At 73.8% G+C, this 55263-nt stretch carries 52 protein-coding genes, 1 tRNA gene and 1 pseudogene (1 of these 54 only partly in view); 27 read left to right on the forward strand and 27 right to left on the reverse strand.

Features of this window, described 5'->3' with window-relative positions:
- Window positions 1-120: 120 nt before the first annotated feature.
- Window positions 121-1125, reverse strand: a complete 1005-nt coding sequence (locus ACFWNV_RS01655) for a ketopantoate reductase family protein (RefSeq protein ID WP_383938835.1) — start codon at window positions 1123-1125, stop codon at window positions 121-123.
- Between the two features lie 44 nt (window positions 1126-1169).
- On the opposite strand from ACFWNV_RS01655, the gene ACFWNV_RS01660 reads away from it, so the two are divergent.
- Window positions 1170-2027 (forward strand): aldo/keto reductase, encoded by an 858-nt coding sequence (locus tag ACFWNV_RS01660; protein ID WP_383938838.1) that lies wholly within the window; start codon window positions 1170-1172, stop codon window positions 2025-2027.
- A gap of 78 nt (window positions 2028-2105) precedes the next feature.
- Here the strand turns inward: ACFWNV_RS01660 and ACFWNV_RS01665 are convergent, their stop codons facing one another.
- From ACFWNV_RS01665 to mgt, 5 genes and pseudogenes are all read right to left on the reverse strand, one after another.
- On the reverse strand, window positions 2106-2696 hold the full coding sequence (locus tag ACFWNV_RS01665; protein ID WP_383938841.1) for a DUF1697 domain-containing protein: 591 nt from the start codon (window positions 2694-2696) through the stop codon (window positions 2106-2108).
- A 50-nt stretch (window positions 2697-2746) separates the two neighbouring features.
- Window positions 2747-3307 (reverse strand): GNAT family N-acetyltransferase, encoded by a 561-nt coding sequence (locus ACFWNV_RS01670; protein ID WP_383938844.1) that lies wholly within the window; start codon window positions 3305-3307, stop codon window positions 2747-2749.
- Complete coding sequence (locus tag ACFWNV_RS01675; RefSeq protein ID WP_383938847.1) at window positions 3304-4269, reverse strand: MerR family transcriptional regulator; 966 nt, start codon at window positions 4267-4269, stop codon at window positions 3304-3306. Before ACFWNV_RS01675 ends, ACFWNV_RS01670 begins: the two co-directional genes overlap by 4 nt.
- 33 nt (window positions 4270-4302) lie before the next feature.
- Entirely contained in the window at window positions 4303-4401 is a 99-nt protein-coding gene (locus ACFWNV_RS01680) for a pentapeptide repeat-containing protein (RefSeq protein WP_383939146.1), read from the reverse strand.
- Window positions 4375-5618 (reverse strand): annotated as a pseudogene (mgt, locus tag ACFWNV_RS01685) (macrolide-inactivating glycosyltransferase); the annotation flags it as partial. The pseudogene mgt and the gene ACFWNV_RS01680, both read right to left, overlap by 27 nt.
- A gap of 145 nt (window positions 5619-5763) precedes the next feature.
- Here mgt and ACFWNV_RS01690 point away from each other — a divergent pair.
- Both ACFWNV_RS01690 and ACFWNV_RS01695 read left to right on the forward strand, forming a co-directional pair.
- A complete protein-coding gene (locus ACFWNV_RS01690; protein WP_383938850.1) occupies window positions 5764-6630 on the forward strand; it encodes a phosphotransferase enzyme family protein in 867 nt (288 codons plus the stop codon).
- Between the two features lie 23 nt (window positions 6631-6653).
- Window positions 6654-7295 (forward strand): hypothetical protein, encoded by a 642-nt coding sequence (locus tag ACFWNV_RS01695; RefSeq protein WP_383938853.1) that lies wholly within the window; start codon window positions 6654-6656, stop codon window positions 7293-7295.
- 5 nt (window positions 7296-7300) lie between these two features.
- Here ACFWNV_RS01695 and ACFWNV_RS01700 read toward each other — a convergent pair whose 3' ends face one another.
- Window positions 7301-7903 carry a DUF2867 domain-containing protein gene (locus tag ACFWNV_RS01700; protein ID WP_383938856.1) on the reverse strand — a complete coding sequence of 201 codons (603 nt, stop codon included), beginning with the start codon at window positions 7901-7903 and terminating at the stop codon, window positions 7301-7303.
- Window positions 7904-7997: 94 nt separating this feature from the next.
- Between ACFWNV_RS01700 and ACFWNV_RS01705 the strand changes: the two genes are divergently transcribed.
- Window positions 7998-8555: a TetR/AcrR family transcriptional regulator gene (locus ACFWNV_RS01705; RefSeq protein WP_383938859.1), complete on the forward strand. Its 558-nt coding sequence runs from the start codon at window positions 7998-8000 to the stop codon at window positions 8553-8555.
- 6 nt (window positions 8556-8561) lie between these two features.
- Here ACFWNV_RS01705 and ACFWNV_RS01710 read toward each other — a convergent pair whose 3' ends face one another.
- Entirely contained in the window at window positions 8562-9305 is a 744-nt protein-coding gene (locus ACFWNV_RS01710) for an exonuclease domain-containing protein (RefSeq protein WP_383938862.1), read from the reverse strand.
- A gap of 101 nt (window positions 9306-9406) precedes the next feature.
- Window positions 9407-10687, reverse strand: coding sequence for an SAV2148 family HEPN domain-containing protein (locus tag ACFWNV_RS01715; RefSeq protein ID WP_383938866.1), 1281 nt, complete (start codon window positions 10685-10687; stop codon window positions 9407-9409).
- A 321-nt stretch (window positions 10688-11008) separates the two neighbouring features.
- Between ACFWNV_RS01715 and glgX the strand changes: the two genes are divergently transcribed.
- The gene (gene glgX, locus ACFWNV_RS01720; RefSeq protein ID WP_383938869.1) at window positions 11009-13123 is read left to right on the forward strand and encodes a glycogen debranching protein GlgX; all 2115 of its coding nucleotides are present in this window, start codon (window positions 11009-11011) and stop codon (window positions 13121-13123) included.
- Window positions 13124-13131: 8 nt separating this feature from the next.
- Here the strand turns inward: glgX and ACFWNV_RS01725 are convergent, their stop codons facing one another.
- Window positions 13132-14415 carry an MFS transporter gene (locus ACFWNV_RS01725; RefSeq protein WP_383938872.1) on the reverse strand — a complete coding sequence of 428 codons (1284 nt, stop codon included), beginning with the start codon at window positions 14413-14415 and terminating at the stop codon, window positions 13132-13134.
- An 82-nt stretch (window positions 14416-14497) separates the two neighbouring features.
- Between ACFWNV_RS01725 and treY the strand changes: the two genes are divergently transcribed.
- The 3 genes from treY (at window position 14498) to ACFWNV_RS01740 (ending at window position 20121) form a co-directional block, all read left to right on the forward strand.
- Window positions 14498-16888 carry a malto-oligosyltrehalose synthase gene (gene treY, locus ACFWNV_RS01730; RefSeq protein ID WP_383938875.1) on the forward strand — a complete coding sequence of 797 codons (2391 nt, stop codon included), beginning with the start codon at window positions 14498-14500 and terminating at the stop codon, window positions 16886-16888.
- A 95-nt stretch (window positions 16889-16983) separates the two neighbouring features.
- Complete coding sequence (locus ACFWNV_RS01735; protein WP_383938878.1) at window positions 16984-18735, forward strand: hypothetical protein; 1752 nt, start codon at window positions 16984-16986, stop codon at window positions 18733-18735.
- A gap of 69 nt (window positions 18736-18804) precedes the next feature.
- The gene (locus tag ACFWNV_RS01740; RefSeq protein WP_383938881.1) at window positions 18805-20121 is read left to right on the forward strand and encodes a M14 family zinc carboxypeptidase; all 1317 of its coding nucleotides are present in this window, start codon (window positions 18805-18807) and stop codon (window positions 20119-20121) included.
- A gap of 48 nt (window positions 20122-20169) precedes the next feature.
- On the opposite strand, the gene ACFWNV_RS01745 is transcribed toward ACFWNV_RS01740, so the two are convergent.
- Together ACFWNV_RS01745 and ACFWNV_RS01750 are read right to left on the reverse strand one after the other, a co-directional pair.
- Window positions 20170-20640 carry a GNAT family N-acetyltransferase gene (locus tag ACFWNV_RS01745; RefSeq protein WP_383938883.1) on the reverse strand — a complete coding sequence of 157 codons (471 nt, stop codon included), beginning with the start codon at window positions 20638-20640 and terminating at the stop codon, window positions 20170-20172.
- Between the two features lie 110 nt (window positions 20641-20750).
- A complete protein-coding gene (locus tag ACFWNV_RS01750; RefSeq protein ID WP_383938887.1) occupies window positions 20751-21314 on the reverse strand; it encodes a DUF1707 and FHA domain-containing protein in 564 nt (187 codons plus the stop codon).
- Between the two features lie 112 nt (window positions 21315-21426).
- Here ACFWNV_RS01750 and treZ point away from each other — a divergent pair, with 112 nt between their 5' ends.
- Both treZ and ACFWNV_RS01760 read left to right on the forward strand, forming a co-directional pair.
- Window positions 21427-23439 carry a malto-oligosyltrehalose trehalohydrolase gene (gene treZ, locus ACFWNV_RS01755; RefSeq protein ID WP_383938890.1) on the forward strand — a complete coding sequence of 671 codons (2013 nt, stop codon included), beginning with the start codon at window positions 21427-21429 and terminating at the stop codon, window positions 23437-23439.
- 68 nt (window positions 23440-23507) lie between these two features.
- Window positions 23508-24302 (forward strand): class I SAM-dependent methyltransferase, encoded by a 795-nt coding sequence (locus tag ACFWNV_RS01760; protein ID WP_383938892.1) that lies wholly within the window; start codon window positions 23508-23510, stop codon window positions 24300-24302.
- A gap of 36 nt (window positions 24303-24338) precedes the next feature.
- Here ACFWNV_RS01760 and ACFWNV_RS01765 read toward each other — a convergent pair whose 3' ends face one another.
- Together ACFWNV_RS01765 and ACFWNV_RS01770 are read right to left on the reverse strand one after the other, a co-directional pair.
- Window positions 24339-25460, reverse strand: a complete 1122-nt coding sequence (locus ACFWNV_RS01765; RefSeq protein WP_383938895.1) for a M24 family metallopeptidase — start codon at window positions 25458-25460, stop codon at window positions 24339-24341.
- Window positions 25461-25657: 197 nt separating this feature from the next.
- Window positions 25658-26815 carry a heparan-alpha-glucosaminide N-acetyltransferase domain-containing protein gene (locus ACFWNV_RS01770; RefSeq protein ID WP_383938898.1) on the reverse strand — a complete coding sequence of 386 codons (1158 nt, stop codon included), beginning with the start codon at window positions 26813-26815 and terminating at the stop codon, window positions 25658-25660.
- Window positions 26816-26967: 152 nt separating this feature from the next.
- Between ACFWNV_RS01770 and ACFWNV_RS01775 the strand changes: the two genes are divergently transcribed.
- The 3 genes from ACFWNV_RS01775 (at window position 26968) to ACFWNV_RS01785 (ending at window position 29166) form a co-directional block, all read left to right on the forward strand.
- Window positions 26968-27040, forward strand: a tRNA-His gene (locus ACFWNV_RS01775).
- A gap of 144 nt (window positions 27041-27184) precedes the next feature.
- Complete coding sequence (locus tag ACFWNV_RS01780; RefSeq protein ID WP_383938901.1) at window positions 27185-28309, forward strand: alpha/beta hydrolase; 1125 nt, start codon at window positions 27185-27187, stop codon at window positions 28307-28309.
- 56 nt (window positions 28310-28365) lie between these two features.
- Complete coding sequence (locus tag ACFWNV_RS01785; RefSeq protein ID WP_383938904.1) at window positions 28366-29166, forward strand: rhamnogalacturonan acetylesterase; 801 nt, start codon at window positions 28366-28368, stop codon at window positions 29164-29166.
- Here the strand turns inward: ACFWNV_RS01785 and ACFWNV_RS01790 are convergent.
- From ACFWNV_RS01790 to ACFWNV_RS01800, 3 genes are all read right to left on the reverse strand, one after another.
- Window positions 29135-29890: an alpha/beta fold hydrolase gene (locus tag ACFWNV_RS01790; protein ID WP_383938907.1), complete on the reverse strand. Its 756-nt coding sequence runs from the start codon at window positions 29888-29890 to the stop codon at window positions 29135-29137. The genes ACFWNV_RS01785 and ACFWNV_RS01790 overlap by 32 nt on opposite strands.
- Before the next feature lie 96 nt (window positions 29891-29986).
- Window positions 29987-30325 carry an XRE family transcriptional regulator gene (locus tag ACFWNV_RS01795; protein ID WP_383938910.1) on the reverse strand — a complete coding sequence of 113 codons (339 nt, stop codon included), beginning with the start codon at window positions 30323-30325 and terminating at the stop codon, window positions 29987-29989.
- A 135-nt stretch (window positions 30326-30460) separates the two neighbouring features.
- Window positions 30461-32524 carry a phosphocholine-specific phospholipase C gene (locus ACFWNV_RS01800; RefSeq protein ID WP_383938913.1) on the reverse strand — a complete coding sequence of 688 codons (2064 nt, stop codon included), beginning with the start codon at window positions 32522-32524 and terminating at the stop codon, window positions 30461-30463.
- Window positions 32525-32804: 280 nt separating this feature from the next.
- Here ACFWNV_RS01800 and ACFWNV_RS01805 point away from each other — a divergent pair, with 280 nt between their 5' ends.
- From ACFWNV_RS01805 to ACFWNV_RS01835, 7 genes are all read left to right on the forward strand, one after another.
- The gene (locus ACFWNV_RS01805) at window positions 32805-33845 is read left to right on the forward strand and encodes a 3-oxoacyl-ACP synthase III family protein (protein WP_383938916.1); all 1041 of its coding nucleotides are present in this window, start codon (window positions 32805-32807) and stop codon (window positions 33843-33845) included.
- Complete coding sequence (locus ACFWNV_RS01810; RefSeq protein ID WP_383938919.1) at window positions 33842-34594, forward strand: glycosyltransferase family 2 protein; 753 nt, start codon at window positions 33842-33844, stop codon at window positions 34592-34594. The genes ACFWNV_RS01805 and ACFWNV_RS01810 overlap by 4 nt, the downstream gene beginning before the upstream one ends.
- Complete coding sequence (locus tag ACFWNV_RS01815) at window positions 34594-36258, forward strand: AMP-binding protein (RefSeq protein WP_383938922.1); 1665 nt, start codon at window positions 34594-34596, stop codon at window positions 36256-36258. Before ACFWNV_RS01810 ends, ACFWNV_RS01815 begins: the two co-directional genes overlap by 1 nt.
- A gap of 752 nt (window positions 36259-37010) precedes the next feature.
- Window positions 37011-37286 (forward strand): hypothetical protein, encoded by a 276-nt coding sequence (locus tag ACFWNV_RS01820; protein WP_383938925.1) that lies wholly within the window; start codon window positions 37011-37013, stop codon window positions 37284-37286.
- Window positions 37283-38041, forward strand: coding sequence for a glycosyltransferase (locus ACFWNV_RS01825; protein ID WP_383938927.1), 759 nt, complete (start codon window positions 37283-37285; stop codon window positions 38039-38041). Before ACFWNV_RS01820 ends, ACFWNV_RS01825 begins: the two co-directional genes overlap by 4 nt.
- Entirely contained in the window at window positions 38038-39177 is a 1140-nt protein-coding gene (locus ACFWNV_RS01830) for a cytochrome P450 (RefSeq protein WP_383938930.1), read from the forward strand. Before ACFWNV_RS01825 ends, ACFWNV_RS01830 begins: the two co-directional genes overlap by 4 nt.
- Entirely contained in the window at window positions 39174-40283 is a 1110-nt protein-coding gene (locus ACFWNV_RS01835; protein WP_383938933.1) for an NAD-dependent epimerase/dehydratase family protein, read from the forward strand. Before ACFWNV_RS01830 ends, ACFWNV_RS01835 begins: the two co-directional genes overlap by 4 nt.
- Here ACFWNV_RS01835 and ACFWNV_RS01840 read toward each other — a convergent pair.
- The 8 genes from ACFWNV_RS01840 to ACFWNV_RS01875 all read right to left on the reverse strand — a co-directional run bounded on the left by ACFWNV_RS01840 (window position 40231) and on the right by ACFWNV_RS01875 (window position 47605).
- Entirely contained in the window at window positions 40231-40872 is a 642-nt protein-coding gene (locus ACFWNV_RS01840) for an ATP/GTP-binding protein (RefSeq protein WP_383938936.1), read from the reverse strand. The genes ACFWNV_RS01835 and ACFWNV_RS01840 overlap by 53 nt on opposite strands.
- 1 nt (window position 40873) lies before the next feature.
- Window positions 40874-41242 carry a DUF742 domain-containing protein gene (locus ACFWNV_RS01845; RefSeq protein WP_383938939.1) on the reverse strand — a complete coding sequence of 123 codons (369 nt, stop codon included), beginning with the start codon at window positions 41240-41242 and terminating at the stop codon, window positions 40874-40876.
- Window positions 41242-41625 carry a roadblock/LC7 domain-containing protein gene (locus ACFWNV_RS01850; protein WP_383938942.1) on the reverse strand — a complete coding sequence of 128 codons (384 nt, stop codon included), beginning with the start codon at window positions 41623-41625 and terminating at the stop codon, window positions 41242-41244. Before ACFWNV_RS01850 ends, ACFWNV_RS01845 begins: the two co-directional genes overlap by 1 nt.
- Window positions 41626-41660: 35 nt before the next feature.
- Complete coding sequence (locus tag ACFWNV_RS01855) at window positions 41661-44027, reverse strand: nitrate- and nitrite sensing domain-containing protein (protein ID WP_383938945.1); 2367 nt, start codon at window positions 44025-44027, stop codon at window positions 41661-41663.
- Window positions 44028-44296: 269 nt separating this feature from the next.
- Window positions 44297-44704 carry a peptide-methionine (R)-S-oxide reductase MsrB gene (msrB, locus tag ACFWNV_RS01860; RefSeq protein WP_383938948.1) on the reverse strand — a complete coding sequence of 136 codons (408 nt, stop codon included), beginning with the start codon at window positions 44702-44704 and terminating at the stop codon, window positions 44297-44299.
- Window positions 44705-44740: 36 nt separating this feature from the next.
- Window positions 44741-46135 carry a UDP-N-acetylmuramate--L-alanine ligase gene (gene murC, locus ACFWNV_RS01865; protein ID WP_383938951.1) on the reverse strand — a complete coding sequence of 465 codons (1395 nt, stop codon included), beginning with the start codon at window positions 46133-46135 and terminating at the stop codon, window positions 44741-44743.
- Between the two features lie 81 nt (window positions 46136-46216).
- Window positions 46217-46684, reverse strand: coding sequence for an indole-3-glycerol phosphate synthase (locus tag ACFWNV_RS01870; protein WP_383938954.1), 468 nt, complete (start codon window positions 46682-46684; stop codon window positions 46217-46219).
- 147 nt (window positions 46685-46831) lie between these two features.
- On the reverse strand, window positions 46832-47605 hold the full coding sequence (locus tag ACFWNV_RS01875) for a pyrimidine reductase family protein (protein ID WP_383938957.1): 774 nt from the start codon (window positions 47603-47605) through the stop codon (window positions 46832-46834).
- A gap of 36 nt (window positions 47606-47641) precedes the next feature.
- Between ACFWNV_RS01875 and zapE the strand changes: the two genes are divergently transcribed.
- From zapE to ACFWNV_RS01900, 5 genes are all read left to right on the forward strand, one after another.
- Window positions 47642-48745 (forward strand): cell division protein ZapE, encoded by a 1104-nt coding sequence (gene zapE, locus ACFWNV_RS01880; protein ID WP_383938960.1) that lies wholly within the window; start codon window positions 47642-47644, stop codon window positions 48743-48745.
- A gap of 63 nt (window positions 48746-48808) precedes the next feature.
- Window positions 48809-49234 (forward strand): OsmC family peroxiredoxin, encoded by a 426-nt coding sequence (locus ACFWNV_RS01885; RefSeq protein WP_383938963.1) that lies wholly within the window; start codon window positions 48809-48811, stop codon window positions 49232-49234.
- 139 nt (window positions 49235-49373) lie between these two features.
- A complete protein-coding gene (locus ACFWNV_RS01890; protein ID WP_383938966.1) occupies window positions 49374-50804 on the forward strand; it encodes an alkaline phosphatase PhoX in 1431 nt (476 codons plus the stop codon).
- Between the two features lie 390 nt (window positions 50805-51194).
- Window positions 51195-52121 carry a polyphosphate kinase 2 family protein gene (locus tag ACFWNV_RS01895; RefSeq protein WP_383939149.1) on the forward strand — a complete coding sequence of 309 codons (927 nt, stop codon included), beginning with the start codon at window positions 51195-51197 and terminating at the stop codon, window positions 52119-52121.
- Between the two features lie 17 nt (window positions 52122-52138).
- A complete protein-coding gene (locus tag ACFWNV_RS01900; protein WP_383938969.1) occupies window positions 52139-53077 on the forward strand; it encodes a polysaccharide deacetylase family protein in 939 nt (312 codons plus the stop codon).
- Between the two features lie 90 nt (window positions 53078-53167).
- On the opposite strand, the gene ACFWNV_RS01905 is transcribed toward ACFWNV_RS01900, so the two are convergent.
- Together ACFWNV_RS01905 and ACFWNV_RS01910 are read right to left on the reverse strand one after the other, a co-directional pair.
- Window positions 53168-53368, reverse strand: a complete 201-nt coding sequence (locus tag ACFWNV_RS01905; protein ID WP_383938971.1) for a hypothetical protein — start codon at window positions 53366-53368, stop codon at window positions 53168-53170.
- Window positions 53369-53411: 43 nt separating this feature from the next.
- On the reverse strand, window positions 53412-54086 hold the full coding sequence (locus tag ACFWNV_RS01910; protein WP_383938974.1) for an AIM24 family protein: 675 nt from the start codon (window positions 54084-54086) through the stop codon (window positions 53412-53414).
- A 71-nt stretch (window positions 54087-54157) separates the two neighbouring features.
- Here ACFWNV_RS01910 and ACFWNV_RS01915 point away from each other — a divergent pair, with 71 nt between their 5' ends.
- Both ACFWNV_RS01915 and ACFWNV_RS01920 read left to right on the forward strand, forming a co-directional pair.
- Window positions 54158-54907, forward strand: a complete 750-nt coding sequence (locus tag ACFWNV_RS01915) for an aminoacyl-tRNA hydrolase (RefSeq protein WP_383938977.1) — start codon at window positions 54158-54160, stop codon at window positions 54905-54907.
- A 218-nt stretch (window positions 54908-55125) separates the two neighbouring features.
- Window positions 55126-55263, forward strand: partial view of a DUF692 domain-containing protein gene (locus ACFWNV_RS01920; protein WP_383938979.1) — the 5' end (the start) only. Its footprint extends 1266 nt past the window's final position; only the first 138 of its 1404 coding nucleotides appear in the window; it begins with the start codon at window positions 55126-55128; the stop codon falls past the right edge of the window.

A 55263-nucleotide genomic window follows, 5' to 3' on the forward strand; every position in this document is an offset into this window, starting at 1 on the left:
CGTTTGAGGAGCGGGGTCTGGGGCGGAGCCCCAGGGGGTCCGGGCACAGCCCGGGGAACGGGCGAAGGGCGGGTAGGGGAACTCCGCCCCCGCAGGGCCCGACCACCCGCACCCGGTGCCTCAGATCCGCGCAGCGGCCTCGTCGGCCAGGGCCGTGAGGTCCGAGACGGACATCGCCCCGGGCGGCAGGCCCTCCCGGGCGAAGATGTTCGCCGCCACGCGCAGCGTGTCGTTGACCGGCGTGGCCACCCCGTGCAGCCGCCCCAGCAGCACGATCTCCCCGTTGAGATAGTCGGCCTCCACCGACCCCGTCCCCCGCGCCAGGCTCTGCCAGGACGACCCGCCCCGCACCGCCCCGGCCGGCACGTCGACCTTCCCCTCCCGCGCGGCCGACTGCTCGGCCTCGGAGGCCCAGTCGATCCCCGCCGCGGCGAAGGCCGCCTTCGCCTCGCGCACGGCCCGCAGCAGCAGCGCCGTCTTCGCGGGCTCCGGCTCGGGCCCGGTGACCGCCTGGATCGCGTTGCCCAGGTTGCCCAGGAGCTTCGCGTGCTTCCACCGCATCACGTCCTCGGCGACCGGCGCCTCGAAGCCGGCCTTCTCCAGGTCGGCGGCGATCCGCCGGATCCGCGCGTCCGCGCCCCCGGCCGCCTTCCCGAGGTGCAGGATCCCGGTCCGCGGCGCGCACAGGGCGGAGACGGCGCCCGGCTCCAGGAAGGTCGCCGGCAGCCACACGCAGACCCCGTACACGCGCGCGAAGCGCCGTAGGGCCAGGCGTTCGCTCTCGACGCCGTTCTGCGCGCACAGCACCGGCAGCCGCTGGGCCGCCGTGCCGCCGCCGGCGACCTCCGCGTCGCCCCACGCGTCGAGCGCGGCCGCCGCGTCCTGGGTCTTGACCGCCAGCAACAGCACGTCGTCGGGGCGCAGTTCACCGAGCTCGGCCGGCCCCGTGACGACGGGCAGCCGGTGCACCCGCTCCCCGTCCGCCGTGGTGAGCCGCAGCCCGTTCGCCCGCAGGGCCTCCGCGTGGGCGCCGCGGGCGACGAGGACGACCTCGCCGCCCGATTCCGCGAGCCGTCCGCCGATGGTCGCGCCGATCGCTCCGGCGCCGATGATGATGTAACGCATGCCCCGAGCCTGGCACATCCGCGGCCCGGGGTTACCGTCGGACCATGTCTGTTGACGTGCATGAGACATTCGCCCTCGGCGGGGACCTGCCCGTACGCCGCCTCGGACTCGGCACCGGCGGCCTGGTCGGCGCCGGCTACTGGGGCCCGCGCGCCGCCCGCACCGCATCGGCCGACCTGCTGCGCACGGCCGTCGCACGCGGGGTCACCCTGATCGACACCGCCGACAACTACGGCCCCCACCTGGCCGAGGAGCTGGTCGCCGAAGCCCTCCACCCGTACGGGGAGGACCTCGTCGTCTCCACCAAGGGCGGGGTGGTGCGCACCGGCCCCGACCAGTGGCACGCGGCGGGCCGCCCGGAGGACCTGCGTGCCATGTGCGAGGCGAGCCTGCGCAGGCTCCGCCTGGACCGCATCGACCTGTACCAGCTGCACCGCTTCGACCCGGCCGTCCCGGCGGCGGACCAGCTGGGCACGCTGGCCGAGCTCCGGGCGGAGGGCAAGATCCGCCACATCGGCCTGAACACGGTGACGGCGGACCAGCTCCGGGAGGCCCTGACCCTGGTCCCGGTGGCCTCGGTCCAGAACCCGTACAACCTCCTGGACCGCTCCTCGGCGGAGCTCCTCGCCCTGTGCGAGGAACGCTCCATCGCCTTCCTCCCCTACTACCCCCTGGGCAGCGGCGCCCTGACCAGGGAGAGCGCCGCCGCACTGACGGCGGTCGCCGGCGAACACGGCGCGTCCACCGGCCAGATCGCCCTGGCCTGGCTCCTGCGGCACTCCCCGGTCCTCTGCCCCACCCCGGGCACGGGCTCCCCCGCCCACCTGGCGGAAAACCTGGACGCGACCACGGTCCACCTGACCCCGCACGAGATGACCCTGCTGGACGGGCTGGCGGGTTGAGCGGAGCTCACCAGTGGGCAGCGGGGTGTGGAAGCGCAGCCGGTCTCCCCAGTCGGAGCGGGCGGCGAAGTCCATGCGTCAGTCTCGCGTGAGGTCGACCAGCTTCACTACCGTGTTCCAGTTGCGGGTGGTCACGTCCAGGCCCTTGACCACGGCCGGCTTCGCGAGGGCCTCGGCGAGTTTGGAGCGGCCCAGACCGTTCGGGGCGTAGAGGTAGATGACGCGGTCGCCCACGCGGTACTCCTCCGGGAGGTGCGCGGGGGCGTCGATCGAGGCGAAGCGGGAGTCGGCGGGCTGCTCGGAGCAGAAGGTGGCGTGGAGCTGTTTGCCTTCGAGCTCGGCGGCCGGGAAGGGGCAGGCTTCGGCCACGGCGCGCAGGTGGGCGCCGTCGACCACGAGGCAGGGGACGCGGAAGCCGAAGTGGGCTTCCATGGCGGCCTCCAGTTCGCGGGCGAGGGCCTCCGGGGTCTCCTCGCGCGCGGTGGCGAAGACGGCGTTGCCGCTCTGGAGGTAGGTCTGCACGTCCTCGTGGCCCAGGCCGTCCAGGACCTGGCGCAGCTCGGCCATGGGGACCTTCTTGTTCCCGCCGACGTTGATGCCCCGGAGCAGTGCCGCGTACGTGGTCTTCGTCGTCGCGGCCGTCTCGGTCGTCTTGGTCGTCTTGGTCATGTCTGCACGATAGGGCGCACCCCTGACAGCGCATGCGACATCGGCGGGGGTCAGGCGGCTGCGCGGCGTAGGTGGAGGTGCCCGTCGAGGGGAAAGGCGGGCGGAGCCGACGGCAGGATCCTGCCGAACGGGTAGCCGCTCTTCTCGGCGACCCGGCAGGATGCCGCGTTGTCCACCTGGTGGAGGAGTTCGAGGCGTTCCAGGCCATCGGCCCGGAAGGCCTCGAAGGCCCAGGCGGTGAGGGCTTCCAGGGCGCGCGGGGCCACGCCCCGCCCACGGGCCCGGGCCGCCGTCCAGTAGCCGACCTCGGCGGAGGCTTTGCCCGGGCCGGCTCCCTTCACCACCACGTTGCCCACCACCTGCGTCGCCTCGGGGCCCTCCTCCAGGACGGCGAAGGCGAGCCGGGTGCCCGCTGCCCAGTCCCGCTCCCGGTCCCGCACCCACCGCAGCCCCTCGTCCGCACTCTGCACGGAAGGGCTCGCCCAGCGCCGCAGATCCGGGTCCCGGTACGCCTCGACCAGCGCGGCGACGTCGTGCGCGCACCAGGGACGGAGGACGAGAGCGGGAGCGGTGGCCGTCGCGACCGCACGGAGGGTGACGGGAGCGTTCATGATCGAATCGTACGTGGCGGCGTCTCGGCCCGGATCCGAGCGCGCAGTGCGCGGACGGACCAGTCGAGGACCGGCTGGAGGCTCTCCGGCCGGGGCCAGCCGTTGATCACCGCGAGCAGGGCGAAGTACCGCTCCCTGCGCGGGTCGTTGACGCGTTCCAGCCGGGCCAGGAGCCGCCCCCGGGACTCGGCGGGGTCCCCGCGGTCGAGGAGATGTGCGGCGCGGGCCGTCAGGTCCGCAACGATCGGATCGGCCCCGGGTGAGGCCGGATCGATGCCGGCCGCCACGGCCGGGGCGACCACGTCGCGGACGATCGCGGCCACGTCGTCGTGTGGGCGCGGTGGAGCGTCCCGGAGGTGTCCGGCGGCCAGGTCCTCGACCAGGTGCCGTACATGAGCGCGGAACTCCGGGTCCTCGGCCAGCTCGGCCAGCTCCACCCACGCGTGGATCTGTTCCGCATCGGGGTCGTCCGGCAGGTGCGGGGTCATGGAGCACATGACCCCCGCGAACACGGAGTCGGTTCCCACGCCGCCGAAGGCGCTGTCGAGGAAGTCGCCGACCAGCCGTTGGCGTTCCGCTTCGGAGAGCTTCGCCAGTCTGTGCATCAGATTCGTCTCCTCGGGGTCGGCTCCACGGCGCGCCACGGCGGTCAGCACCGCGCGCCGCAGCCGCAGGACGCGTATCTGCACGTCCAGCGCCTCCGCCTGCGCCGCGGCGACTTCCGGCAGCCCGCGCTCCCGGTCCATGACCTGCCGGATGGCGGCGAGGTCCAGTCCCAGGTCGCGCAGGGTCCGTACGAGGTCCATGCGTGCGACGGCGCCGTCGTCGTAGAGGCGGTAGCCGGCCGGACTCCGGTGGGTGGGCGGTACGAGCCCGCAGTCGGAGTAGAACCGGACGGTCTTGACCGTGGTACCGGTTCGCCGGGCCAGCTCGCCGATCGAGTGGAGCGTGTGGCCGTTCATCTCCCCATCTTCGGGTCTCCCCCTGCCGGAGACTCAAGCCCCGGGTCGGCCGGGCAGTTCGGCGTCGATCAGTTCGGCCCCGGTCAGGTCGGCCCCGGTCAGGCCGGCTCCGATCAGTTCGGCCTCGATCAGGTCGGCCGCCTGTCGGGTGCCGCCCTCCGTCGCCATCTCGCGGCGGATCCGGTCGGCGCGGGCGGCCACGTCCGGGTCGGCGACCAGGGCGAGGACGGCCTTGCGCAGGGTCGTGGCGTCGGCCCCGGCCATCGGGACGTGCCGGGCGACGCCGAGGCCGGCCAGCATGTCGGCGTTGCCGAACTGGTCGACGGCCTGCGGGACCGCGACCATCGGGGTGCCGGTGGCCAGCCCTTCCTGGCAGCCGCCCGTGCCCGCGTGGGTGATGAAGGCATCGGCCTGGCGCAGGATGTCCAACTGGGGAACCCAGCGGTGGACTTCGACGTTGGCGGGGATCTCGCCGAGCTCGGCCTCGTCGGTGAACCTGCCGATCTGGAGCACGACGTGCCAGTCGGGCAGGTCCCCGAAGGCCTCCGTACAGGCCCGGTAGAAGGCCGGCTGCTTGGTGAAGGTGGATCCGAAGGAGACCAGAAGGACCTTCTTCCCCTCGGCGCCGGCGGGGCGCGTCCAGGTGCCCTGGGTGGCGCTGCGGTCGCCCTGGCAGGCGCCGACGAAGGTGTACACGGCCTCGTCGACCCGGTCGGCGTTCGGCTGCAGGGCGCGCGGCATGAGGACGACGCTGCGGCGGGGGCGGCCGACGAACCGGTCGCTGTCCTCGTCGATGCCGTTCTCGTCGAGCCAGGCCCGGAACCGGGCGTAGTACGCCTTCCCGCGCCCGGAGGCGCGCAGTTCGGCGAACATCGGCTCGGCGACCTCCTCCTCGTAGCCGGTCCAGGCGACCAGGGTCGGGGAGAGGGACACCGCGGGGACGCCCCAGCGCCGTGCGAGGACGATCGCCGGGTAGGCGGTGATGTCGTGGAGGACGAGGTCCGGCTCGTCGCCCTCGAAGGCGGCCGCGAGCTGCGGGAGGGCCTGGACCGCGTCGGCGAGGAAGGGCTCGATGTTGTCGATGAGTTGGGTGCCCCACGCGTCGGGGTCCTCATCGGTGGGGAGGGTGGAGTTCCAGATCACCGGGGTGGCGCCCGTCTCGGCGATCTTGTCCGCGTACGCGGCGGGGATGGCGTAGCTGACGCGGTGGCCGCGGGCGACCAGCTCGCGGATCACTTCGATGCTCGGGTTCACGTGGCCGGCGGCGGCGATGGAGAACATGGCGATGTGGGCGGGCTGCGCGGTCGTGGTCATGCATCGAAGATAACGAGACGAGACGTCTCGTGCAACCTGTATGCGTGGGTGGGGCGGGGAGAGATGCCGGGTCCCCGCGCTCCGGATGCGAAACTTGTCCGGTCATGAGCCCCCGGGTACGACCCCGGTGGCGCCCGGGGCACCCGGGGAAACGGACGTACTGCGGACTGCGGAGACGGCATGGACGAGGCACGGGCCCGGGAGGCCCTGACGGCGGCGGGCCTGACGCGGGCGGGGTCGCCCGCTCCCCGGCTGCTGGCCCTCGGCGAGAACGCCGTCTTCGCGCTCGACGACGGCCTGGTCGCCAAGGTCGGCCGGGAGGCGGCGCTGCTGCCGCGCGCCGAGCTGGAGCTGAAGGTGGCGGGCTGGCTCGCGGAGTCCGGGGTCCCCGCGGTCCGCGCGGCCGAACCGCGGCCGCGGCTGGTGGACGGGCACCCGGTGACGCTGTGGCACCGGCTCCCCGACGCGGTCCGCCCGGCCGGCCCGGCGGACCTCGCGGCGCTGCTGCGGCGGATCCACGCCCTGCCGGCGCCCCCCTTCGCCCTGCCGCCGCGCGACCTGCTCGGCGGGGTGGAGCGCTGGCTGCGCCTGGCGGAAGGCGCGATCGACCCGGCGGACGCCGCCTACCTGCGGGCCCGCCGCGACGGATACGCCGCCCAGGTCGCCGCCCTCACCCCGCACCTGGAGCCGGGCCCGATCCACGGCGACGCGCTGCCCCGCAACGTCCACGTGGGCCCGGCCGGGCCGGTGCTCGTCGACCTGGAGACGGTCTCCGCCGACCTGCGCGAACACGACCTGGTGGTGATGGCCCTCTCCCGCGACCGGTACGGCCTGCCCTACTCCTCGTACGAGGAGTTCACGGCGGCGTACGGCTGGGACGTGCGCGACTGGAAGGGCTGCGCGATCCTGCGCGGCGCCCGCGAAACGGCCAGCTGCGCCTGGGTCTCCCAGCACGCCCCGGCCAACCCCAAGGCCCTGGCGGAGTTCCGCCGCCGCGTGGCCTCCCTCCGCGAGGACGACCCGGAAATCCGCTGGCACCCGTTCTAGGGGTGGCGTATCACTTCCCGCATATGAAACTGCCCCTCTCCATCCACCGCGCCCGGCTCGGCCCGGCGGAGTTCAAGGTGATCCGCCCGGCCCGGCCGCCGGCGCGTGCGGTGCTGTCGCCCGGCCGCTGGTACGTGGACGCCCAGGTCGACCAGCAGGCCGCACAGCTCGTCGCCGGGCTGTGGTCCCTCGCCGCCACCTCCCCGCGCTCGCTGGTGCACATACCGCTGCGGCGCACCGACCCCGACACCGGGGAACCGGGCCTCGACCTGGTCCTCCTGCACCACTCGCTGCAGTTCGCCCCCGCGCGCTGGAAGGAGCTCCGCGCCCGGCTGGGCCCGGGCCGGCCGCAGACCGCGGACCTGCCCGGACCGCCTTCGGCCGATCGCAACGTCGACCACCGGCCGGAGCGGCACCACCGGGAGAACCGAGACCGCTTCCACCAGCGCGTCCACGCCGGGACGCTGTTCATGACGGGCAGCGCCACCCTGTTCGCCGACACCTCGTGGCTCTTCGCCGACGTGGCCCACCAGGGGCCGGGTTACGCCCACGCCCACCCCGACCACCCGCACTACTGCGCCCGAATGGGACCGGGCGACGGCCTCGTCGCCGACGGCGGCAGCGGCCTCCACGTCGTGTACCGCGACCGCTGGCCGGGACCCTGACCCCGTCAGGCCGGCGCGTCGGAGTCCGTACCGGCCTGCCAGGTGCGGCCGATGCCGCGCAGCATCGCCGGGTAGACCCCGAGGTGGCGGAAGGGCTTGATGGCGACCATGTAGGCGGCGCCGAGGAGTCCGTTCGGCTTGACCAGGACGGCCATGCGGCCGTGGTGGCCGCCCGCTCCGTCCTCGTCCGGGACCCAGCCGATGTGCAGGATCCCGTGCACGGTCCGGTTGGCGGTCTCCAGCACCCACTCGTCGTGCGTCTGGTAGACGGTGCTGAAGGAGGAGGCGCCGGTTCCCGGCCCCCGGGAGCTGCCCCGGAGGTCCTCGGGGAGCCGGTCCCGCAGGCTCGGCACCCGGCCGCCGAGGCCGTCGGCGGGCTTGTCCCAGCCGAACAGCGCGCCCAGCTTCCAGCGGGCCGCGAAGAGCGCGCGCACCACCGGGGAGGCTCCCTGCTGCCCGAAGCCCTTCTCGAACTGCTCCACGAACCGTGCGAGGTCGTCGGGGCCGCCCGGCGTCGGGAGCTCCCACACGTCCTCGACCCGGAAGTCGCCGGCGATCTCGTGGATCCGCCAGGGGCGGTCGGTGTGCGCCGTTCTGGGCAGTCTCATGAGCGAGCCCCGATCTATACGATGCCGTATAGAAAAGACTAGCACCGATCTATACGGCACCGTATAGATCGGGTTCACCCGAGGGAGGCGACACGTGGGCGCGACCCGCACGCCACGCCGCAACTGGATCGAGGAAGGGCTGCGCGCGCTCGCCGCCGGAGGCCCGGAAGCCGTCCGGATCGAACCGCTCGCGCAGGCCCTCGGCGTGAGCAAGGGCGGCTTCTACGGGCACTTCGGCAACCGGGACACCCTCCTCACCGAGATGCTCGACACGTGGGAGCGCGAGGCCGCCGAGGCCGTCATCGAGCAGGTCGAGGGCGCGGGCGGAGACCCCAGGGCCAGGCTGAAGCGGCTGTTCGCGATCGCCGGCGCCGCCGACACCCCGGCCCGGGGCGTGGCGACCGACCTCGCGGTCCGCGAGTGGGCGAGGCGCGACGAGTCCGTCGCGGAGCGGCTGCGGCGCGTGGACAACCGCCGCATGGACTACCTGCGGTCGCTGTTCGGCGCGTTCTGCCCCGACGAGGACGACGTCGAGGTCCGCTGCATGATCGTCTACTCGCTGCGGATCGGCAATTACCTCATCGCCGCCGACCACGGCCCCCGCACCCGCCCCGAGGTCATGGAGCACACCCGGGACTGGCTGCTGCGCTAGCCACCCTCAGACGCGGTACGGCACGACGGGCCAGGCCCGCTCGACTATCGCCTCGGGGTCCGAGGTGCGCCGCAGGTAGCTCTGCAGCGAGGCCGCCTGCTCGGCCGCCGCGCGGATCTGCAGCTCGTGCAGGTCCGCCAGGGCGACCGTCCCTATGGCCGCGTGCACGGCTCCCATTCGCCGCGCGGCGCGGGCCGCCGCCAGCGCGTCCGCGCCCGCGTCGTGCGCCGCTTCCAGGCTCACCCCGTAGTGCTCGCACAGGGCCTGGAGGGTCCGCCGGCCCTTGCGGTAGCGGTCCGCGTGCTTGTCGAGCACCAGCGGGTCGATGACGGGCGGCACGGTCTGCCCGGACCAGCGCTCGCCCAGCGGCCGGATCCCGTGCCGGCGGCACTCGCGGTCCAGCAGGGTCAGGTCGTACCGCGCGTTCATCACCACCAGCGGGGTTCCCGAGCTCAGCGCCTCCACGAGCGTCCGGGTTATTTCCTCGATCGCCGGGGCCGCCGCCATCCCCCGCGTGCGGGCGTGGTCCGTGGAGATCCCGTGGATGGCCGAGGCCTGCTCCGGGATGGGCACGCCCGGGTCGACCAGCCACGTCCGCTCCCGGGCCACCTGCCCGTCCGGCCCGACCGCGATGACGGCCGCCGTCACGATCCGGTCGGACTCGGTGTCGGTGCCCGTGGTCTCCAGATCGAAGGCCACCATCGGCCCGCCGTGCCAGTCCCCCATCCAGTCCCCCGCCCAGTCCCCCATCACGTGCCCCCCGTACCCGTCCCTCTACGTCAACGGCTTTCAGCCTGACACGGGCCACTGACAACCCCGGAACCGGGTCCGCCCCCCGCATCCGCCCCCGCTCACGACACCGGGCGGGAGTCCTGCCAGATGGACTCGAATTCCTCGCGGTAGGTCGGGAACAGCCCGTGCTCGTGACCGGGTCGCACCTGGCCGGCCCGGCCGCCGCCCCGCAGGACCAGGACCGGCGCCTCCATGCCCCGGGCCCGGCGCAGGTACGACTGGACCACCGCGATGCCCGAGGACTCGCCCTCCACCAAATACGCGGTGAAGCGCGGGGTCTCGTCGAAGACGTGGATCTCGAAGCGCGAGGGGTCGCGCAGGCCCGCCCGCACCCGCCGCACGTGCAGGATGTTCATCTCCACCGAGCGGCTCAGCTCGCCCTTGCGCAGACCGAGCTCCCGCTCGCGCCGCTTGACCGCGCTGCTCGCCGGGTTCAGGAACAGGAGCCGCACCCGGCAGCCGGCCTCCGCGAGGCGTACCAGTCTTCGGCCCGAGAAGTTCTGGACCAGCAGGTTGAGCCCGATGCCGATGGCGTCGAGCCGCCGCGCCCCGCCGAAGAGGTCCTCCGCCGGGAGCTGGCGCTGGAGGCGCACCCGGTCCGGGTGGACGGAGATGACGTCCGCGTACCGGTCGCCGACCAGGTCCTCGACGGCGTCGATGGGCAGCCGGTCCGCCGCCGGCGAGCCCGCGCCGCCGCCCAGTACCTCCAGCAGCCGCGCCGACGCCCGCTCGGCCTGTTCCAGGACCGGCCGGGACAGGGCCCGGTTGCGGGAGACGACGTTGCGGGTGACCTCCAGCTCGTCCAGCGCCTGCTCGATCTCGCGCCGGTCGTCGAAGTAGGGCTCGAAGCAGGGCCAGTGCTGGACCATCAGCTCGCGCAGCTGCGGCAGGGTGAGGAAGCTCAGCACGTTGTCGTCGGCGGAGTCCAGCAGGTAGCCCTTGCGGCGGCTGACCTCGCGCACGGCGACCGCGCGCTGCACCCACTCCTGGCCCGCGGGACCCGCGGCGGCCACCACCCAGTCGTCCCCGCCGTGCACGGGCTCGTAGACCGGCCGGAGCACCGCTCCGACCACGGAGCGCAGCCGCTGTTCGATCAGGTTCAGCCAGATGTACGCCCGACCGGCGCGCTGGGCCCGGGTCCGGACCTCGCTCCAGGCGTCCGCGCCCCAGTCCAGCTCGGCACCGGCTCCCGCCTGCGCCTTCCCGGTCCCGCCGGCTTCCTGCGGGGCCAGCGACACGGCCCCGGCGGGAATCCCGCCGGCCGCCCCGGCCGCGGCGTCCGCCGGGCCGCCCTCGTGACCGCCGTCACCAGGGGGCAGCTCCAGACCTCCCGAGCTCACCCGTGCACCGCCTCCTGCGTCTGGACGCCCGTCTCCAGTGATCACGGAAGGGTACTCCGCGCGTGCGGCCCCCTGCAGCCCGATGCGTGCCCCTGCGGCCCGACGCGGGATCACGGTCCGTACCCGGTCCGTCCGTTGGCCCATTATCCGCTCTGCCGACGATCGGATCTTCCCAAGGTCGGCCGAACCTCTTATCAGCTCTCCGGGTCACCCGGTAGGACCCTTCCAAGTCCCCGCGTGGAAGCCCTGTTTCGGGGAAGATCTGCCAGTGACGTGGTCCACGCCGGATCAGCCCGACACTGAGGGGAAGAGTCGTTTTCTATGCAGGTCTGGCCGGGACAGGCGTATCCGCTGGGTGCCACGTATGACGGCGCCGGCACCAACTTCGCGGTCTATTCGGAGGCCGCCCGACGCATCGAACTGTGCTTGCTGCACGACGACGGTTCGGAAACCGCGATCGAACTGCGCGAGACCGATGCCTTCGTCCGGCACGCCTACTTGCCGGGCATCATGCCCGGTCAGCGCTACGGGTTCCGGGTGCACGGCCCCTACGAGCCCGAGCGCGGCCGGCGCTGCAACGCGGCGAAGCTGCTCCTGGACCCGTACGCGCGGGCCATCGCGGGCAGCGTGGACTGGGGCGAGGAGGTGTACGGCTACCACTTCGGCCGCCCCGACTCCCGCAACGACCTGGACTCCGCGCCCAAGAGCATGAGTTCGGTCGTGGTCAACCCCTACTTCGACTGGGCCAACGACCGGCCGCCGCGCCACGAGTACCACCACACCGTGCTCTACGAGGCCCACGTGAAGGGCCTGACCATGCGTCACCCGGACCTCCCCGAGGAGCTGCGCGGCACGTACGGGGCGCTCGCGCACCCGGCGGTCATCGGGCACCTGACCAAGCTCGGGGTGACGGCGCTGGAGCTCATGCCGGTGCACCAGTTCGTCAACGACCACCGCCTCGTGGACGACGGGCTCAGCAACTACTGGGGCTACAACACCATCGGCTTCTTCGCCCCGCACAACCGCTATGCCTCGGGCGACCGCGGCCAGCAGGTGCTGGAGTTCAAGTCGGCCGTCCGGGCCCTGCACGAGGCCGGCATCGAGGTGATCCTCGACGTGGTCTACAACCACACCGCCGAGGGGAACCACCTGGGCCCGACCCTGTCCTTCCGGGGACTGGACAACGCCTCGTACTACCGGCTCGCGGACGATCCCCGGCACTACATGGACACCACGGGCACCGGGAACTCGCTGCTGATGCGCTCCCCGCACGTGCTCCAGCTGATCATGGACTCGCTGCGCTACTGGGTCACCGAGATGCACGTGGACGGTTTCCGCTTCGACCTGGCGGCCACGCTGGCCCGCCAGTTCCACGAGGTGGACCGGCTGTCCTCGTTCTTCGACCTGGTCCAGCAGGACCCGGTGGTCAGCCAGGTCAAGCTGATCGCGGAGCCGTGGGACCTGGGCGAGGGCGGCTACCAGGTGGGCAACTTCCCGCCGCTGTGGACCGAGTGGAACGGCAAGTACCGGGACACCGTACGGGACTTGTGGCGCGGGCAGCCGCGCACGCTCGCGGAGTTCGCGGGACGGCTGACGGGCTCCTCGGACCTCTACCAGGACGACGGGCGACGGCCGTCGGCCTCGATCAACTTCACCACCTGCCACGACGGTTTCACCCTGAACGACCTGGTCTCCTACAACGAGAAGCACAACGAGGCCAACCGCGAGGGCAATCGGGACGGCGAGACCCACAACCGGTCCTGGAACTGCGGGGTGGAGGGCCCGACGGAGGATCCGGAGATCGGGGAGCTGCGCGAGCGGCAGATGCGCAACTTCATCGCCACGCTGATGCTGTCGCAGGGCGTGCCGATGATCAGTCACGGGGACGAGTTCGCACGCACTCAGGGCGGCAACAACAACGCCTACTGCCAGGACAACGACCTGTCGTGGGTGACTTGGCCGGAGCCCGGCAAACCGGCGCCCGCCCTGCTGGAGTTCACCCGGGAGATGGTCCGGCTCCGGCGCGAGCACCCGGTGTTCCGGCGGCGGCGCTTCTTCCACGGGCGGCCGGTGGAGGGGACGCACGACGAGCTCTCGGACATCGCCTGGTTCACCCCGCACGGCGAGGAGATGCGGGCCCGGGACTGGCAGGCGCAGCACGCGCGGGCGCTGGCGGTGTTCCTGAACGGGGAGGCCATCTCGGAGCCCGGCACCCGTGGGGAGCGGATCACCGACGACTCGTTCCTGCTGATGTTCAACGCCGGTGCGGAGGCCCAGGACTTCACCGTCCCGGCCGGGCACGGAGCGCAGTGGCGGCTGGTCGTGGACACGGCGCGGCCGGAGGTGCTGGCACCCGGTACCGGGCCGCAGTACGCGGCCGGGGACCGGGTGACACTGACAGGACGGTGTCTGGTGGTGCTTCAGCGCCCGGCATAGGCGCCGCTTCATTGACCGGCGTAGGCGGCGCCCTCCAGGAGGACGTCCGGACGGGCGCCGCCGCCGGCTGCCACCGGCGCGTGCGTCCGGGCCGACGGCACCCGGGTGGCCAGGGCCAGGACCAGGCACAGGGCGGCCGCCCCCACGGCCACCGCGAAGGCGGCGGAGGGCCCGTACGCCTCGGCGAGCCGCCCGGAGACGGCGAGCGAGGCGGCCTGCCCGGCGACGAGGGAGCTGGCGGCGAAGGCCATCGACTCGGCGAGCCGGCACGGCTCGACCGCGCGCTCGGTGATGGCGAAGGCGGTGATCAGGTGCGGGGCGTAGGCGGCTCCGAGCACGGTGACGACCGCGTACAGCGGCCACAGCGTCTCCGTGAAGAGCAGCGGTACGGAGAGCACCAGCGCGGCGGCCGTGGCCCACCGCCAGCGCAGCCGCAGCCCGAAGCGGGCGGGCAGCGCGCCGAGCGAGAGCCCGACGGCGGCGCTGACCACGCCCATGGCCGCGTACACGATGCCGGCCTGGCCGGGGACGCCCAACTGTGCGGTGAGGGCGGCGATTCCGGCCTGGCAGGAGCCGAACATGGCGCCCTGGAGCGCGAGGGAGCCCCGTACGGCGAAGACCACGCGCGGCGGGCGGACCCGCGAGCGCTCCTTCTCCCGGCGGACTCCCGCGGGCACTCCGGCCGTGACGGCGGCGGTCGGGTGCAGTGCGTAGAGGCTGCCGAAGACCGCGACGAGCGCGGCGGCGCCGCCGAGGGCGACGGCCGGGTGCAGGACGAGGGTGGCCAGGCCCACGAGGGCGGGTCCGAAGACGAAGGAAACCTCGTCCAGGGTGCCTTCGAGGGAGTGGATGGCGCCCACGACGCTCTCGTCGGACTTGGCACGGTGGGCCAGGGCCACGGAGCGGGTGCGGGCGAGCGGTCCGATCAGCGGGACGGAGGCCCCGGTGACGGCGCCGATCGCGGCGAGCGGGACGGTGGCGAGGTCGGAGAGCGCCCCGGCCACCAGGGCGGCGGTCGCCACCGCGTTGACCGCGGCGGCCGTCAGGACGACGGGACGCTGCCCGTGACGGTCGGCGAGCCGGCCCAGGACGGGTCCGAAGACCACCTGTCCGGCGGAGAGGGTGCCGCCGACTATGCCCGCGGTGGCGAGGGAGCCGCTGGTCTCGGCGACCAGCAGGACGCTGCCGAACTGCGACATCGCGACGGGCAGTCGGGCGAAGAAGGAAATGAGCGGGAGTAGGGGCCCGGTCAGGGCGATGACTTTTCGATAGGTGTTGACGGTTCCAAACACTTGAGCAACGTTAACCCGGCGCAGTCACCCGGATGCATTGGGTCATGGCACGGAATCCCGCATCCTGGGTACGTACGTTCTCATGAGCCTGCCCCCGCGCACCGGTCGCCCCAGTCCCGAGTTCAACCGGCCGGAAACCGATGTACCACCGGCCGTCACCCCGGCGTCGACCTACCGTCTCCAGCTGCGGCCCGAGTTCACCTTCGGGCACGCGCGGGCCGTCGTGCCGTACCTCGCCTCCCTCGGCGTGACCCACCTGCACCTGTCCCCCGTGCTGGAGGCGGTGCCCGGCTCCACGCACGGGTACGACGTCACCGACCACACCCGGGTCCGGACGGAGCTGGGCGGCGAGGACGGCCTGCGCGCCCTGGCCGCCGAGGCCCGTTCGCACGGGCTCGCACTGGTGCTCGACATCGTGCCGAACCACATGGCGCTGCCGGCGCCGCTCCGCCTCAACCGGCCCCTGTGGGAGGTGGCCCGGGAGGGTCCCGGCTCGCCGTACGCGCGCTGGTTCGACATCGACTGGGAGGCGGGCGGGGGGCAGCTCCTGCTGCCCGTGCTCGCCGAGCCGCTGGACCCGGGATCCATCGAGGTCGGGAAGGCCGCGGAGGCCGGGGAGGCCGAGGAGGCCGGGGAGCCCACGGAGGCCGGAGGCGGAGGCGACCGGGCCGTCCTGCGGATCGGGGAGCTGGAGTTCCCGCTCCGGGAGGGCACGGCCGGGCTGGAACCGGCGGCGCTGCTCGCCGCCCAGTGGTACCGGCCCGCATGCTGGCGCGAGGCCAGGACCGGGCTCAACTACCGCCGCTTCTTCACCATTTCGGAGCTGATCGGGGTGCGCGTCGAGGACCCCGAGGTGTTCGCCGTCACGCACGCCAAGGTGCTGGAGCTGGTCCGGGACGGGGTCGTGGAGGGGCTGCGGATCGACCACGTGGACGGCCTGGCCGATCCCGCCGGGTACCTGCGGCGGCTGCGGGAAGCCGTGGGCGCGGACTGCTGGGTGGTGGTGGAAAAGATCCTGGCCCGTGAGGAGCGGCTGGCTCCCGGCTGGCCGGTGGCCGGGACCACCGGGTACGAGGCGCTGTACCGGGTGGACGGGGTGCTGACCGACCCGGCCGGGGCCGCGCGGCTCGACGCCCGGTTCCGCGGGGCGACCGGGCAGCCCCGGTGGGAGCGGACGGCCGCGGCGGGCGCCCGGGAGGTCCTGACCGGCGACCTGGCCGCCGAGCTGGCCACCCTGGAGCGCCTGGCCGGCCCGGAACTGGCGCTTGCCGTGCGCGAGTTGCTCATCGCCTACCCGGTCTACCGGCCCTACCCCGGTGACCCGGAGCTCTCGCCCGAGGCCCTGGAGCGGGCCGCCGCGGAGGCCGGCGCGGCTCCGGTGGCCGGCGTACGCGAACTACTGCTGCGGGAACCGGCCTTCGCGGCCCGCTTCGCCCAGACCTCGGCCGCGCTGCGCGCCAAGTCCCTGGAGGACAGGGCCTTCTACCGGTACGCCCCGCTGCTGTCGGCCACGGAGGTGGGCGGGGATCCGGGGGCTCCGGCGGTCACGGTGGCGGAGTTCCACGCGTACTGCGCCGAACGGGAGCGGCTGTGGCCCCGCTCCGGGACGGTGCTGACCACGCACGACACGAAGCGCAGCGCGGACGTCCGGGCCCGGATCTCGGCGCTCTCGCAGGACCCCGACTCCGTACCCGAACCGGCCGGGGCGGATCCCCAACTCGCCTGGGTGGCCTGGCAGACGGCTTTCGGACTCGGGGCCGACGGCTCCCCCGGCGAGCGCCGCGAACGCCTCTCCGAGGCCCTGCTGAAGGCCGTCCGCGAAGCCGCCCTGCACACCACGTGGACCGAGCAGGACCCCGCGTACGAGGCCACGGTCCCGGGGTACCTCCCGGCGGCCGCACCGGAGCCCTCCGGACCCCTGGCGGCGGCGGCCCGGGCCAACCTGCTCGGCGCGGCGCTGCTGCACCTGGCCGTGCCCGGGGTCCCGGAGGTCTACCAGGGCGCGGAGACGGAGTACCGGGCCCTGGTCGACCCCGACAACCGGCGGCCCGCCGTCTTCCCCCGGGAGGCCCTGGCCCGGCTGGACGCGGGCGCCGCGCCGTCCGGGACGGCCGAGGAGAAGCTCGCCCTCACCGCCGCCCTGCTGCGGCTGCGCCGGAGCGAGCCCGGACTGTTCGCCGGCTACGCCCCGCTGCTCGCCCGGGGCCCGGCGGCCGAGCACTGCGTGGCCTTCGCCCGCTCGGCCGGGCTGGTGGCGGTGGCCACCCGGCTGTCGCACCGGCTCGCCGGAGCGGGCGGCTGGCGGAACACGGCCCTGCCGCTGCCGCCCGGGCGCTGGCGGCGGCTGGCGCTCCTCGGGCCCGCGCACGGCGCGCCCGAAGCCCCGTACGAGGGCGAGGTGCCGCTCGCCGCGCTCCTCGGCGGTGCCTCGCCGGTGGCGGTCCTGCTCAGGGAGGACGCGGACCCGGTGTGACCAGCAGGATCGGCCCTTCTTCCCGTACAACCTCCGGGGCCGGTCGTGGGTCCACCCCCCGTGCAACCGGTGACATGTGATGCGGGGGAAATTCAGTGAACAGATTCAAGAGGACCATGACGGCCGTCGGCACGGCGGTCGTGCTCTCCTCCATGGGCGCGGTGGTGGCACCTGCCGCGATCGCCGCGCCCCCCGGCCCCCTGGGGGTCTCCTCCCCGGCGGCCGTGCCGGCCGAGCTGCGGGCTCCGCTGGCGGCGGACACGGGGGCGAAGAGCCTGGAGACCACGGTGCCGGCTGCCGGCATCAGCGTGGACGAGGACAACCGGTTCATCGTCTTCACCTCTTCCCAGCAGATCCACTCCTCGGCCCCGACCCCGGTCCGGGTCGAGGTGCGCCGGGCGGGCACCGCCAAGGTCGTCGCCGTGGTCGACCGCCTCACGAACTACTTCGACGACATGGGCACGTCCGAGATAGAGGACGACAGCGCGTGGTACCAGGGCGACGACCAGCCGCTCGTCCTCGACGAGATGGGGGACTACGAACTCGACGTGTACGCCAAGGACCGTGACGGCAAGGAAGTGAGCCGCCCCAACGCCGGACGGTTCACCTACGCGCTCGACGCCCGGTTCCAGGCGAGCTCCAGCCAGACCGAGTTCACCCTGGACGACCTCGACACCAAGGTCACCGGCTCGGTCACCGCGGTCCACCCGCGCACCGGCAAGCGCGAGCCGCTGGCCGGTGCGGCCGTCCGTACCTCGCTCGGGCAGGGCACGGCCGATGCCGTGTCCGACGCCCAGGGGCGGTTCACCGCCTCCGTCGCCGCCCGCGGCAACGAGACCAGCCTGTCCCTCACCGTGAAACTGCTGAGCGGGGACACCGAGAAGATCCTGACGGTCCCGGTCCGGACCAAGCCCCAGGAGGCCGTGCTCACCCTCTCCACCCCGGGGCCCCTCACGGTGCGGTACGGGACCGCGGTGAACCTGCGCGGCAAGCTCGCCCGCCGTGCGGCCGACGGCACGGTCAAGCCCGTGAACGGCGGGCACGTGGTCATCCAGGAGAACGTGAAGGACGCCTATCGCGCACCCGTCACCGCGGGTGCCGACGGCGCCTTCACGTACGCGCCCACGATCCAGAGGACCGGCACCTGGAACGTGAGCGTCAACGACATCTGGCTGACGGGGGGCGGCACGCGCACCGCTACCGTCGCCAAGATCACCCACACGACCAAGGTCGTCGAGGAGAAGCTGGTCTCCACCACCAAGTACGGCAAGCTGACCATCAGCGGCAAGGTCCTCGTCGACGGCATCACCAGCCAGCAGGCGCCCGTCGAGATCCAGTACCAGGAGTCGTGGTCCGGCCGCTGGGTCACCGCGCAGTCCTTCGCGGTGCCCTACAACAAGACGTTCAACGTGACGGTCGGCGGGCCCGCTTACCTGGACGCTCCCGACAAGTGGCGGGTGTACACCCCGGGCACCACCAACATCGCTCCCGGCACCGGCACCCGGGTGATCCTCCAGACGCGCACCAAGACCCGCTTCTCCACCGCGAGTTTCACCCCGCGCCCCGTGGCCAAGGGACAGCAGCTGACCATCACCGGAGTTCTGCAGACCTACGACCCCGCCAAGGGGTACGTGGCCTATCCCGGCAAGAAGGTCCGCTACTACTTCCGGCCCACGCCCACCTCCCCGTACCAGGAGATGGGAACCTCCGTCTCCGGGGCCGACGGAGCCGTGAGCCAGAAGTTCACCGCGCAGACCAGCGGCCAGTGGCTCATCCGCTTCGTCGACGCCGACGCCACCCACCTCGCCGGCAACAGCACGGTGGCCATCGTCAAGGTCACGGGCTGACCCGGGGCCGATCGGCAAACTTCCCGGTCACAGCACTAGGGCACGCGCAGGGCGGGAATGGGACCGTCTGTGACCCTCATCCGTGACATGTGCTACCCCACTCCCCACGAACTGGCTCTGGCCGCACGCGGCCTGGCCGATGAACACCCGGCCCTGGCCCGGCTGCGCCAGATCGGCGCGTCCCGGGCCGGGGAGCCCCTGTGGCTGCTCTCCGTGGGCGCCACGGGGGCGACCGGGACCGCCGCCCAGGCCGCGGCCCAGACCGCGGCCCCGGCCCCGGCACCGGCACCGGCCGCCGCGAACGTGCTCGTCGTCGCCGGCGCCCACGCCAACGAGCCCGTCGGCGGGGCCACCGCCCTCGCGCTCGCCCGGCACCTGATCCGGGTACCCGCCGCCGGGACGGCGTGGCACTTCCTGCTCTGTGCCGACCCCGACGGCGCGGCCCTGCACCGCACACCGCGCCCGTACTCCCTGCTCGACTACCACCGGAACTTCTTCCGGCCGCCCGGCCCCGAACAGCCGGAGTGGGCGCCGTCCTTACTGCCCCCGGACCGCCTGCCGCCCGAGACCCTCGCCCTGACCCGGCTCATCGACGAGCTCCGCCCCGCCCTCCAGGTCTCCCTGCACGGCACCGATCTCGGCGGCTCCTGGGTGCAGCTGACCCGGGACATACCCGGGCTCGCCGAGCCCTTCGGCAAATCGGCCGCCGAGCTGCACATTCCGGTCGAGACCAGCGCCTCCGACGCCTCGGGCTGGCCCTCACCGGGGGCGGGGATCTTCGTGATGCCCGAGCCCGGGGCCACCGCCGACGGGCCGTTCCATCCCGAGGACACCCGGCTGAGCACCTGGTACCACGCCCACCGCCACTCCGGCACGACCGCGATCGTCGAAGTCCCCATGTGGGCATCGGACCTGGTGGACGATCCGGCCCCGCACCCCGACCCCCGCGCCGCCCTGCGCCTCCTGGCCGGCCGGCTCACCGCCGACGCCGCGCGGGTGGCGGCCCTGCGGGAGGGCGCGGGCGGCGGTACGGATCCGGGCGCCGCGGCCCTGCTGCGCGCGGTGGACTGGACGCTCGCGCTGATCCCCCGGATCACCGCCGAGTGGACGGGACCCGGAGCCCCCGCCGAGGCGACCGCCGCGTACATCGGGAGCATCGACGCCTTCGGCCGGCGGCTCTCGCTGCGCGCCGCGGCGATGCTGCTCCGGGTGCTGCGCGCCCAGGGGCAGCCGTCGGCGCCGGCCGTGGACCGGCTCGTCACGGGATGGTGCGAGGAGTTCGCGGACCGCTTCCAGGCGCGGTGGGTCCCGGTGGCCACCCAGGTGGAGCACCAGTCCCGGGTGGTCCTGGCCGCCTACGACCGGCTCGTGGCGGCAGGCCGGTAGGCGCGGGGGCGATGAGCGGGAGCGATGAGCGGGGGCGGCCGGCGCGGCCTACTCCACCGGCAGGGCGTACCGGAGCTTCGGCTTGCCGGTGGCCCCGAGCCGGTCGTAGAAGCGGATCGCGCCCTCGTTCCAGTCGGGCGTCTGCCATTCGACGTGGCCGAGGCCCCGCTCCCGGGCGAGCGCGGCCACCCCGTCCATCAGGGCAGCTCCGAGGCCGTGTCCGCGGGCCTCCTCGGCCAGGTAGAGGCAGTCCATGTGGAGGTGGTCGCGGGCCTCCCAGAAGGAGAACTCGGCCGAGCAGGCGGCGTACCCGGCCACCTCGCCCCCGGGGGTCTGCGCCAGCAGCACCCACAGGCGGGAGCCGTCGGCGAACAGCTGCGCGCCGAGCCGGCCGGCGAGACCGTCCGTGCGGGGCGCGGACCTCTCGTAGACCATGTGCTCGCGCATGAGCTCGACCAGGCGGGGCAGGTCCTCGGGGCGCGCGGGCCGGACGACGGGGGCGGCAGACGTGTGTTCCATGGGTGCCATCCTGCGCACGGCGGGCGTCCACCCGGAAACCGGGTCCCGTACCCCGGGCCGCTGGCCGGAACCGCGTCCAGGAGCCGCGGCCGGGCGCCGCTGCCCGGGGATCAGCCTCCCGACAGCCTGAAGGTCATCCGGCCGAAGCCGATCTGGTCGCCCTCCCGCACCACCGCCGAGCCCGTCACCCGGCGCCCGTTCACGGTGGTCCCGTTCGTCGAGCCGAGGTCCCGCAGCACCCAGACCCCGTCCCGGACGCCCAGTTCGGCGTGGGCCCGCGAGACCGTCTCGTGGCTCAGGCGCAGCCCGTTGCCCGGGTCGCGGCCGATCCGCAGCGGTCCGGCGCCCGGGTGCGGGAGGAGCAGCGCGGGCAGCTTCTCCGCGGCCCAGGCCCGCCGTACGCCCACCGACACGGCCGAGACCCGCCCGACCCAGCCGAACAGCCGGCGGGTCCACGGGCTCTCCCCGGCCTCCCGGCCCTCCAGGTCCGCGGTGAGCACGGCGAGGTCCTCGGAGCGGCGGGCTACGAGGGCGAGTTCCATGCGGCGCAGGAAGGTGTCGTGCGACAGCTTGCCGACCGCGGCCCCTTCCCTGAGCTGGCCCAGGGCGCGGTCGCGCTCGGCATCCGAGAGCCGCGGGGCGGGGAAGGGAGGGAACTCGAAACTCGACGTCACCAGGTGATTGTCGGCCTGTCGGGGGCAGAGTGTCCAGAACTCCCGCGACGAGCCGGGGATGATGGCCCGGACACGCAGGTTGGGGTACCGCCGCCAGACGAGGGGACCGTCCGTGCAGTTCGAGGTGTGGGCACCGCAGACAGACCGGGTAGCACTGCGGCTCGACGGGGCCGCGTACGCGATGGCGCCCGATCCGGAGCGCGCCGGCTGGTGGGTCGTGGAGGCCCCGGGCGCCGACGGTTCCCGGTACGGGTTCCAGCTGGGCGGCGCGCCGGAGGCTCCCGCGCCCGGGGACGGTCCGGGTGGTCCGGGTGGACCGGACGAACCGGTCCACCCGGGTGACGATCCGCGCGACCCGGTGCACCCCGGGGCCGATCCGGGCGGCGGCCCGTTCCACCCCGAGGACGATCCGCGCGACCCGGTCCACCCCGGACACCCCGAGCACCTCGGGCATCACGGGGATCAGGAGCCCCCCTCGGCCACCGGTCGGGCGGCCGTCTCCGTACTGCCCGTACAACCCGCACAGCACGTGCATCCCGTACGGCCGGACCCGCGCGGGCGGCGCCTGCCCGACGGCCCCGACGGGCTCTCGGCCGTGGTCGACTTCGCCGCCCTCACCCCCGCCGAGCCGGTCCCCTCCCCCCGGGTGCCGCTCCAGGACGCCGTCCTGTACGAGCTGCACATCGGCACCTTCACCCCCGAGGGCACCTTCGACTCGGCCGCCGCCCGTCTCGGTCACCTCACCGGCCTCGGCGTGACCCACGTCGAGCTGATGCCCGTCTGCTCCTTCCCCGGGCGGCACGGCTGGGGGTACGACGGGGTCGCGCCCTGGGCGGTGCACGAGCCGTACGGGGGCCCGGCCGGGCTGGTCCGGTTCGTGGAGGCCGCGCACGCCGCCGGGCTCGGCGTGGTCCTCGACGTGGTCCACAACCACCTGGGCCCCTCCGGCAACCACCTCCCGGTGTTCGGCCCGTACTTCACCGAGACCCATCACACCCCCTGGGGTGCGGCGGTGAACCTGGACGCACCCGGCTCCGACGAGGTGCGCGCGTACCTCCTGGGCAGCGCACTGGCCTGGCTGCGCGACTACCGGATCGACGGGCTGCGGCTGGACGCGGTGCACGCGCTCGCCGACGGGCGGGCGCTGACCTTCCTGGAGGAGCTGTCCGCGGCGGTGGACGAGCTGGCCGCCGAGACGGGCCGGCCGCTGTTCCTGATCGCGGAGTCCGACCGCTGCGATCCGCGCACCACGAGCCCGCGCGCCGCCGGGGGCCTGGGCCTGCACGCGCAGTGGAACGACGACTTCCACCACGCCCTGCACTGCACGCTGACCGGCGAGTCCCAGGCGTACTACGCGGACTTCGCCGAGGCCCCGCTCGCGGCGCTCGCCAAGACCATGACCCGGGCCTTCTTCCACGACGGGACCTGGTCCTCCTTCCGGGGCCGCCACCACGGCCGCGCGGTGGACCGCGGCCGCACCCCGGCGCACCGCTTCCTCGGCTACGCCCAGACCCACGACCAGATCGGCAACCGCGCGCTGGGCGACCGGCTCGCGGCCTCCCTGTCCCCCGGGCTGCTGGCGTGCGCGGCGACGGTGGTGCTGACCGGGCCGTTCGTGCCGATGCTGTTCATGGGCGAGGAGTGGGGCGCCGGCACCCCGTGGCAGTACTTCACCGACCATCCCGACGAGGAGCTCGCCGAGGCCGTACGGGTGGGCCGGCGGCGGGAGTTCGCGGAGCACGGCTGGAAGGCGGAGGAGATCCCCGACCCCCAGGACCCGGCGACCCGCGACCGCTCCTGCCTGGACTGGGCCGAGCCGGGCCGGGCGGCCCACGCCCGCCTGCTGGACTGGCACCGCACCCTGATCGCGCTCCGCCGCACCCACTCCGACCTGCGCGACCCCGACCTGGCGGCGCTGCGGATCGCCCACGACGAGGAACGCCGCTGGCTGACGTTCCGCCGGGGCGACGTCCGCGTGGTGGTGAACCTCTCCAGGGAACCGGTCACCATCGCCCTCGGCCGCAACGGGGTCCGGGTACTGGCCGCCTGGCTGCCCGTAGAACATCCGGACGCCGACGGGCGGGTCCACGTACCGGCGGAATCGGCGGTGGTGCTGGGTCCTTAGGTCTCGGGAGCCGGGGGGCCCGTAAATCCGGTCGCGGAGGCGCGGGACGGTCTGATGGGATCGGCCCCATGAAGATCGAATCTGATGCGTCCTCCGCGGGCGGCGGCGGGCACACGGCCGCGGCCGCCGCGGCGAGGTACGACCGGATCGGGGTGGGGTACCGGCAGGTCCGGCGGCCCGACCCCCGGCTGGCCGCGCTGATCGCGAGCGGTCTGGGCGACGCCCGTACCGTGGTCAACGTCGGTGCGGGCGCCGGTTCGTACGAGCCGGAGGACCGCGAGGTGACGGCCGTGGAGCCGTCCCAGGTCATGCTCGACCAGCATCCGGGGACCCGTAAGGTCAAGGCGAGCGCCGAGCAACTCCCCTTCGAAGACGGGGCGTTCGACGCCGCCATGGCGGTGATGACCGTCCACCACTGGCCCGACCCGGCGCGCGGGCTGGCCGAACTGCGGCGGGTCTCCCGGCGCCAGGCCGTCTTCACCTGGGATCCGTCGCACTCGACCGAGCTGTGGCTCTTCGAGGAGTACCTGCCGGAGATCGGGAAGGCGGACCGCTCCGCCTTCACCCCGCTGTCCGTGGTGACCGGGGCGCTGGACGCGCACACCGTGCTGCCCTTCCCCGTCCCGCACGATTTCACCGACGGGTTCCGGGCCGCCTTCTGGCGCCGGCCCGAGTCCTACCTCGACCCCGCCGTGCGCGCCGCCAGCTCCACCCTGGCGAGGCGGCCGGCCTCCGCCGTGGAGCCGGGGATCGCCCGGCTGCGCGCGGACCTCCGGTCGGGGGCGTGGCAGCGGCGCCACGCCGACCTGCTGGAGCGGGAGAGCGTCGACTACGGCTACCGCCTGGTCCTCGCCGGGTCCTGAGACCCGGCGGGGCGGCGCCCTCCCGCCGCCGCGCGCCTACTGCACGAGGGCCAGCTCGCGGGAGGCGTTGTTGAAGCTGCGGCAGCCGTTCTCGGTGACCGTGATGATGTCCTCGATGCGGACCCCGAACCGCCCCGGGAGGTAGATCCCCGGCTCCACGGAGAAGCACATGCCGGGGACGAGGGGCTGCTCCTCGCCCTCCACCATGTACGGCGGCTCGTGCGTGGTGACTCCGATGCCGTGGCCCGTGCGGTGGATGAACTGCTCGCCGTAGCCGAACTCGGTGATCACCGCGCGCGCCGCCCGGTCCACGTCCTGGCAGGCGGCCCCCGGCCGGGCCGCCGCCACGCCCGCCAACTGGGCCTCGCGGACGATGTCGTGGACCCGCTGCTCCTCCTCCGTGGGCTCGCCGACGTGGACGGTGCGGGAGATGTCGGAGCCGTAGCCGTGCTTGAGGCCGCCGAAGTCGAGGACCACCATGTCCCCGTTCTGGATGACCCGGTCGCCGGCCTCGTGGTGCGGGTTGGCGCCGTTCGGGCCGGAGCCGACGACGGTGAAGTCCACCTGGGAGTGGCCGTGCACGCGCAGCAGCGCGTCCAGGTCGGCGGCGACGTCGCTCTCCCGGCGCCCGGCGAAGGGGACGTGGAGGATCTGCGCGTACGCCGCGTCGGCCGCCTCGCCGGCCGCCGCGAGCCGGGCCAGCTCGCGCTCGTCCTTGACCGCGCGCAGCATCGGCAGCGCATCGGTCAGCGAGACGTACGAGGTGCTCGGCAACTCCCTTTGCAGGCCCAGCAGATGCAGGGCCCAGGTGTTGTCGCTGACCCCGAAGCGGCCGGTCACGTCCAGCAGTGGCGTGGTCACGGCGTACGGGTTCTTCCCGTCGGCCCAGTCCCGCAGGGTCAGTGCCCCCGCTCCGGGGGACTTCGCCGCGTCGGGGGCTTCCAGGGCGGGGACGACGAGGACGGGGTCCTGCCCGGCGGCGAGGACGAGCAGGGTCATCCGCTCGGTGTCGACGGGCCGGTACCCGGTGAGGTGGGCCAGGTCGGGCCCGGGAGCGACCAGCAGGCCGGCCAGCCCCGCGTCGGCCGCGGCCTGCGCGGCGGCGGCCATCCGGGCGGCGTAGTCGGCGGCCGTGAAGGGATCGGAGTCATGGTCCATGCCCCCGATCCTCCCGCGCCCCGCCCCCGGACGGCAGGGGGCCGCGCCGGTCACCTGGGCTCCGCCCCGGACCCGGTCTTCACACGCCGGACGGGCTGAAAGATCCAGCCTCGCCGGCGTTTGAGGCGCGGGGTCCGGGGCGGAGCCCCGGGGAACGGTGGAAGGGCGGGTAGGGGACGGCCCCGCAGGGCTTCACGTCACGCAGGGGTCACCGCGCGCAGCGCCCATTCCAGGGGGCCGCGGTGCGGCTCCGTCCCACGGAGGAGCCGCCGCCAGGCCATGCAGCCGATCAGCGCGCACGCCGAGAAGCCGGCCAGGGCCTCCCAGCCGGTCCAGCCCCGCAGGAACACCGCCAGGGCGAGGGCGTGCGCCACGTACACCGTGAGGGCCATCGCCCCGACGGCGGCGAGCGGGCGGAGCAGTCGGGTCGCGGCCCGGCCCGCGCGGTGGGCGGCCAGGGCGAGCAGGCCTATGAGGGCCGCTCCGACCCCGGAGTTGCCGAGGGTCTCCAGCGGGGTCTGGCTGTAGGGGCCGGCGAGCAGCAGCCAGTCCCAGGAGGTGCTGGGGACGGCGCCGAACTGCTCCCCCAGTACGGCCGCGACCGGGTCGGGCTCCGCCGCCGCCCAGGGGTGTTCCCGTGCGATGGCCTCCAGGAGCGGCCCGCGACGGCCGCCGGGTCCCAGCGCGAGCCAGGAGGCCCCGTAGCCGGCGACGGCGGCCGCGGCCCCGAGGCCGGTGAGCAGGCGCAGCGACCGCTCGCCGCGCAGGTCGGCGAGGCGGCCGAGGGCCATGCCGGCCAGGATGTACGGGAAGTAGGTGAGCAGCGGGTACGCACCCGAGAGCAGCAGCTCGCGCAGTGTCCCCGCGGCCCCCGTCCAGCTCGTCAGGTCGGTGGGGACCGGTGCGTGGCCGCGTCCTGCGGTGCGCAGCCCGAGGAGCGGGCCCAGGAGGTAGGAGAGGACCGGGCCCAGCACCAGCGAGGCGCCCGCGACGGCCGCCAGGGTGCGGGTGCGCAGCCGGGTGAAGGGTTCGGCGGCCAGGAAGTAGACGGCGTAGAAGGCCAGGATGACGAGGATGCCGGGCGAGAGCGCGGCCAGGCACAGGCCGAGCGCGCCGAGGATCGCGCAGCGGGTCAGGGTGGCCCGCAGGGGCGGCGGCGCGGCGGCGCGGGAGCGGGCGAGCGCGAGGGAGAACCCGGCGATGAGCGTGAAGACGGCGGGCGCCCGGCCGTCGGCGGCGACGAGCAGCCAGCCGGCGCCCCCGGGCGTGGGCGGCGGGCCGACGTGCACGGCGAACATGCCGAGGACGGCGATGCCGCGGGCGGCGTCCAGGCCGGTCAGGCGGTTTGGTCCCATACGGGTAGGGATGGCGATCCGGGGTGCGGGGTTGCCTGCGGGGGCTGGGGCCGGGCGGTGGGCCGGGTCGCGGGAAAAGGCGTCGCGGGAGCACCCCGCTGATCAGCTATGCTGTGCTTGCACATCGAACGGACGGTCCGCCGCCCTTCGTGGTGGGTGTAGCTCAGTTGGTAGAGCACCTGGTTGTGGTCCAGGTGGCCGCGGGTTCAAGTCCCGTCACTCACCCTGTTGATCCCGTGGGGGTTACGAGTTTTCCTCGTAACCCCCACGGGTTTTTTCGTTGCCCCGCGGGAGCCGCACGGAGCGGCACGGAGCGGCACGTCGTGACGGTCCGGGTCCCCTTGCCGGAGTCCTGGCAGGATCAACCGCATGAAAAGCGACATCGGGGGCACCCCGCCGCTGCTCCTCGCCGCCCTCGTGGCGGCCGCGGTGTTCGGGGCCGCGGTGTGGCTGTGGCCCCGGCTCGCGGGGTCCGGGGTGCGGCCGGTGCTGGGGCGGGCGGGGCTCCAGCTCGCGATCACCCTGACGACCGGATCGGCGCTGCTGCTCGCGGTGAACTCCTCGTACGGCTTCTACGGCTCCTGGCGCGACCTGTTCTCCCTGCGCCGCGAGGACCCGGTGCCGGCGGGCGCGGACGCCGCGGACCGGGCGGCGCTGCTGGTGCGGGGCACCCACTCCTGGCGGCACTCCGGCAGCGACGATCCCGCGGTGATCGGCAGGATCGAGGCGGTGACCGTGCGCGGGGCCCGCAGCGGGCTGTCGGGGCAGGGGTACGTGTACCTGCCACCGCAGTACGTGCACGCGCCCGCCGGGCGGCGGGCGGAGTTCCCGGTGGTGCTGGCGCTGAGCGGGTTCCCGAGCACGCCGGGGGTGCTGACCGACCGGCTGCGGTATCCGCAGCTCGCGCTGGAGGCGGTGCGGGCGGGGCGGATGCGGCCGGCGGTGCTGGTCCTGCTGACCCCGACGGTGGCGCCGCCCCGGGACACGCAGTGCGTGGACGTGCCGGGCGGGCCGCAGGCGGAGACCTTCTTCGCGCGGGACCTGCGGGCGGCGGTGTCCTCGTACTACGGCCTCACGCAGGACGCCCGGGGGTGGGGCGCGATGGGCAATTCGGTGGGCGGCTACTGCGCGCTCAAGCTGGCCCTGCGCACCCCGGACGCCTACCGGGCCGCGGCCGCGCTGTCGGCCCCGTACGCGGCCTCGCACGACGCGGACACCGGCGACCTGTTCGGCGGCGACGCGGGCCGCCGGCAGGAGAACGACCTGCTGTGGCGGTTGCGGAACCTGCCGCAGCCGCCGGTGTCCCTGCTGGTGGCGAGCAGCCGCAAGGGCGAGCACCAGTACCCGGCGACGCTGGAATTCATCGAGGCGGTACGGTCGCCCGCACGGGTCTCCTCGATCGTGCTGGCGAGCGGCGGCCACAACTACGAGACCTGGGCGCGTGAGGTGCCGTCGGCCCTGGAGTGGCTGGTGGGACGACTGAGTCCACCCTGAGCCCCTCTGAAGCCCCGACGGAGGTTTCGGCACCTTCTGAGGGAGTACACGAGGGTATGACCAGAATCTTCCTCGCGGGCGACTCCAGTGTGGCGGGCCGACAGGCCGGCAAGGCTCCCATGGCCGGATGGGGCCAGACCCTGCAGCTGTTCGTGCGGGGCGCCGAGGTGATCAACTGTGCGCGCGCAGGAGCGAGCTCGCGCAGCTTCCTGGAGCGCGGGCGGCTCGCCTGGATCCTGGAGAACGCCGCTGCCGGCGACCTCCTGCTCGTCTCCTTCGGCCTCATCGACAAGCAGCCCCTCGACGGCCGCTTCACCGAGCCGTTCGAGGCGTACCAGGGCTTCCTGCGCCAGTACGTCAACGCGGCGCGGGACCGGGGCGTGCACCCGGTCCTCGTCACCAGCCACGAGCGCCGCGTCTTCGACAAGTACGGCAACATGCGCCGCCCCCTCGGCCAGTACCCCGCCGCCGTGCGCGAGGTCGCGGCGCAGCTCGCGGTGCCGCTCATCGACCTGAACGAGTGGAGCGTCGCCCGCTGGCGGCAGGCCGGCCCCGACGGAACCAAGGCGCTCTTCCTCCACCTGGAGCCGGGCGAGCACCCCAACTACCCCGAGGGCGTCGCGGACAACACCCACCTGCGGGCCCACGCCAGTCTGGAGTGCTCCCGGTTCATCGCGGCGGAGATGCAGGCCCGCGGGCTGCTGGCGCCCACGCACTTCCGCGACCTCGCCGCCGCCTTCGATCCGGACCGGGCCGTCGCGTACCTCCCCGACGAGGTCTTCGACCGGCGGACGAGGGAGCGGGTCGCGCCGGTGCGGCGCCGACCTACCCGCGCAGGAAGGACTCCACCTCGGTGACGAGGGCCACCGGGGTCTCGTGCGGCGGGTAGTGGCCCGCGCCGGGCAGGGGCTGGATACGACAGTTCGGGTACCAGACCTGCCAGGTGGCCCGCATGAAGTCGGCGGTGATCGCGAGGTCGTACTCGCCGAGCAGGACCAGCACCGGGACGGTACTGCCCTTCACGGCGGCGGACAGGTCCAGCGGCTGCCAGCTCGCGAGGTAGCCGGCGAAGGCCTCCGGCCGGGACACGGCGAGCGAGTGCGCGACCATCCGGTCCAGCCAGTACGGGCTCGCACGGCGGCCGGTGACGATGTCGAGGATGGCGCGGCGGTTGTCCTCGCCGGCGGCGGCCCCGTAGAAGAGCGCGTGGGTGGCGTCGTCCATCTCGTAGGGGGAGGCGGGGACCGGGTTGATGCCGATCAGCTTCTCGACGCGCTCGGGGGCGCGCACGAGGACCTGCTGCATGGCCTTGCCGCCCATGGAGTGGCCGAGGAGGGAGAAGGTGTCCCAGCCGAGCTCGTCGGCGAGCGCGAGGACGTCGTCGGCGATCTCGGGGAGCGCGTAGCGGCCGGGGACGTCCCGGCGGTCGCCGTAGCCGCGGTAGTCGAGGAAGGCGTACGAGAACTCCCGCGGGTCCAGGTAGTCCAGTACGGAACCCCAGTTCGCGGACGTGCCGAACCAGTCGTGCAGCACGATGACGCGGACGGGGCCGGTGCCGGTCCTGCGGTGGGCGATGGCCATGCGATCTCCCTCGGTGACGGGGGGGTACGTACTCGGACGCCTCCGTTCTGCCCACCGCCCGTACGATCACACCGCAGTGCCGGCCCCGGTCCCGGATCACGCCACCGTGTACTCGGTGTCCCCGAAGTCGGCCACCACCCGCAACCGCCCGCCGAGCGCCTCGACGTACGAGCGCAGGGTCGCGACCTCGGTGCGGTCCGTCTCGCCGTTCTCGATGGCGGAGACCCGCGGGGCCGAGACGCCCATGCTGTCGGCCACGTCCTTCTGGGTCAGGGCCTGCTCCTGGCGGATCTCGGCCAGCCGATAGGCCCGCACTTCGGCCATGAGCCGGTCCATCGCGGCCCGCTTCTCCGCCGGGGACCGTACTGCCAGCCCGGCAGCCACCCGGCGCTCGCGCGCCTGGCGCTTGGCCTCCTCCCAACCGACAGCGCTCATTCGTACTCCCTGATGTCCAGTTCCGCGATGTGGGCCTGATACCGCTTCTCCGCGGGGGGACCCACGCCCGCGAAGTTAACGCAAGCGTTAACCTCGCGGGCGGCGGAACAGGCGGGTTCACCCCTACGGGAACGGTCAGACGGTCTTGATCGCCGGGTCCGAGACTCCGGGCGCGCCGGTTTCCACGTGGCCGGCGAAGCGGCGCAGGAAGGTGGTGTCCGCGTCGGAGACGACCGTGACGTCGTACCAGCGGGCCGTCCCGGACAGGGTCACCGTGTGCGCGACGGTGGCGCCCGCGGCGACGCGGAGGGTCTGGGCCGTGCCGCCGTAGGCGTTGGTGACGGTCAGGTTGACGGCCGCCGTGCCCCCGTTGGTCAGGGACAGCGCCAGGTTGCCGGTGGACGCGGAGTGGCGGGCCGTGACCTCGGGGCCGGCCTTCTTCGCCGGGCCCTTCCAGGTGCGCAGGAAGCCGTTCGGGCCCCAGACCGTGAGGTCGATCTGGTTGCCGGTGGAGCTGCTCGTGCTCCAGGTGTCCGACAGGGTCTTGCCCGCCTCGACGGTGTAGGGCCACGGGCCGTCCGTGCGGTTGCCCGAGGTGCTGTGGAAGTGGGCGCCGAGGGTGGGACCCGAGGAGAAGGTCAGGGTGAACTTGCCCGTGGAGACATTGGCCTTGCCGTCCGCGTACGGGGCGTAGCCCAGGGCGCGGGTCGGCTTGGCGCCGGCCTCCTGCCTGGGCAGGGTGCCCGTCGCCGGCGGGGCCGGGTTGTAGGAGGCGTGGCGGTTCTTGTCCGGCGGTACGTACGCGGCCGTGGACGGCAGGGCCGCGGGCGCGGCGTCGGCCCGGGTGAAGTCGAAGGCCGAGGTCAGGTCGCCGCAGACCGCGCGGCGCCACGGGGAGATGTTGGGCTCCTGCACGCCGAAGCGCTTCTCCATGAAGCGGATCACCGAGGTGTGGTCGAAGGTCTCGGAGCAGACGTAGCCGCCCTTGCTCCACGGGGAGACCACGATCATCGGGACGCGCGGGCCGAGCCCGTACGGGCCGGCCGCGTAGCCGGAGACGTTTCCGGTGTAGAGGTCGCCGGTGACGCTCGCCGTGGACAGGCCCCAGGAGGCGGACGCGGGCGGGTAGGGCGGGACGACGTGGTCGAAGAAGCCGTCGTTCTCGTCGTAGGTGATGAAGAGGGCCGTCTTCGCCCACACGTCCGGGTTCGCGGTCAGCGAGTCCAGGACCTGCGAGATGTACCAGGCGCCGAAGTTCGTCGGCCAGTTGGCGTGCTCGCTGAACGCCTCGGGGGCGGCGATCCAGGAGACCTTCGGGAGGGTGCCGTTCACCACGTCCGCGCGCAGCTTGTCGAAGTAGGTGCCGCCCGCCTTGACGTCGGTGCCCGTACGGGCCTTCTCGTACAGGGCGCTGCCGGGCTGGGCGTTGCGGAAGCTGTTGAAGTACAGCAGCGAGTTGTCTCCGTAGTTGCCGCGGAAGGCGTCGTTGATCCAGCCCCAGGATCCGGCGGCGTTCAGGCCGTCGCCGATGTCCTGGTAGATCTTCCAGGAGACGCCGGCCGACTCCAGGCGCTCGGGGTAGGTCTTCCAGCCGTAGCCGGCTTCCTGGTTGCCGAGGACCGGGCCGCCGCCCACCCCGTCGTTGCCCGTGTAACCCGACCACAGGTAGTAGCGGTTGGGGTCGGTGGCGCCGATGAAGGAGCAGTGGTAGGCGTCGCACACCGTGAAGGCGTCGGCGAGCGCGTAGTGGAACGGGATGTCGTTCCGGGTCATGTACGCCATGGTCGTGGCCGTCTTGGCCGGGACCCACTTGTCGTACTTGCCGTTGTTGTACGCCTGGTGGCCGCCGGCCCAGTCGTGGTTCAGCCCCGTCAGGAACTGCATGCCGAGGTCGTTGATCTGCGGGTTGAAGGGCAGGATGTCCTTCGTGCCGTTGGACTGGTAGAAGACGGACTTGCCGTTGTCCTGGACGACCGGCCGCGGGTCCCCGAACCCGCGGACCCCCTTCATCGCACCGAAATAGTGGTCGAAGGAACGGTTCTCCTGCATGAGGACGACGATGTGCTCGATGTCCTGGATGGTGCCGGTACTGCCCTGGGCCGAAATCGCGGCGGCCCGCGCGATGCTCTCGTTCAGCATCGTGACGGCGGCGGCGCCACCGGCGATCTGCAGGAACCTGCGCCGATTCAATTCAGTCATGGAGAACGACCTCTGCGGGTGAGACGGGTGCGGGGGGATGTCGGTGGGCGCCCCAAGAACAGCGGCCCCGGGGTACCGGTCGGCATTGCTTTGATGACAGTGGGCCGTACACCTGGAGAACGGAATACCTCGTCAGACGGTTCATGCCCCACGCGCCCCATCTCTTCGGAGCCGCCGGCTCCGCCCGGGAGCAGGGCCGTCCCGGGTACTCACCCGCCGGGCCTCCGGGTTGAGCATCCGTACTCAGGACCGGGACCGGCCCGCGCGTCATCGTGAGGACATGCCGAATCAGCCATCCGAACCGCGCCCGCCCGGCCCGCCGCGGCTCCGCGCCGGGATCACCGCCGTCGCCGGCATGCTGCCCGATGACGTCCTCACCTCCGACCGGCTCCAGCGCGAGATCGCGGACCGGTCCGGAATCAAGCTGCCGCCCCGGCTGCTGACCCAGGCCACCGGGATCCGTGCCCGCCGGATCGCGGGTGACGGGGTGTACGCCTCCACGCTGGCGGTGGGCGCGGCCCGCCGGGTCCTGGACGGGGCCGGCCTCGAGCCCGCCGACATCGACCTGCTGCTCTTCGCCTCCGCCTCCCGCGACGTCGCCGAACCCGCCACTGCGCACATCGTGCAGGCCGAACTCGGCACGAGGGCCCACGCCCTGGACGTCACCAACGCGTGCAACAGCTTCGTCAACGGCGTCGACCTCGCCCGCTCCATGATCCTCGCGGGCCGGGCCCGGCGGGCCCTGGTGGTCACCGGGGAGACCCCGAGCCGGGCCGTGCGGACGGCGCCCGCCGACTTCGCCGAGTTCCGTGCCGGCTTCGCCGGTTACACCTTCGGCGATGCGGGGGCCGCCGTCGTCGTGGAGCCGGTGGAGCGCGGCGGGATCCTCGACGTGGACACCGAGACCCACTCCGAGCACTGGGAGGTCGGGGGCATCCCGGGCGGCGGTTCGCGCCACCCGCGCGGGGACGCGTACACGTACTTCCGCGGCGACGGGCACGAACTGCGCGGGGTCTTCGAGAAGGTGGGCACCGCCGTCATCGACCGGACCCTGCACCGTACGGGCATGGGCTGGGAGGATTTCTCCAAGGTGCTGGTGCACCAGGTGACGGTGCCCTACCTGGAGCGGTTCGCCGAGCTGACCGGGGTGCCGGCCGGGAAGCTGGTGGTGACCGTGCCCGAGCTCGGCAACATCGCGAGCGCGACGATCGGGGTGCAGCTGGAGCTGATATTCGACGAACTGGCTCCCGGTGAGCGGGTGTTGTTTGTCGGGCTCGGCGGCGGAATCAGCATCATGACGATGGTCTGGGAGAAGTCGTGAGCGCGCCCGGACGGCTGTGGGTGGTGGTGCCCGCGCACGAGGAGGAGGTCCGGCTCGCCGGGACCCTCGCCGCGCTGGCCCGCCAACGGGACCGTGATTTCACTCTGTTGGTCGTCGACAACGCCTCGGCCGACCGGACGGGCGCGGTGGCGCGGGAGTTCGCGGCGGACGCACCCTTCGCCGTGGAGGTCATCGAGGAACCGGAGAAGGGCGTCGGCTCCGCCGTGGACACCGGCTTCCGGTACGCGATCGGGCGCGGCGCGACCCTGCTCGCCCGCACCGACGCCGACTGCCTGCCCCACCCGGGGTGGACGGGCGCGGCGCGGACGGCCCTGACCCGCCGCCCGGGCCTGGTGTGCGGGCGGATCGTGGCCCGCCGCGACGAGCACGGCCCGCTGGGGCGGGCCGGGTTCGGGGTCCTCGTACGGATCGCCGGGCTCTTCGGCCGGCTGCGGCCCGAGCACGCGCGGCGCCGCGGCTACCGCGCCCCGTACCGGATGCACGCCGGGAACAACATGGCCATCACCGCCGAGCTGTACCTGGCCGTCGGCGGGATGCCCCGGCGCCCCTCCCCCACCGACCGGCTCTTCCTCAACGCGGTGCGCCGGCACACCGACCGGATCACGCGCTGCCGGACGATGGTCGTGGAGAACTCCACGCGTCGGCTGCGGGCGTACGGGATCGCCGGCACGGCCCGCTGGTACCTCGGCCGCGGCAGCGGCCCGCACGGAACGGACGACCCCCGCTGATGCTGGACCGCCTCGATCACGCGCTGCGCGCCCGCCCCGAGCGGCCCGCCGTCCTGACCGCCACCCGTACCGGAGCCACCCGGACCGCCGCCACGCGCGGCGAACTCGCCGATCTGGCCGATGCGTTCGCCGCCGCACTGCACGCCCGCGGGCTGCGCGCCGGTGACACCGTCGGAGTCGCCGTGCGCCCCGGCCCGCGCGCGCTCGCCGTACTGCTCGCCCTGTGGCGGCTCGGCCTGCGCGGGGCCGTCCTCGACCCCGGAGCCGGACCCGACGTGCTGCGCGCCCGGCTGGCCTCGGCCCGGCCCGCCCTGGTGCTGGCCGACGCCGCCGCGCAGGCGGTGGCCGGGTGGGCCCGGCCGCTGGCCCGGCGGGCGGCCGGACTGGAACTGCCCGAACTGGCCGGGCTGGGCGCGCCGGTGGCCACGGTCGGGCGGCGGCTGCCGGGGTGCGCGCCCGCGCTGGACCTGCGGGCGGCGCGGCTCGGTGTTCCCGCACGGTTCACGGGCGACGGGGACGCCGACGCCGTCATCGTGTTCACCTCCGGGACCACCGCACGACCCCGGGCCGTGGTGCACACGCGGGCGAGCCTGGCCGCCGGAATGGAGACCGTGGCGGCGCTGTTCTCCCCCGCCCCGGGGAAGACGTGGGCTTCCGGCCCGGCTGCCGGGCCCGTGCTCGGCGGCACCTTCTTCGTACTCGTCCCCGCCCTCGTGCGCGGCGCCCCCGTGGCCCTCCCGGCGCGTTCGCCCCGGGTACTGGCCCGCCAGCTGGCCCGGCTGGCGCCGCGGGACACCTACCTCACCCCGCCGCAGCTGCGGGACGCGCTGCGGGCGGGGGCCCGCTTCCGGGGCCGGGTGTGGACCGGCTCGGCTCCGGCGAGCGCGGAACTGCTGGGGCGCGTACGGGAGTCGGGGGCCGACGAGGCCTGGGGGGTGTACGCGCTCACCGAGCTGTTCCCGGCCGCCGCGGTGGAATCGCGGGAGAAGGCCGCGTACGAGGGTCCCGGCGACCTGGTCGGCGCCCCGCTGCCCGGTGTGCGCGCCGCGGCCGACGCGGACGGGCAGCTGCTGCTGACCGGCCCCGGGGCCCGGCACCGCTACCTCGGCGAGGACCCCGACCCGTGGGTGCGCACCGGCGACCGGGCGCGCCTGGACGGGGCGGGCCGGATCGTACTGGAGGGCAGGGCCAAGGACATGGTGCTGCGCCGGGCCGAGAACATCTACCCGGGCCTGTACGAACCGGCCCTGCACGTGCCCGGGGTGGAACTGGCGCTGCTCGTCGGAGTTCCGGCGGAGGCGGCCGACCGGCGTGGCGGCGGCGCCCGCGACCGCGACGGCTCCGGCTCCGGCTCCGGCTCCGGCTCCGGCGAAGGCTGTGCCTACGGCGACGAGCGGCTCGTGGCGGTGGTCCAGCCCTGCCACGGCGCCGCCGAGCCCGCGCTGCGGTCCGCCCTGGCGGGCCCGCTGCGCCGCATGGGCAAGGCCGCGCCCGATGCCCTGCTGTTCGCGCGGATCCCGCTGTCGGGACGCTCCCGCAAACCGGACCGCGCGGCAACGGCAGCCCTGGCGGCCCACCGGCTGAACTCCGGGTCCGGGTCCGGGTCCGGGTCCGGCTCCGGGTCGGGCTCCGGCTCCGCGCGGAAGGCTGCGCCCCGGACGTGAACCGCCATCCCGGTCAGCGCCTCCCGCGTGGCACGGCCGTGCCCGCGCCGGGGCGGGGCCGCGTGCCGCCGCCCCGTGGCGGGCCCGCGGCGCGGCCGTCCGGGTGCGGGTGATGGCCTCCCACCGGCGCTACACCCGCGCGAACGCAGACGCCCTCGCGGGCTCGCTCGCGTACGCCCTGCTCGTGGGGACGGCCCCGGCGGTGCTGCTGCTCGGCTCGCTGGCGGGCCGGGCCGGTGCGGGCGCGGACGGGGTCCGGCGGGTCGTGGACGGGCTGGCGGCGGCCCTGCTGCCCGCCGCCGCGGCGCCGGCTGCCGAGCGGCTGCCCACCGCGGCCCCGCGCTGGCGGCCGCTGCTCGTCCCAGGGTCTGTCGTCAAACTCCCGTCGTCGCCCGGAGGGCGGCCGCGCGGCGTCAGGTGCGTGCTCTCGGCGTGCCGGGCGGAAGCCCGCGTACTGGACGTACTCGGGCTTTCGCCCGGTGCGGCGAGAGCGCGTGCCGGGCGTCGCGAGGCAGACGGGAGTTTGACGACAGGCCCTGGCACTCGGCTGGTCGGTGGTGCGGACGGCCCGGGCGCTGCGTACGGGCATCCGGGCCGTGTGCGGGCAGCGGGAACCCCGTGCGCGACGCGGGCCGGGACCTCGCGGGCGCGGCCGTGCTGTGCCTCGCGGGCGCGGCGGTGGCCGCCGTGGTGGCGGCGGGCGGTCCGGCCCTGGCCGTCCCCGCGCTGTGGGCGCTGTTCTCGGCCGTCCTGTGGCTCGCCCCGCACCCGGCCCCCGGCAGGCCAGCGCGGCGGCCAGGCCGGCCGCCGTCGCCGGTCCCGCCCTGGCGGCGGCGCTGGTCTGCAGGCTGCTCGTCCTCGCCGCGGACCCGTATCTCGCCGCGACGGCCGAACTGCACGGCGTCCTCTACCACCGGGCCGGGCCGCTGATCGGACTGCTCGTCCGGGCCGGCCTGTGCGCGCGGGTCCCGCTCCGCGCGGCCTCCTGGGCCGCCACCACCAACCAGACCGAAGGAGTAAGGAGTTGACGAACCTGTGGGTGGTCGTGCCCGCATACAACGAGGCGGCGGCCATCGGGACCGCGCTGGCCGCGCTCGCCGCCCAGCGCGACACCGGATTCACGCTCGTCGTCGTGGACAACGCCTCCACCGACCAAACGGCGCAGGCCGTACGGGACTTCGCGCGCACAGCGCCCTTTCCCGTCGAGCTGGCCCGGGAGGAGCTGCCCGGCGCCGGGACCGCCGCCGACACCGGCTTCCGGTACGCCATCGCGGCCGGCGCCACCCACCTGCTGCGCACCGACGCCGACTGCCTGCCCGCCCCGGACTGGACGGCCGTCGCGAAGGCGGAGTTCGGGCGGGGCGCCGAGATGCTGTGCGGCCGCAGCGTGCCGCGCCGCGACGAGGCACCCGGCCTGCTCGAAGCCCGGCTGCTGCCGGCGCTGATCCGGCTCACCTCGCTCTACGGCCGCTACCGACCGTCCCACCGGCACCCGCGCTACCGCGCCCCGTACGTCCTGTGCCACGGCCACAACCTCGGCATCACCGCCGGCCTCTACCTGCGCTGCGGCGGCGCCCTGCGGGTGCCGCTGCACGAACGGTCCGAGGACGTGGCCCTGCTGAACCGGGCCCGCGAGCACAGCGACCGCATCGTCCGCGCGGAGCGGCTGGTGGTACAGAACAGCCTGCGCAGGCTGCGGAGTTGGGGACCGCGCCGCACCCTGCTCTGGTACTGGGACCGGCGCTACCGGCCCACCGACACCGCGGAGGCACACGTCCGATGACCACCGACACGAAGGCCCGCCGCCGGGACCGGCGGGTCTACCTGCGCGCCCACCCGGTCCTGTTCGCGCTGCTCGCCGCCACCCGCGGCCGGCCCGTGCGCCGGCTCGGCCGCGGCACGCTGCTCGTCCACGGCGCGGCAGCCTACCGGGAGGCGCTGACCCGGCTGCCGCTGGACCGCACCGCACCCGGCACCACGGGCGGCGCGGCCCGAGCCGCCCGGGTGGAGGACGTGCTCTTCGACCAGGAGGGCTCCGGCCACCGGACGGCCCGGCGGGAGCTGGCCGAGCTGCTCGGCGCGGCCGGGACCCGGGAACTGCGGTCGGCATGGCACCCGTTGCTCCTACGGCGGCTCGCGCCGCTGCCGCTCGGGGGCACGGTGGACCTGGTGCCGCTGGCCCGGGAACTGGCCGGCGCGGTGGTGTACGCACTGCTGGGCCCCGGCTCCGGCTCCGGCTCCAGCTCCGGCTCCGGCCCCAACCCCGGCCCCGGCCCTGCGGGAGACTCCCTCGCCCTCGCGGAGGCGGCCGCCGAGGCCGCGGCCGCCTCCGTGCGCAGCCACCTCCCCGGCCCGCCCCGCCCGGGCGCCGAAGCCGCGGCGGTCCGCGCCGCCGAGCGGCTGCGCGCGCTCCTGGGACCGGGGGCGGACGCCCGGGCCGCGATGCTGGCGGTCGCGGCCGTGAACACCACGGTCGCGGCGCTCCCCCGGGCCGTGGCCTGGTGCGCCGACGCGGGCCTGTGGGACCAGGCGGCGGACCCGGCCCTGTGCCCCGCCCTGACCGACGAACTGCTGCGCGTGACGGCGGCCTCTCCCCTCCTCCCCCGGGTGGCCGCGGCGGGCGGCTCGGTCGGGGGCTGCCCGGTCCGGGCCGGGGACCGGCTGCTCCTGGTGGCCCGGCACGCCGCCGGGGCACACCTGCGGGACCCCGACGGGCGCCGCCCCGCCGAGCCGGGCGTCGCCCGCCTGGTCTTCGGCGCCGGGCCGCACGCCTGCCCCGGGGCGCGCCTGGCGCGGGAGCAACTGGCCGGCGTACTGGCGGCGCTGGCTCCGCACCGGCCGGTCGTGGTCCGGGCCCGGGTGGACCGCCGGGCCGCCCTCCCCGGGTGGCGTTCGCTGGTCGTACGGGCGGCGGCATGACATCCCCCGAGCCGTCCTCCGAGCCGTCCACCAGGCCGTCCGCCGGGCCGCTCCCAAGGCCGTCCCCTTGGCCCTCCTCCGAGCCGTCCTCCGGGCCGTCCCCCAGGCCCGCCTCCGGACCGTCCGGCGCGGCCGCCGGGCTCCGGATCGCCGTCACGGGCGCGAGCGGCTTCTGCGGCGGGCACGTCGCCCGCGCCGCCGCGGCGGCCGGGGCCCGGGTGGTGTGCGTGGGCCGCAGGCCCGGCCCGCTCGGGGAACACCGCTTCTGGGACGCGTCCCTCGGGGAGCCGGACCTCTCCGGCACGGACCTCGTCGTGCACTGCGCGGCGGCGGTGGGCGATCCCGCCCCGGGCTCACCCGCGGAAGCCGTCATGCGGGCGGTCAACGTGACGGGCACCGAGCGGCTGCTGCGCGCGGCGGGCGGGCGGCCGGTGGTCTGGGTGAGCAGCGCCAGCGTCTACGACCCCCGCCACGACCGCACGCTGGTCCGCGAGGACCACCCGCGCACGGGGCACCTGAACGCCTACGGCCGTACGAAGGCCGCCGGCGAGGCCCTGGCACTGGCCGCCGGGGCGGTGGTGCTGCGTCCGCGCGCCGTGTACGGCCCCGGCGACACCCAGCTGCTGCCCCGGCTGCTGTCCCGGGTCCGGGCCGGGACCCTGTTCCTGCCGGGCCCGGACGTCCCGCTCAGCCTGACCGCGGTGGAGAACCTGGCCGCGGCCTGCCTGGCGGCGGCTCCCGGCTGGCCCCCGGGCGCGTACAACATCGCCGATGCCCGCCCCTACCCACGCGACGCGGCCGTATCCGCCGTCCTGCGCGCCCACGGGGTCCGGGCCCGCATCCGCCACCTCCCGCCGGCCCTGGCGGTCACGGCGGCCCGGCTCGCGGAAGCCCTCTCCTCCGGTGAACCGGCCCTCAGCCGCTACGCGGTGGACCAGCTCGCCCACCCCGTGGTCCTGGACCTGACCCGCGCCCGCTCCCAGGGCTGGGTCCCGGAGCGGAATCTGGCGGACTACCTCGGCTCCCTGCCCGGCACCCCGGATTCCGGGCCGTTCAGCCGGCCCGACCGCTCCGGGCGGGCGCCGCGGCCCCCGCGTTGGCGATGAGCTGGTCGAGGAGCGAGAGCAGACAGGCCCGGACGTCCTCGCGGGAGCGGGCGTCGAGCATGAGCACGGGCGTGCTCGGATCCTTCAGGTGCAGGGCCGTCGCGATCTCCTCGGCCGTGTAGGGCTGTTGGCCGTGGAAGCAGTTGGCGCCGACCACGAACGGCAGTCCGCGGTTCTCGAAGAAGTCGACGGCCGCGAAACTGCGGTCGAGGCGTCGCGTGTCGACCAGCACGATCGCCCCGAGCGCCCCGGCCAGCAGGTCGTCCCACATGAACCAGAAGCGTTCCTGGCCCGGTGTGCCGAACAGATACAGGACCACCCCGGCGTCGTCGAGGGTGATCCGGCCGAAGTCCATCGCCACGGTGGTGGCCGTCTTGGACTCGATGCCGTCGAGGTCGTCGACGCCGACGCCCGCGGCGGTCAGCCGCTCCTCCGTACGCAGCGGCTCGATCTCGGAGATCGTCTCCACCAGGGTCGTCTTGCCGACTCCGAACCCACCGGCGATGAGGATCTTGACCGGGGCCGGTTCTTGAGGGGCAGGGGCCAGAGGGGCAGGGGCCTGCGGTGCAGCGGCCTGCGGGGCGAACATGTCATTTCCGGGCAAGGCTGTCCCTGATTCTCATGAGCAGGTGGACGTCGGTGGTCTCGGCGCCCCCCAGGGGCGGCCGGTGGTGGATCAGCCCGCGGTCGGCGAGCTCACCGAGGAGCAGCGTCATCGGCGTGAGGCGGATGTGCATCCGCGCCGCTATCTCGGCGACGGCCCGTCCGCCCGGCGCCGTGCACATCGCGAGGATCTCCTGCCACTCGGTGGGCAGGCCTGCGCGGGCGTCCTCGGCCACCGCCGCGGTGATCGTGGTGTCCATGGTGAGGACGGTGTGCGCAGCGGCCGTACGTCCGTCGGTGAGGGCGTACAGCCGCGTCCGCCGGCCCCGCGCGGGCTGTGGCTCGTCCTGCGGCATTACGGGGTCGGCGCCTGGGCACGCTCCGGGGTGCCCAGCCACTCGCCGAGCGCCTGGGCCGTCCGTACGGCTTCGCCGCCCAGCTCCCCGAGCCGCGCCTTGCGGGAGGTCACCACGATGAGCGTGCTGCCCTCGCCGCACCCGACGATGCAGAGGTACCGGTCGTCCATCTCGACCAGCTGGCGGATGACGCGGCCGCCGTCGATCTCCCGGGATATCGCCTTCATCGTGGCCGCGATGCCGGAGGCCGCGGCCGCCATGCGCTCGGCCTGGGGTTCGTCCAGCAGGTAGGCGCTGAGCTTGATGCCGTCGTTGGAGAGGAGCACCGCTCCCTGGATGCCGGCGATCCTGCTGAGGTTGTTGTCCAGGACGCTGTAGATCATGTTTTCGGATGCCGCTGTGCTTGCTGAGGAGGTAGTCATGGCCGATCCCGTCGGAGCTCTTCTTCCACTGTCTGGGTCCCGCGTTCGTAGTCTGCCCAGGCGTCGGCCACCTCTTCGGGAGTCGCCGTGTCCTGCGGGACCGCTGGTTCCGGTGCGCTGGGCGCCCGTAGCTGCTCGGCGATGTGGGTCTGCGGGACCCGCTCGGGGAGGGCCGGCCGACCGGGTGCGGAGATAGGCGCGGACGCGGCCGCGGGCACGGTCGCGGTCGCGGACACGAGTACGGGCTCGGACGCAGGCTTGGGCACCGTCGTACGGCGGCTCGGCAGCCCGGCGCCCGTGTACAGGACCGGCTCGCGCTCGGGCTCGGGTTCGCGCTCGGGCTCGCGCTCGGCCTCGGGCTCCTTCGCAAGGCGCGGCGCCGGGGCGGCGGCGGTGACGGACGGCGCGGTGGCCGCGGGTTCGCGCGGCGCTTCCCCTTCCGTCGCCACCAGAAGGTCCCCGGGGAGGATCACCACGGCGGAGGTCCCCCCGTACACCGAGCGGCGCAGGGTGACGGTCGCCCGGAGCTGGTCGGCGAGGTGACCGACCACGAAGAGCCCGAGCCGGTGCGCGTTCTGCGCCAGGACGGAGTACGGCGGTGCCTCGTGCAGCCGGCCGTTCATCTCCTCGTACCGCTCGGGGGTCACCCGCGGCCCGCGGTCCTCGATCTCTACCGACAGCCCGTCCGCGACCAGTTCGGCGCGGATGACCACCTTGGAGCGCGGCGGGGAGAAGCGGGTGGCGTTGTCCAGCAGCTCCGCGAGCAGGTGGCTGATCTGGCTGATCACGCGCGGTTCCACGCTGGTCTCGTCCAGGGCGTGCCGCTCGATGCGCCGGAAGTCCTCGACTTCCGCGGCGGCTTCGCGCAGCAGGTCGGCGACGCGCATGGGATCGGTGTGCGGGTCGGGGACCTCGCCGCCCGCCAGGATGAGCAGGTTCTCGATCTGGCGGCGCATGCCCACCGTCAACTGGTCGGCCCGCATCAGCTGGGCCAGCAGCACTTCGTCGTGGCCGAAGGTGTCCTGCAGTTCCTCCGTGAGGCTCAGCTGGCGGCTGACCAGGTTTCCGGTGCGCGAGGCGATGCCCGTGGCGAACAGGCCGAAGCCGTGCCGCTCGGCCGCGAGTTGCCGGTGCCCGTCGACGGATACGGCGACGGCCCGGGCGAACGCGTCGCTGATGCGTCCGACCTCGTCCCGGTCTCCGCGCACCGCCGGCAGGGTCCCGGCGTCGACGGACTGCCCGCGCTGGAGCCGGGCGACGACCTCGGGGAGGGTTTCCTCGGCGACGGTCACCGTGCGCTCGTGCAGGTCGCGCAGGCGGCGGAGCACCGATCGGGTGGTGAGCACGACCACGACCACGACGGCCAGCAGCCCGCCGCCGCTTCCCCCGATCAGCCAGGCGACCTCGGTGTCCAGCTCCGCGGCCTTGGCCTCGCCGCGTGCGAGCATCTTGCGCGCCCGGTCGACGTTGAGCGTGGCCAGCTGCACCGAGAACCGCTCGTGCGCGGAACGCCAACCGGCGACCTCGGCGGGCAGTTTGATGCCGGAGGCAACGTCCGTGTGCTTCGAGACGATCGCGTTCTCGATGCGGAGCTTGGCCTGCCACTCCGGGGAGGCGACGATCCGCTCGTAGAACCGCCGGTCGGCCTCGGGCAGGTAGGGCACGACCCAGGTCTCGTACAGGTACCGGTGGGCTCCCAGGGCGCCGAGGAACTGCTCGAAGCCGGCGGAGTTCAGCTGCCTGGACGGCCCGGCCAGGGCCAGGAGCGTGTCCTCGCGCGCCACCATCTCGGTGGCGGAGAGCATGGACACCACGGACCGGCTCTCCTTGGTGAGTTCGGCGTCGTCCGCGTGGCTGAAGTCCTGCTGGTAGGCCTGGATGACCGCGCCGACGACTCCGGTGTAGTAGGTGAGCGTGCCGTCGGCTCCGCCGGTGCGGGCGTCCGCGCGCTGGCGGTAGGCGGCCAGGCTGTCGAGCCGCTGCTCCACCTCCCCGAAGAACACGTCCGAACCGACCGCCAGCCGGCGGAAGTCGGCCGCGGCCCGGTCCGTGGCCTCACGCCGTTTGCCCAGCTCCTCCTCGGCCCCGGCGGTACCCGACCACAGTGCGGCGGTCACCGTCCGCTCGGCCTGCATGTCGACCATGAGCGTGTACAGCGGTGCGCCGACCCGCTCGGCGGCAGCGACGTCGGCCCGCAGCCGGTCCGACTGCGCCAGCAGCCGCTGGGCGGTCACCGCCACTTGGGTGCCCATCGCCACGGTGGGCAGTACCGCCAGCCAGACGAGCAGGGTGCGCAGACGCAGGGTGCGCCGCCGACGGGTCGTCGACTGCCCTCGTACGCCTTCGGGTTCTATGGGAGACATCGGTCCTCGGAAGCTGGGGACGCGGCGGATGTGAGGGTGCCGATCATAACCAGCCATGCCAAGGAAACGGATAGGTGTCTTCCGTGCCCAAATCCCGTCATTTAAGGCGGATCTCCGCAAGCGAGAGACCTGATCGGAACCCAACCGCGACACCGCCGACACCGGACCGCCGGTTCACGCGCCGGGAGAGCACAAGGGCGCCGGCCGTCGGAAGCCCGACGGCCGGCGCCCGGCCGGTCTCCGCCCGTGCGGGGTCAGCCCGTGCGGGGTCAGCCCCCGGCCGGGGTGAGGCGCAGCGAGATGCTGTTGATGCAGTACCGCTGGTCGGTCGGGGTCGGGTAGCCCTCGCCCTCGAAGACGTGGCCCAGGTGGGAGCCGCACTTCGCGCACAGGACCTCGGTGCGGACCATGCCGTGGGCGACGTCCGCCTTCAGTTCGACCGCGTCGGAGTCCTTCGGGTCGAAGAAGGAGGGCCAGCCGCAGTGCGACTCGAACTTCTCCGTGGAGCGGAACAGCTCGGAGCCGCAGCCGCGACAGCTGTAGACGCCCTCCGTCTTGGTGTCCGTGTACTCACCGCGGAAGGCGGGCTCGGTTCCGGCGAGGCGCAGCACCTGGTACTCGGACGGGGTCAGCTCCGCCTGCCACTGCTCGTCCGTCTTCTCTACCTCGTACGACATGACTGATCTCCCGTTTTCCCGCTCTTCCCAGAGCCGTCAGTTCGACAGACGGGCCAGGATGGCCGGCCCCAGGTCCGTGACATCGCCCGCACCCATGGTGAGAACGAGATCACCGGGCTTGGCCATTCCCGCGATGACGTCGGCGACGGCGTCCTTGGAGTGCTCGGGGGTGACGTCGGCCCCGGCGGCGCGGGCGGCGTCGATGATGATCTCGCTGGTGATCCCGGGGACCGGGTCCTCGCGGGCCGGGTAGATGTCGAGGACGACCGAGGCGTCGGCGAGGGCGAGGGCCCGGCCCATCTCCTTGCCGAGTTCCTGGGTGCGGGAGAAGAGGTGGGGCTGGAAGACGACCAGGATGCGGGAGTCCCCGGCGGCTCCGCGGATGGCCTCCAGGTCGGCGGTCATCTCGGTGGGGTGGTGCGCGTAGGAGTCGATGACCTGGACCCCGGCGGCCTCGCCCTTGAGCTGGAGGCGGCGCTTGACCCCGGTGTACTTGCCGAGGGCGGAGGCCAGGTTGTGCGCCGGGATGCCGAGCGCGACACCGGCGGCGAGGGCCGCGACGGCGTTGTGCGCGTAGTGGCGGCCGGGCACGGAGACGGTGAAGGTGAGCATCCGGCCGTCGATGACGACGGTGACCTCGCTGGTCAGCCCGCGCGGGGTGATCTTCGTGATGCGGACGTCGGCCTCGGGCTCCTCGCCGTACGTGACCACCTTCAGCCCGTCGTTGCCGCGGACCCGGCCGGCGATCTCGGCCGCGCCCGCCTGGCCGTGGGCGATGACCAGGGTGCCGCCCTCGGGGACCTTGCCGACGAAGGTCTCGAAGGACTCGTAGATCTCTTCCATCGACGCGTAGTTCGCGTGGTGGTCGAGTTCGGCGTTGAGGATGATCGCGACCTGGGGCGTGTACTTGTGGAAGCTGCGGTCGCTCTCGTCGGCCTCGGCCACGAAGATGTCGCCCTCGCCGTGGTGGGCGTTGGAGCCGGGGGCGTCCAGGTCGCCGCCGATGGCGTACGAGGGGTCCAGGCCCAGCGCCGAGAGGGAAACGGCCAGCATCGAGGTGGTGGTGGTCTTGCCGTGAGTGCCGGCGACGGCGATCGGTCGCAGGCCGTCCATCAGCCCGGCCAGGGCGTCGGAGCGGTGCACGACCGGGATGCCGAGCTCGGCGGCGCGGGCCAGCTCCGGGTTGTCGGCGCGGATGGCGCTGGAGACGACCACGCAGGTGGCGTCGTCGGCGAGGTGACCGGCGGCGTGCCCGATGTGGACCGTGGCACCGTGGGCGCGCAGCGCCTGGGCGGTCTCGGAGTCACGGGCGTCGCTGCCGGCCACCTTGGCGCCGCGCTGGGCCAGGATCTTCGCGATGCCGGACATGCCGGCGCCGCCGATGCCGATGAAGTGGGGCCGTTCCATGGCGGTCGGCAGGCCGGGCTTCATTCAGGTAGCTCCAGGATCGAGTGCGTACGTACGGCAGCCGGGTGCGCGGATGCGGGGACCCGCGGTCCGGCCGCCTCCACCCTATTCCTTGTGGGCGAAGAGCTTGAGCACCGGAACGCCGACCTTGTGGCGTGCCCGTGAGGCCCAGTCGCGGTGGAAGAACTCCTCGACGTAGTGCGGGGCGGTCAGCACGATCACCTCGTCGGCGTTGGTCTCGTCCACCACTGCCTTCAGCTTGTCGAGCGGATGCTCGTCGACGATCTGCCCGACGGCCTTGGCGCCCTTGGCCCGCAGGGACGCGAGGGAATGGGCGATCGCCAGTTCGGCCGGACCGCGGGCCGCGTCGCCCTCCGGTTCGTCGCCCTCGTGAATGGCCTCGGGAAGCTCACCGAGCGCTACGTCGTCGATGGCGCGCAGCAGCCGGTCCCGGTCGCCGCGGGGCTGCATGAGGACGATGAAGGAGACCTGCTCGTCTCCGTGGAGGGTGGTGACGAAGTCCACGTCGACGGGGGTCAGCGGCTGCTCGATCATCAATACGCTCGTGAACACGGACGCCCTCTCCTTCGTGGGCCGAGACCGGCCGGCCGGCCCCTGCGGAAACCATCCTGCCCCGCTGTCGCACGGGGCCTGTGCGGTTATACCTGCCCACTACTGTGCCCAGCGGAAGCTAAGCGGAACGACAAATTCCGCCTCTCTTCAGATCCGACGGTAACGCGTGAACAGAAACCCGGCCTCTTCCAGCAGGCAGGCCGGTGCGAGCCGGTGCGGAACCGTGACGGAGGGGCCGCCGGAGATCCGCTGGGCGTCACCCGCCGTGAGCATCGGCGAGATCGTCAGACACAGCTCGTCCAGCGCGTCCGCGGCGACGAACTGCCCCAGCAGCCGGGGCCCGCCCTCGGTGAGCTGGCGGCGCAGCCCCCGGTCCGCGAGTTCCCGTACGGCCCGGGCCGGATCCACGCCCGCCCCCTCGCCGGCCACCACCACCTGCGCCCCGGCCTTCACCGCCTCGGCGACCCGGTCGGCGGGGGCGGCGGCGCCGGTGAGCACCACGGTGGGCTCCAGGGGCGAGGTGAACAGCGGCAGCGAGAAGTCGAGGTCCAGACTGGCGGTGACCACGGCGATGACGGCGGCGGGGCCCTGACCGGCCGCCTCGCGGCGGGCCGCGAAGGCCTCCCGGGCCCGCGCGGGGCGGTAGCCCTCCTGGCGAACCGTTTCCGCACCGACGACCACCACATCGGCCAGGGCCCGCAGGGTGCCGAAGATCCGCATGTCGGTCTCGTTGGAGATGGGCTGGGAACGCCCGTCGTGCTGGGCCGCGCCGTCCAGCGTGGAGACCATGTTGGCCCGCAGCCAGTGGCCGTCCGGGGCGAGCTCGGGGTACTCGTACGCCTCGGCGAGTTCGTCCAGCGACCACGCACGGTCGGTCTGGTCCGCGGATGTCTGATCGGTCACAGGGAACAGGCGTCGCATCGGTGCAGTGTGCCACGCCCCGTAGAGTTAAGAGCTGTGTCAACCTCTCTCTCGCCCTCAGCGTCAGCCTCCGGGCAGCCCCCGATAGCCGACGCGGGACCGCAGTCCCTGTGCGCCCGCGAGCCGCGGGTGCCCGCAGAACGGCTGGTGGCCGAGATGGTGCCGCCGCCCCGCTTCGACGCGGTGCGCTTCGACACCTACGATCCGGACCCGGCCCAGCCCAGCCAGTCCGAGGCCGTCACCGTCCTCGCGGACTTCGCCGCGGGCCTCGGCGGGGCGCACGCGAGCGGCTCGGGCAAGAAGCGGTGGTTCTCGAAGAAGGCGGCGGCCCCGACCGGCCCGCGCGGGGTCTACCTCGACGGCGGCTACGGCGTCGGCAAGACCCACCTGCTGGCCTCCCTCTGGCACGCCACCCCGGCCGAACCGGCCCTCAAGGCCTTCGGCACCTTCGTGGAGCTGACCAACCTGGTCGGCGCGCTCGGCTTCCAGCAGACCGTGCAGACCCTCGGCGGGCACCGCCTGCTGTGCATCGACGAGTTCGAGCTCGACGACCCGGGCGACACCGTCCTCGTCTCCTCCCTGCTCAGCCGCCTCGTCGAGCAGGGCGTGGCGCTGGCCGCCACCTCCAACACCCTGCCCGGCAAGCTCGGTGAGGGACGCTTCGCCTCCGCCGACTTCCTGCGGGAGATCCAGGGGCTCTCCGCGCACTTCCGCCCGCTGCGCATCGACGGCCAGGACTACCGCCACCGCGGCCTGCCCGAGGCTCCCGCCCCGTTCTCCGACGAGCAGGTCACCAAGGCCGCGTACGCCACCGAGGGCGCGAGCCTCGACGATTTCCCCGGGCTGCTGGAGCACCTGGCGCGGGTCCACCCCAGCCGGTACGGGGCCCTGACCGACGGCATAACGGCCGTCTGCCTCACCGATGTCGGCCCGGTTCCGGACCAGTCGACGGCGCTGCGGCTGGTGGTCCTGGCCGACCGGCTGTACGACCGGGAGATCCCGGTCCTCGCGGCGGGCGTCGCCTTCGACCGGCTGTTCAGTGACGAGATGCTGAACGGCGGCTACCGCAAGAAGTACTTCCGCGCCATCTCGCGGCTCACCGCACTGGCACGCGACGCGAAGCCCCTGGTGTCCCAGTAGGTTTGGGGATGCCGGGCCGTTCCCACGGCCCGGCCGTACCCACCTTCCGTGAAGGGATCCACCATGGCCACCACGCGTACCGCCCACACCAACTGGGAGGGCAACCTCCTCAAGGGCTCCGGCGTCGTCACCCTCGACTCCTCGGGCCAGGGCTCGTTCGACGTCTCCTGGCCCTCGCGCGCCGAGGCCGCGAACGGCAAGACCAGCCCGGAAGAGCTGATCGCCGCCGCGCACTCCAGCTGCTACTCGATGGCCCTCTCGCACGGCCTCGACGGCGCCGGCACTCCCCCCACCCGGGTGGAGACCAAGGCCGATGTGACGTTCCAGCCGGGTGAGGGCATCACCGGCATCCACCTGACCGTGGTCGCCGAGGTGCCGGGTCTGGACGCCGAGGGCTTCGCCGCTGCCGCCGAGGACGCCAAGAAGAACTGCCCGGTCAGCCAGGCCCTGACGGGCACGACGATCACGCTCACCGCCACCCTGGCCTGACGGCCGCCTGCCGGGCGCGGCCGGGATCGGCCGCGCCGGGCACCGGCGGCAGGGGACGGCGCGGCGGAGCCGGTCCCACCGGGCACCCGTGGTACCACGGCTCGGTCCTCAGTCCTGTCCCGTCCGCCTGGAGTTGCCCATGCCGCCCAAGCCGCCGATGTCCCTCAGCCGGCGCAGCCTGCTCGCCGCCGGTTCCGTCTCCTTCGCCGGGGCGCTCGGCGCCCTCTTCGCCGGAGCCGGCCCGGGGTCCGGAGCGGGAGGCGGCCCGCGCAAGGGCGCGGGCGCGCCCGCGGGTCCGGGTACGCGCACCCCCGCCCCCGTCTCCGACCGGGGCTACGGGCCGCTCGTGGCCGACCCCGCCGGGCTGCTCGATCTGCCCGCGGGGTTCACGTACCGCGTCCTGTCGCGCGCCGGCGACCCGCTGCGTTCGGGCGGGGGCACCGTCCCGGGCAACTTCGACGGCATGGCCGCCTTCGACGCCGGGCAGGGCCGCGTCCGGCTGGTGCGCAACCACGAGAACCGCACCACCGCCCCCCTGCGGGTCCCTCCCGTCGAGGGGCTCACCTACGACCCGCACGCCCTCGGCGGCTGCACCCTCCTCGACCTGGACCCGTCCGGCGGGGTCACGGCCGAGCGCGTCGCCCTCGCCGGCACCGCCGTCAACTGCGCGGGCGGCCGTACCCCCTGGAACACCTGGCTCTCCTGCGAGGAGACCGAGGACCGGGCGGGCACCAGCGGCTACACCCGCGACCACGGCTACGTCTTCGAGGTCGACCCCGCCGACCCCCACCGCTCGGGCGCCGTCCCGCTCACCGCGATGGGCCGCTTCGCGCACGAGGCCGTCGCCGTGGACCCGTACCGCGGTGTGGTCTACGAGACGGAGGACGCCTTCGTCGAACCCTTCGGGCTCTTCTACCGGTTCCTGCCCGCCCGCCCCCTCGGCGGCCTCGGCTCCCTGCGCGCGGGCGGCGAACTGGAGGCCCTGCGGGTCCCGGGCCTCGCGAACCTCGCGGTGGTGGACGAACCCGGGGCCGAGTTCCCGGTGGAGTGGGTCCCCGTACCGGACCCGTCCGCGTCCGGGACCCCGATCCGGCTCCAGGACTTCGGCCCCGGCGGGATCACCCACGCCCAGAAGCTGGAGGGCTGCTACTGGGGCGACGGCGGCGTCCACTTCGTCTCCAGCTACGCCCGCACCCGCGAGGGCTCCCCCGCCGAGCACCACGGCCAGGTGTGGTTCTACGATCCGCTGCGCGCCCGGCTCCGGCTGGACGTGGTCTTCGGCCCGGCCACCGACATCCAGCTGCCCGGAGACTCCCCCGACAACATCTGCCTGGCCCCCGACGGCGGCCTCATGGTGTGCGAGGACGGCGGCGGCGCGCAGTACGTCTTCGGCGTGACCCCCGGCGGCACGGTCTACCCGATGGCCCGCAACGCCATCGACATCGGCAAGCCGGGGGCGCCGGAATGGGGCGAGTTCGCCGGGGTCACCTTCTCCCCGGACGCGCGGACGATGTACGTCAACGCCTACACGCCCGGGACCACCTTCGCCGTGACGGGTCCATGGCAGTGACCCGCACTGTCTTACGGCCCGCCCGTACCGCCTTCCGGCCCGCCCGGCCCGGCCTTTCGCCACGTCGCGGTCCACTGCGTTGTGGTGGAAGATCGTATGGAGTCGACGGAGCAGAGGTAGGTAGCGGTGGCCAAGAAGGACAGCAAGTCCGCCAAGGGCGCCAAGGGCGAGAAGGCGAAGGCCGGGGCGTCGGCCAAGGCTGAGAAGCCGGAGAAGGCCGAGAGGCCGGAGAAGGCCGAGAGGCCGGAGAAGGCCGGGAAGACCGGCAAGGCCGAGAAGGCTGAGAAAGCCGAGAAGGCTGAGAAGGCTGAGAAGGCCGCCACGACGGAAAAGCCGGAGAAGACCGAGAAGCCGAAGTCCAAGCCGCTCTCGCTCCGCGAGCTGCTCCGCATCTCCGCGGAGAACTCCAAGGGCTCCAAGGGCGGCGCCCGCAAGTCCGGCGGCCACGGACACGGGCACGGCTACGAGTACGGGTACGACACCCCCCTGAGCCCCCTGCTCCGCGTCCCCTCCGGCGAGCGCGTCGACCTCGGGGCCTTCCACACCGCGGCGACCCCGGCCGGTCCCACCGACAAGGCGGCCGGCGTGGCGGCCACCGCCCTGATGGGCGAGCGGCTCGCCTCCCTCCAGGAGCGGCTCTACGCCGCCAGCACCGCCGGCGACCGCCGCCGCGTCCTGCTCGTGCTCCAGGGCATGGACACCAGTGGCAAGGGCGGCACCGTCAAGCACGTGATCGGCCTGTTCAACCCCTCCGGCTGCCGGATCAAGGCCTTCAAGGCGCCCACCCCGGAGGAGCAGAACCACCCCTTCCTCTGGCGCATCATGAAGGCGCTCCCCCAACCGGGCGAGATCGGCATCTTCGACCGTTCGCACTACGAGGACGTCCTCATCGCCCGCGTCCGCGACCTGGTGCCGCGCAGTCAGCTGGGCCGGCGCTACGCGCAGATCAACCGGTTCGAGAAGTCCCTCGCCGACGACGGGGTCACCGTGGTGAAGGTGTTCCTCCACATCGGCTACGAGGAGCAGCGCAAGCGGCTCCTGGAGCGGCTCGACAACCCGGACAAGCACTGGAAGTTCAACGTGGGCGACATCGAGGAGCGCTCGGTGTGGCCCGCGTACCAGCAGGCGTACGAGCTGGCCCTGGAGCGGTGCTCCACGGACGCCGCGCCCTGGTACGTCGTCCCGTCGGACCGGAAGTGGTACCGCAACTGGGCCATCAGCAAACTGCTGCTGGAGCATCTGGAGGGCATCGCGCCGCAGTACCCGAAGGGTGACTTCGACGTGGAGGAGTGCCGCACCCGTCTGCTTGCCACATAGTCATATATTTTGCGCATGTGACCATCTCAGTGCGCAGGACGGCCGCCGTCGCGGCCGTAGCAGCTCTCAGTGCCGCCCTCGCCGCGTGCGGGGGCGGCGCCGGTACGCCGGAGGCCGGCGGCCAGGCTCGGCTGGGGGCCTCCGCGGCCCCGTCCGCTCCGGCTTCCGCCTCCCCCTCCACCGCGGGGGCCGCGACCCCGGCGCCGAGCCCTCCGGGCAGTGCGTCGGCGACTCCGCAGGCCGGAGCTCCCGGCAAGGCTCCGACCATGGCCCCGGGTCCGGGCGGTCTGACCCCCGTCTTCGACCGCGCGAAGCAGCAGACCGACAAGACGGTGGCGCTGACCTTCGACGCCGACATGACCTCCGATCAGGGGCCGCGCGCGGCGGGCGGAGAGCACTTCGACAACCCGCAGCTGATCTCCACGCTGCGCGGCCTCAAGGTGCCGGCGACGGTCTTCATGACGGGCCGCTGGGCCGAGGAGTACCCGGGCCAGGCGAAGTCCATCGGCACGGACCCGAACTTCGAGATCGCGAACCACTCGTACAGCCACCACGCCTTCAAGTCCCCCTGCTACGGACTCCCCACCCTCGACGAGGCCGCCGCCCGGGCCGACGTGGACCGGGCCTTCGAGGCCTTCCACAAGGCGGGCGCGGTCAACACCGTCCCGTACTTCCGCTTCCCCGGCGGCTGCTACGACGACCAGGCGCTGCGGGCCATCTCCACCGCCAAGGTCACGGCCGTCCAGTGGGACGTGGTCAGCGGGGACGCGTTCGCGAAGGATCCGGACGCGGTGGCCGAACAGGTGCTGGCCGGGGTGAAGCCCGGCTCGGTCGTGGTCATGCACTGCACGCGCAGCGCCGCCCCGGTCACCGAGGAGGCCGTCCGGAAGATCGTCCCGGAGCTGCGCAAGCGCGGCTACCGCTTCGTGAAGGTCTCCGACCTGATCGGAAAGTAACCCGGACCGCACCGGACCGGACCAGACCAGGCAGCCGGGCAGCCGGGCAGCCGGGCGGCCGGCCCGCCGGGCCCCGGCCGCCCCGCGGGCTCAGCCCGAGCAGGCCGTGCGCTGCGCGTCCTGCCACTCGCAGACCGGGCACAGCACCACGCCCGGGGTGGCGACCCCGTACTCGGTGGGCTTCCCGCACTCCACGCAGTCGGCGTAGGGCGGCCCGGGCACCCGCCCGGGGGGCGCCGCGGGGGCGGGGCAGTACGGGGAGTCGGGCAGGTGCTGCTCCGTCTGGTCCATGCGTCCGAGCCTACTCACCTCCGCCTGCGCACGATGTGCGCGGTCAATGGGCGGCGGCCGACTCGGCGGCCTCGCTCGGGCGGACGATGACGAAGCCCTCGCCGCTGAGCTTCAGCTGGACGGCCTCGCCGGAGCCGCCGCGGATCATCGAGCCGACGGACTGGGAACGGTGCAGCGCCGTCTCCAGGCGGGCGCTCCAGCCGACCACCGCGTCGGTGTCCGCGTAGACCGGCGCCTGCGGGGTGACGGGGATGACGATCGGGTTCCCGTCGCAGACGACGGCGAGCTTTCCGGTGCCGGTGAAGAGGCTGTTGAAGAGGCCGCCGCCGGTCATGCCGGCGCCCTTGAGCATCCTGATCTCGTAGCCGAGGGTGGCGTCGAAGCAGAGCACGTTGCGGCCGTTGATGGTGAGGGCGTCGCCGGGCTCGAACTCGACGATGAAGCAGTTGCCGGCCCGGTGGGCGAACCAGGCCTCGCCCTGGCCGGTCACGGACATCAGCGCCAGCCCCTCGCCCGTGACGGCGCGCTTGAGCATGCCCCCGATGCCCTGCCCCTTGCGTTCGAACTGCAGGTTCCCGCGGAAGGCGACCATGGAGCCCTGGCGGGCGAGCATCTCGCCGTTGACGGCGTACTTCACGGATTTGGCGTTCTGCAGGGTCATACCGGGTACGGCAGACGCCTCGGCCAGGTTCTCGGACGCGAAAAGATCACTCTTCATGCGTGCGATCCTCGCCCGGCCCGGGCCCCTCGGTCATCAGCCTGGAGGCGGAGGCTGGCATCCTTGGCCGGATGAGCACCGAGGACACGCGCCACGACACCCGGGTACCCGCAGTCGGGTCCGACAGCCCCTTCCGGCAGGAGCGGATCGCCCGCGACGACGCGCCGCAGTACGTCCTCCCGCTGGTGGTGCGGATCGAGAAGACGGAGCCGCCGGCCCGGACCGATGCCCTGGAGACCGCCGCGCGCGCCGTGCTCGTCCTGCTCACCGACGAGCGGTCGGCCGGCGAGGGCGAGTGGGCGGCGGCGGTCCGGGACTGGCAGGACGCGCGGATCCGCAAGGTGGTGCGCAGGGCGCGCGGTGCGGAGTGGCGCAAGGCGGAGACCCTGCCGGGCCTCACGGTCAACGGTGCGGGCGCGGAGGTACGGGTCTTCCCGCCGGTCCCGCTCGACGGCTGGCCCAAGGAACTGGCCAAGCTCCAGGTGTCGGGCACCGATCTGGACGACCCGGAGCCGGTCGCACCGGCCGGGGCGGGACTGCCGGTCCTCTGGCTCAACCCGGACCTGGACATGTCGGCCGGCAAGGCCATGGCCCAGGCCGGGCACGCGGCGCAGCTCGCGTGGTGGGAGCTGACCGGCCCGGAGCGGGCCGCCTGGCGGGAGTCCGGCTTCCGGCTGGCCGTGCGGACGGCCGCGCGCGAGCGGTGGCAGGAGCTGTCCGGGAGCGGGCTGCCGGTGGTGCGGGACGCGGGGTTCACGGAGATCGCGCCCGGTTCCTGCACGGTCGTCGCGGACCATCCGGCGCTGCGGGCGCAGCTGTAGGCAGGCCGAGGCGGGCCGTCGCGGGCCGTGGCGGCCCGCCCGTAGCCCGCCCGTGGCCGCCCGTGGCCCGGAGCTGCGGGCTCCCGCGTCCCGGCATCCGGAACGCGGCGCGGTCCGGGAACCTCAAATGTTGCTCTGAACGTCCCCCTGGGCGGTTGACCCGACTCCGTCGGGGCCATGACATCGGCACACGGACCGATGAGAGGGGGCGAGGGGACATGAAGCCCATGGCACACCTGGGGGTGGGCATCGGCTGGCGGCCGGAGATCGCGGGGGCGGTGGAGGGCCTGCCGGGCCTGGACTGGGTCGAGGTGGTGGCGGAGAACATCTGCCCCGGCCACCTGCCGGAGTCCCTG

It is taken from the genome of Streptomyces sp. NPDC058401 (assembly GCF_042722885.1).
GTDB lineage: Bacteria > Actinomycetota > Actinomycetes > Streptomycetales > Streptomycetaceae > Streptomyces.

Bases quoted from the DNA above. Each gene is read 5' to 3' on its own strand.
- ACFWNV_RS01655 (WP_383938835.1), bottom strand. From the start codon at position 1,125: ATGCGTTACATCATCATCGGCGCCGGAGCGATCGGCGCGACCATCGGC.
- ACFWNV_RS01660 (WP_383938838.1), top strand. From the start codon at position 1,170: ATGTCTGTTGACGTGCATGAGACATTCGCCCTCGGCGGGGACCTGCCC.
- ACFWNV_RS01665 (WP_383938841.1), bottom strand. From the start codon at position 2,696: ATGACCAAGACGACCAAGACGACCGAGACGGCCGCGACGACGAAGACC.
- ACFWNV_RS01670 (WP_383938844.1), bottom strand. From the start codon at position 3,307: ATGAACGCTCCCGTCACCCTCCGTGCGGTCGCGACGGCCACCGCTCCC.
- ACFWNV_RS01675 (WP_383938847.1), bottom strand. From the start codon at position 4,269: ATGAACGGCCACACGCTCCACTCGATCGGCGAGCTGGCCCGGCGAACC.
- ACFWNV_RS01690 (WP_383938850.1), top strand. From the start codon at position 5,764: ATGGACGAGGCACGGGCCCGGGAGGCCCTGACGGCGGCGGGCCTGACG.
- ACFWNV_RS01695 (WP_383938853.1), top strand. From the start codon at position 6,654: ATGAAACTGCCCCTCTCCATCCACCGCGCCCGGCTCGGCCCGGCGGAG.
- ACFWNV_RS01700 (WP_383938856.1), bottom strand. From the start codon at position 7,903: ATGAGACTGCCCAGAACGGCGCACACCGACCGCCCCTGGCGGATCCAC.
- ACFWNV_RS01710 (WP_383938862.1), bottom strand. From the start codon at position 9,305: ATGGGGGACTGGGCGGGGGACTGGATGGGGGACTGGCACGGCGGGCCG.
- glgX (WP_383938869.1), top strand. From the start codon at position 11,009: ATGCAGGTCTGGCCGGGACAGGCGTATCCGCTGGGTGCCACGTATGAC.
- treY (WP_383938875.1), top strand. From the start codon at position 14,498: ATGAGCCTGCCCCCGCGCACCGGTCGCCCCAGTCCCGAGTTCAACCGG.
- ACFWNV_RS01745 (WP_383938883.1), bottom strand. From the start codon at position 20,640: ATGGAACACACGTCTGCCGCCCCCGTCGTCCGGCCCGCGCGCCCCGAG.
- ACFWNV_RS01760 (WP_383938892.1), top strand. From the start codon at position 23,508: ATGAAGATCGAATCTGATGCGTCCTCCGCGGGCGGCGGCGGGCACACG.
- ACFWNV_RS01765 (WP_383938895.1), bottom strand. From the start codon at position 25,460: ATGGACCATGACTCCGATCCCTTCACGGCCGCCGACTACGCCGCCCGG.
- ACFWNV_RS01770 (WP_383938898.1), bottom strand. From the start codon at position 26,815: ATGGGACCAAACCGCCTGACCGGCCTGGACGCCGCCCGCGGCATCGCC.
- ACFWNV_RS01780 (WP_383938901.1), top strand. From the start codon at position 27,185: ATGAAAAGCGACATCGGGGGCACCCCGCCGCTGCTCCTCGCCGCCCTC.
- ACFWNV_RS01785 (WP_383938904.1), top strand. From the start codon at position 28,366: ATGACCAGAATCTTCCTCGCGGGCGACTCCAGTGTGGCGGGCCGACAG.
- ACFWNV_RS01790 (WP_383938907.1), bottom strand. From the start codon at position 29,890: ATGGCCATCGCCCACCGCAGGACCGGCACCGGCCCCGTCCGCGTCATC.
- ACFWNV_RS01795 (WP_383938910.1), bottom strand. From the start codon at position 30,325: ATGAGCGCTGTCGGTTGGGAGGAGGCCAAGCGCCAGGCGCGCGAGCGC.
- ACFWNV_RS01800 (WP_383938913.1), bottom strand. From the start codon at position 32,524: ATGACTGAATTGAATCGGCGCAGGTTCCTGCAGATCGCCGGTGGCGCC.
- ACFWNV_RS01805 (WP_383938916.1), top strand. From the start codon at position 32,805: ATGCCGAATCAGCCATCCGAACCGCGCCCGCCCGGCCCGCCGCGGCTC.
- ACFWNV_RS01815 (WP_383938922.1), top strand. From the start codon at position 34,594: ATGCTGGACCGCCTCGATCACGCGCTGCGCGCCCGCCCCGAGCGGCCC.
- ACFWNV_RS01830 (WP_383938930.1), top strand. From the start codon at position 38,038: ATGACCACCGACACGAAGGCCCGCCGCCGGGACCGGCGGGTCTACCTG.
- ACFWNV_RS01835 (WP_383938933.1), top strand. From the start codon at position 39,174: ATGACATCCCCCGAGCCGTCCTCCGAGCCGTCCACCAGGCCGTCCGCC.
- ACFWNV_RS01840 (WP_383938936.1), bottom strand. From the start codon at position 40,872: ATGTTCGCCCCGCAGGCCGCTGCACCGCAGGCCCCTGCCCCTCTGGCC.
- ACFWNV_RS01845 (WP_383938939.1), bottom strand. From the start codon at position 41,242: ATGCCGCAGGACGAGCCACAGCCCGCGCGGGGCCGGCGGACGCGGCTG.
- ACFWNV_RS01850 (WP_383938942.1), bottom strand. From the start codon at position 41,625: ATGATCTACAGCGTCCTGGACAACAACCTCAGCAGGATCGCCGGCATC.
- ACFWNV_RS01855 (WP_383938945.1), bottom strand. From the start codon at position 44,027: ATGTCTCCCATAGAACCCGAAGGCGTACGAGGGCAGTCGACGACCCGT.
- msrB (WP_383938948.1), bottom strand. From the start codon at position 44,704: ATGTCGTACGAGGTAGAGAAGACGGACGAGCAGTGGCAGGCGGAGCTG.
- murC (WP_383938951.1), bottom strand. From the start codon at position 46,135: ATGAAGCCCGGCCTGCCGACCGCCATGGAACGGCCCCACTTCATCGGC.
- ACFWNV_RS01875 (WP_383938957.1), bottom strand. From the start codon at position 47,605: ATGCGACGCCTGTTCCCTGTGACCGATCAGACATCCGCGGACCAGACC.
- ACFWNV_RS01885 (WP_383938963.1), top strand. From the start codon at position 48,809: ATGGCCACCACGCGTACCGCCCACACCAACTGGGAGGGCAACCTCCTC.
- ACFWNV_RS01890 (WP_383938966.1), top strand. From the start codon at position 49,374: ATGCCGCCCAAGCCGCCGATGTCCCTCAGCCGGCGCAGCCTGCTCGCC.
- ACFWNV_RS01905 (WP_383938971.1), bottom strand. From the start codon at position 53,368: ATGGACCAGACGGAGCAGCACCTGCCCGACTCCCCGTACTGCCCCGCC.
- ACFWNV_RS01910 (WP_383938974.1), bottom strand. From the start codon at position 54,086: ATGAAGAGTGATCTTTTCGCGTCCGAGAACCTGGCCGAGGCGTCTGCC.
- ACFWNV_RS01915 (WP_383938977.1), top strand. From the start codon at position 54,158: ATGAGCACCGAGGACACGCGCCACGACACCCGGGTACCCGCAGTCGGG.